This window comes from Francisella halioticida (assembly GCF_002211785.1).
Classification (GTDB): domain Bacteria; phylum Pseudomonadota; class Gammaproteobacteria; order Francisellales; family Francisellaceae; genus Francisella; species Francisella halioticida.
Genome location: NZ_CP022132.1, coordinates 403,400 through 459,420, shown reverse-complemented (window position 1 = coordinate 459,420; position 56,021 = coordinate 403,400). Strand labels below are relative to the sequence as shown.

The following is a 56,021-nucleotide window of genomic DNA, read 5'->3' as shown; positions in this document are numbered from 1 at the left end:
ATCAACAACAACATAACTTCTGTTACTATCATTACTTTTAAGCAGCTTAAATCTTGCATTTGCTCTTACATCGTCTAATTTTGGAATATAACTAATCTGCATCTTATTAAAAAGATATTCAGCAATTCCCATAGCAATATTATAACTATGTGTGAAACACTCTTTAGAACTATACTCATATTTATCATTATAAATTATAGCTTCTGCGGCTTCTGCATATTCATAGACGCTGTTTGGCATCTTAAAACCTAAAAATAACGGGATAGCTTTTCTTGATATAGCAACTTTCTCAAGACCTATTTTTTCTAAAGTATCTCCAAGAATCTCACAATGATCAAAATCAATATTTGTTATAGCTGTTATATCCGGATCCATTATATTAACTGCATCAAGACGTCCACCAATACCGGCTTCTAATATTAAATAATCTATCTCTATTCTTTGAGAATACATACACACACATAAAAATGCTATCTGATAGTAAGATAGCCTATAATCAAAAGTTATTTCTTCTAGACGCTCTAGCAACTCTAATAAGACACTATCACAAATAGATTTCTTGTTTAGAGAAATTCTCTCATTAAATTTAAATATATGAGGGGATGTATAACTTAGGACAGTTTTATTATTAGTTGTTAATAACTCTTCTAGCATTGCCACCGTAGTACCTTTACCATTAGTACCAGCAATAGTTATAATTTTAAATTTTTTATTAAAGTTAAATCTGTCTAATATAAATAATAAGTCTTGAGAGTTACATGCAAGAGCATCGCTATTAGCCATGATTTTAGCTATCTTTACTTCGACACTCATTTTTTAATAAGCTAAGCTTGTTCTTCTGCTTTATATTCTAAAGCTTGAGAATGATTTATTTTCGTAAGATTTGGCATTAGCTTATCTATTAACTTAGAAACTTCACTTCTTAAGTTCCTACGATCCACAATCATATCAACCATACCTTTTTCTACTAAAAACTCACTCCTCTGGAATCCTTCAGGTAGCTTCTCTCTAACAGTTTGCTCAATAACTCTTGGTCCTGCAAAACCAATTAATGCTTTTGGCTCAGCAAGATGAACATCCCCCAACATTGCTAAAGACGCAGAAACCCCACCTGTAGTAGGATCTGTTAGAATAACTAAATACGGAAGCTTAGCTTCTGCTAGCTTTTGTAGTGCTGCACTTGTTTTTGACATTTGCATAAGTGAAAACAAAGATTCTTGCATTCTAGCTCCTCCACTTGCCGTAAAGCAAATGAATGGTATCTTTTTCTCCATAGCTAGCTTAACGCCTCTAACAAATTTCTCACCAACTACAGAGCCCATAGAACCACCGAGAAACATAAAGTTAAATGCTGCGGCAACTATAGGAAGATCTTTTACAGTTCCATCCATAACAACCAAGGCATCTTGCTCTTCTGTTTTCTTTTGGGCTTGAGCTAATCTATCTTTATAAGCTTTTGTATCTTTAAACTTAAGTATATCAATAGGCGCTATGTTTGCGAAATGTTCAGTTGTACTATCTCTATCAAAGAAAATATTTAATCTATGTCTTGCTGATATTCTATAGTGATAGTTACAATGTGGACAAACTGATTTGTTATTTTGCAACTCTTCTGAATATAAAGTTACTTGACAACTTGGACATTGGCTCCATATACCTGAAGGCATATCTTTCTTCTGAGCATTTGTACCTAAACTTCTACTTATTACTCTTGTTAACCAACTCATTCTTTTATCTCCTCCTAAAAACTAAGACTAGATGTGATTCTTAGCTAAAAATTTCTATATCACTAAAGAAATATCTAATTTCTTGAGCTGCTGTATCTTCTGCATCTGAACCATGAACTGCATTAGCATCAATACTATCTGCAAAATCAGCTCTAATTGTACCAGCATCTGCTTCTTTAGGATTAGTTGCTCCCATTAGCTCGCGGTTTTTAGCTATAGCATTTTCACCCTCTAAAACCTGAATCATTACTGAACCTGAAATCATAAACTCAACCAATGCACTAAAAAAAGGTCTATCTTTATGTACAGCATAGAAGCCTTCAGCTTCTGCTTTAGATAGTCGTTTCATTTTAGATGCTACTATTTTTAACCCTGCTTTTTCAAAACGACTGTAAATTTCTCCTATTACATTTTTCGCAACAGCATCTGGTTTAATTATAGACAAAGTTTTTTGTTTACTCATTTAGTATTCTCCAATAGTTAATTAAATCAAATTATAGCACTTTTATTCATGAAATATCAAAACTCGTAGCTAATTATTAGAATTTTCGATAGCTGCTTGTACATATGACTCAAATAATTTATGACCATATCTAGGTGTGGAAGTAAATTCTGGATGGGCTTGACACGCTATAAACCATTTGTGTTTGGGTATTTCTACAAGTTCCATTAGATTATTATCTTCCGATCTTCCAGAGAAAATTAATCCAGCCTGCTCAAGCTTTTCAACATAATTATTATTTACTTCATATCTATGACGATGTCTTTCGATAACCTCATCAGATTGGTATATCTCTCTGGCACGAGACCCTTCTTTTAAAACACATTTATAACTACCTAAGCGCATTGTTCCACCTAGATCTGAATTATGCGTTCTTTGATGAATAGTTCCATCTTTAGCTTGCCACTCAGTAATTAAACCTATAACTGGATTTGTTGTAACATGATCTAGTTCACTTGAGTGAGCATCTTTTAATCCAAGCATATTTCTTGCATACTCAACAACTGCCAACTGCATCCCTAGACAAATGCCTAAAAAAGGAATATTTTTTTCTCTAGCATATTTGATTGAAGTTATTTTACCCTCTGCTCCTCGACTACCAAACCCACCTGGTACCAATATCGCATCAACACCTTCAAAATATGAGGAAACATTTTCATCTGTAATGTTTTCAGAATCAACAAACTTAATCTTTACTTTAACACTCTTTTTGTAGCCTGCATTATATAGCGCTTCATTTAAAGACTTATATGCCTCAGTTAAAGATACATATTTACCAACCATAGCAATAATTACTTGACCTTTAACATCTCTAATAGTATTCACAACGCTTTGCCACTCTGATAGGTCAGCTTCATTAGTATTTAAATTTAAAAGCTCTACTAATTTAGAATCAAATTTCTGTTGCTTGTATTTAAGTGGCACTTCATAAATAGTCTCAACATCTTCTGCTGTAAAAATACAGTCTTGATCAACGTTTGTAAAAAGAGCTATTTTACGCTTTTCATTTTCATCAAATTTTTGTTCACATCTACAAACCAAGACATCTGCCTGTATACCAATACCTCTTAGCTCTTTTACAGAGTGCTGTGTTGGCTTAGTTTTTAACTCTCCTGCTACTCTTATATATGGTAGGAGCGTCAAATGAACAAACAAAGTTCTATTCCTACCAAGCTCAATTCTCAACTGTCTAATTGCTTCTAAAAATGGCTGTGATTCAATATCTCCTACTGTACCACCAATCTCAACGATAGCCACATCAACATCATCAGCAATACCCATACAAACACGTCTTTTAATTTCATCTGTAATATGTGGAATAACCTGAATAGTTGCACCAAGATAATCACCTTTACGCTCTCTTTTTAAAACACTCTGGTAAACTTTACCTGTTGTGAAATTGTTTGCTTGAGTCATCTTATTACGGATAAAACGCTCATAATGACCAAGATCTAGATCCGTTTCAGCACCATCTTCAGTAACAAACACTTCACCATGCTGAAGTGGGCTCATAGTACCAGGATCAACATTGATATATGGGTCAAGTTTCATCATTGTAACATTTAAACCACGGCTCTCTAAGAGAGTTGCCAAAGACGCTGCTGTAACGCCTTTACCAAGTGAGGATACAACTCCACCAGTAACAAAAATAATTTTAGTATTTAAATTCATTAGAACACATGAGAATATAGAAAATCATGGAACACAATAATAACATTTTTCCTAAGGCGTTGCTATTTGAAAATAGCCTTATTATTAGGTTAATATTTAATTTAAGCTAGTCTGAAATAATTTATAACTAACCTAAGATAAAAAGATAAGTTATAACTTGATTATATTTAAAATAGAATTTGGTAAGATTTTTTTAGAAGAAAAATTATTTTAAGCTTATTTGATTTTACATGTAACACTATTTAAATTGCCGCTGACCTGATATGTTACAGATACTGGACTACCACTTGGAAGAGAACATTTAACATAGTCTGCTTTATTATTTCCATATGCTGCAGTAGCCTTATTCCAAGGTAAGATAGTTACCTGCTTATCAGGATGCATACCCAACGGAGATAGCTCTGTAGGAGCATATTTAGGTCTTACTGAATCATTAGATCCAACCACATAGTAAGGTGTGTTTGATACCATATTAACAGTAACCTTATCTAAGTTAACTATATCATCAGCAGATGGATCAACAAGGTTAATCTTCATATCTTTCTGCCACGTTTGAGCTCCTTGAAGAACACTTCCAATAATAAGATCATACTCACCTGGTTGCAAATTATGAGCAGTCAATGATAAATTATAGGTTTGCATAGAATCTATTTGTATATCCCTTTTATCATTGACTGCTTTACCACTACTATCTTGTAATGTTACAAATACATTTGTTGTATCAGAAGCATGAGACATAATTTTCGCTGTTATATTAACTGAGCCATCTGAATTTAGATCATATTGATCTTCAAAATCCATTAAATGAAGCTCATTTTTAAGGTGATGTGCTCCTTGATAATATTGAAAGCTGATATCACTATATGGCTTAGCTGCAACCTGATAAATACTAACAAGCTCATCATTTGGTAAAACATCACCATTATTATCTTTAACTCCCGCAATAATACTATCATTAAGCTCTTGAGAACTAATCTGATTAATTTTAGCAGTCATTTCTTTAATCAAATCATTTGCAGACATACCTTGAGGAACCGTTACAAGATCATACTCTTTCATTACTCCATCGTTAGATACTTGTAAAATTACTCTATCTCCTTGACGAACATCTTCATTATTAATTGTGAAAGTGTTCATTTCAACTGGAAAACGATCAGATGGATTTGTTTGCTCATAATCTCTAATATACTCCCATGGTCCCCATTGCTCAGCTCCTGGAATTTGTCCTGGATTAACCCACCATTTACTTGCATAAACCTTACCTTCATAAATGACTTCTGTTCCTCTATTTGGATAACTCATATTTGGATTATATTCTTGTAACCCTCCTATGCCACCTCCATTATCAGTATCACCACTTGGTAACACAATTGTGCCAACAGAATATTCATCAGTAAAATCAACATCTACAACATTAAGGAAGCTAGCGGCAGTATCACCAACATTCCACTCTGCGGCAATAACTTGATATCCTGATCTATCAGGCAAATCACAAGTAATTGTAAACTTACTATTTGAATCACCAGGCATGCTATTTGTAAAATTAGGTATTGGATTAGCGGTTGTGCTTCAAAATCACTTCTACTTAGTGACATATTTGGATTCCAGTCAGGTTTTGTTATCCAAAATCTAAATGATGCTGGTGAAATTGTCCAATGCTGTGCTGTGAAATGCCATCTAAAAGTTGTAGGTCCTGATTTAACAACTGTTTTAGCCCATCTACTTGCTGTCTGTTCAGATAGAGATGCACTAAGCCCAGCACCCCCAACTTGATTTCCCATCGAGCCATTTTCAAAACTGCCATCGGCAACTTCAAATGACTGAGGTTCATATAAAGATATATTTCCACACCCCTGATTTACACGTTCTTTACACAGAAGAGGACGCCCTTTTGGTGCATCAACATATGCATGCTAATACGCTTGAGAAATAGCTAACAAAGCTAATCCTGTTAAGATTGTCATTTTTTTAAGTCTCATTGATAACTCCTTACCATATTATTTTAAAAACCCAGATAATAAATACCTGCACTTTCATACTATATCAATAAGGTCAGAAATAAAAATATGACAAAATATGGCTATTTTAGAAAACCTTGAAAACAATTTTTCTAATTTTAATGAAAACTAAAGAATCATAGTAAAACTTCTTCAAGGAAAATTTAATATAGATTTAATATTTGCTTTTTTTTACAAAAAAACTTGAATTTATCATTTTTTACTACAATATTCATAATTTAATATTATTGCAATTACCATATTAATACGTTTTTTATATTAATGTTTTTAAATTTTCTTAACATTGCTTTATTCAATATGCACTTTCTTTATAAATACTGATAATCTAGATAGAAAGTTAATAATTTTTTTACCTATGAAGAATATCAAAAAAAATCCAAATACCTGACACGTTAGTAATTTTATTTTGTATTGCAATACTTGTTACTATTGCAAGCCACTTTATACCAGTAGGCAAATTTAATATCAAAAAAGTCCAATATACTTCTGATGGGCAAACATACTCAAGAAGTGTACTTATTGCAGATAGTTTTAAATTCAAATTAAATTCCCAAAATGCTCCTGAGGCTAACCCTGTAAAAATATTTGCAAAAGGCGATTCTAATCAAAGAGGCTTCACTAATTTTGTTTATGCCGGCATGACATCAGGCTCTAAAAATGGAGGTGCTGTCGCCATAATAGCTTTTTTATTAATAATAGGAGGCTCATTTGGTATATTACTTAGAACAAAAGTAATCGATCAATCAATATTACGCGTAGTAAATAGATTCCAAAATAATAAAGTTGTCTTACTACCTGCTTTATGTTTTATTTTTTCATTAGGTGGGGCAGTATTTTGTATGGGTGAAGAAACCATACCTTTTATTATGCTACTAGTTCCTATTTTTGTACTTATTGGTTTTGATGCTCTAACATGTGTAGTTGTAATATATTTAGCCACTCAAATAGGCTTTGCAACATCCTGGATGAATCCATTTTCTGTAAGTATTGCTCAGGGAATTGCTCAGATTCCAATACTATCTGGAAGTTTATTTAGAATAATCATGTAGCTAATATTTACATCCTCAATAACTATTTTTGCTGTAATACATGCTCTACGAATACAAAAAAATCCCAATAGGTCTTTAATGTATGAATACGATAATTTATATAGGAACTCTGATGAACACTCCCTTGAGCAAACACAAAAAATGTGTATTTACTCTTGGTTAATATTAGCAAGCTTAGTAGTAACTATAATATGGCTAGTATATGGAGTTGTCGAGCTAGGTTACTACTTACCTGAAATCGCAACTCTCTTTACAATATTAGGATTTGCGGCTGGTTTTTTTGCAATAATAGGTAAAGTAAATGGTATGACGCTAAATGTTGCTCTAGATGCATTTAAAGATGGAGCAAAAGCATTACTACCTGTTTGTATAATCATCGGTTTTGCTTACGGTTTAATCTATCTGATGGGTAGCTCAAACCCCGAGCATTACTATGTTAAACTCAATTCTTCATTATGCTTCAGAGGCAATATCTGGTACTAATAAGTATGTTTCTGCGCTAGGGATGTTTTTCTTTCAGTCAATTTTTAACTTTTTTGTAACATCTGGATCTGGCCAAGCTGCACTAACGATGCCTATTATGTCACCCTTGGCTGATTTAACTGGGCTAAGCAGACAGATTGCTGTTTTAGCATTCCAGCTTGGTGATGGCTGGACGCATTGTTTAATGCCAACATCTGCAACCTTGATGGCTGTTTTAGGAGCTGCAAGAATACCTTATGGATTATGGGTAAAATTTATTTTTAAATTTTACCTGTACCTTATGACTCTAAGCTCAATTATGATAATTATTGCTGTCTATATTGGTTACAATTGATATTTGATTACAGTGCTATATTTCACTGTTTAAAATCTGTAAAAAATCATATCTCCTTTCATCCTAATAAAATATTCAATGCATCACTGCAAAACATGAATAATTATTTACAATAAGATATATCGAATTACAACTATATTGTTATGAAAACCATTAAACTAAGATCAATAAAATGGTTAACAATAAAATGTTTTATATTGGATTTTTTTCTGATAAAATGAATAAAAATTCAGAATAAAGAGGTATCCATGTCTGAGAAATATCAAAAAGTTGCAAGCCATGAAGCAAAAAAAGGAAATTTCAAACGCTGTCTTTTACTTTATTCTGGGGGCTTAGATACTTCTGTAATGCTCAAATGGATTCAAGAAGAGTACGAGGTTGAAGTAATTGCTTTAACTATAGATATTGGGCAAGTGGCTGATAACCTGGATCAAATAAAGCAAAAAGCTATTAACCTAGGTGCTACAGATGCTGTTATCTATGATGCAAAAGCTCGTTTTGCAGATGAGATTATAAGCAAAGCGATCAAAGCAAATGCTGATTACCAAGATGGTTATGCCCTTTCGACTCCTTTAGGTAGAGTTATTATTTCAGAAATAGCCATTGAAGTGGCTAAAAAATATAACTGCCAAGTTGTTGCTCATGGCTGTACAGGAAAAGGTAATGATCAAGTCCGTTTCGAAAGCTACCTAACAACTCTAGATGAGAACATAAAAACTATTGCCCCTGTTAGAGAATGGGGAATGGGAAGAGAACAAGAACTAGAATATGCTGAGAAACACAGTATTCCAGTTAAGCAACAAAAAAGTAAGCCCTACTCTTATGATGAAAACATGTGGGGAAATACTGCAGAAGGTGGTGAGATAGAACATTCTGACATTATTGCTCCTAAAAAGGATATTCTACAATGGTGTAAGACCCCAGAAAATGCTTTAGATGAACCTCAAAATATAATCTTAGATTTTGTTGAAGGCATACCAGTCAAACTAAATGATGAATCCATATCTTTGGCTAAATTAATAATGCAATGTAATAAAATTGGTGGTGAGCATGGTGCTGGAGTATTTAATCTTATTGAAGACAGACTAATTGGCCTAAAAGTAAGAGGTATTTATGAAAATCCTGGTGCAAGCATTATAATATCTGCACATAAAAAACTAGAACAACTTGTTTCTACACGTCAAGAAAATGAGCTAAAATCATTTATGGATAATAAATGGGCTTATCTTACTTATGCAGCTGAATGGTATAATCCCGTTATGAATAATATTTTTGCATTTATAGAAGAGCAAAACAAAAAAGTAACAGGAAAAGTAACTGTATCTTTATATAAAGGTAATATAGAAATAGTGGCTGTAGAATCCCCTTTTTCTATGCTTAAACCTGAATTAGCAACTTTTGAAGCTAGCGGAGATTTATTTAACCATAATGCTTCAGCTGGGTTTATAGAGCTACATAGTTTAGCTCAACGTACAGCATATTCAATAATGAAAAATAAGAAGTAGGTATATGAGTAGAAAACTTTGGCAAACAGAAATAGATAAACTCTTACCTATGGTAGAAAAATATACTGTAGGGCAAGATTATATACTTGATCAAAAGTTACTTAAATATGATATCCAAGCAAGCTTAGCTCATGCAAAAATGCTGCTTAAAATGAATGTTATTACCAGAGATGAGCTTTTTCTTCTAACAAAAGGCTTGCATGAAATAAAAGAATTTGCAACTAAAGGTCAATTTGAAATAACTCAAAATCAAGAAGATGGGCACACAGCAATTGAACAATATCTTTGCAAAAACTATGGTGATGTTGGTAAAAAAATACATACTGGTAGAAGCAGAAATGATCAATCTTTAGTAATGCTACGCCTTTTTATGAAAGATAAACTTCAGCATCTAGAAAAAACTATACAAGAAAATATCTGCACTTTACAAACTAAGGCTAGCAAACATACAAATACTCCAATGCCTGGCTATACACATATGCAAAAAGCCATGCCTACTACAGTTTCTGTATGGTTAGGATCTTTTGCTGATGCACTAGCTGATGCTCTACTTTTGATATCAACGACAAGCAAAATTATCAATCAAAATCCCCTAGGATCAGCATCTGGATTTGGCATCAGTAACTTCAAACATGATAAAGACTATACAACTAAGCTACTTAATTTTAATAGAACTCAAGAAAATCCTATATATTGCGCCTTTTCTAGAGGGTATTTTGAAAAACTGATTTTACAAGCCTTTTCAAACTCCATGAGTATTTACTCAAGATTTGCTAATGATATGATGCTTTTTACAATGTCTGAGTTTAGCTATTTTAGTTTAGACAACTCTTACACAACTGGTTCGTCTATCATGCCTCAGAAACGTAATTATGATTTATTTGAGATTATGAGAGGTAATGCAAAACTATATCAAGGCTACCTACAACAGATCTCTTCTATCGTTGATGGTGTGCCTAGTGGCTATAATCGTGACTATCAGCTAACAAAATCACCCTTCTTTCAAGCTATAGAATTAATAGAGGATACAGTTTTATTATTTGACTCAAGTATAAATAATTTAAAAGTTCATGCTAATAAACTAAATCATGCAATGACTTCAGACTTATACGCCACTGAAGAGGTTTATCAACTTGTTAAGCAGGGCCTATCTTTTCGTGATGCTTATATAATTATCAAAGAGAAACTTAACAAATAGGATCCTCGCCTATCAATAATCAGATATATTTGATCCTAAAATGTAGGTATATTTGGCTGAAAAGTTTATAATAAACTTTGATTTTTTAATAATTATTAAAATTTGATAAATTCACTTATAACTAGTTGGCTAAAAAACTAAAGAAAAACCTCAAAAATGGCTATATAAGTATAAAATTACAAGAAGGTATTGGGTTAGTATAGAAATAGACAATTTATCTATTAAGGAAGGCATTATGGACAAGTCTGATATTTTTAATGATTTGAGACAGCTAATTCTTAGCAAAGAATTTTCTTCACAGAATGAAATATGTGACACTTTAGAACTCTTAGGCTATAGTGCTAGTCAATCTAAAGTTAATAGAATGTTAAAAAAACTAGGTGCTATTAAAATAAAAAATGAGAAGAATACTCTAGTTTATAAAATACCTAATGAACCAACACCACCAGTAATGACAGACAATATTTCATCATTGGTAATTAAAATAGATGCAAATGAAGCTGTAGTTGTTATAGTTACAGCACCAGGAGCCGCACAATTAGTCGCAAGAACTTTAGACTATAATAAAAACAGTTTTGGAATAATTGGTATAGTCGCTGGAGATGATACAGTTTTTGTTGCTCCTTCTACAACTAAAAATATTAATAAATTAAAAATTAATATAGAAAGATTTTTATTTTCAAAGCCTTAAGTTTTTCATTATTTGTATTGCATCTAAAATAGTTTGCTCACTTATTGTTAGTGGTGGCAAAAATCGAATAGAATTGTTTCTAGTTTTTACAGCTAATACCCCAGAGTTCAAAAGCTCTTGATAAAAACTATCAAAGTATTGCGGATATATCTGCAAAGCAATAAATAAACCTTTCGCTCTAATTTCTTGAATATATTTAGAGTTTATCTTTTTTAGTTCACCTATAAATAAGCTTCCTAAAGTTTCTGCTCTCTCAGCTAAAGCTTCATCATCTAAAATGCTAAGAGCCTTATATGCTATAGCAGAAGCTAATGGATTTCCTCCAAAAGTACTGCCATGATCGCCTGGATGCAATACATCCATAAGCTCATTTTTGCCAAGAAAAAGTGATATTGGTAATACCCCTCCTCCCAGAGATTTACCTAATGTCATCCCATCAGGATCTAAATTATAATATTCTTTAGCAAAGTTTTTTCCAGTACGCCCCATACCAGTTTGTATTTCATCTAGAATAAACAATACATTATTCTCTTTACAAATTTTCTGACATTTATATAAATATTCACTATCAGGAATCACAATTCCGCCCTCACCTTGGATAGGCTCAATAATTATTGCGGCAGTATTTTTTGAAATAGTTTTTTGAAGAGTATCTAAATCATTAAAAGGTATAGAAATAAAACCTTGCGTCATAGGGCCAAACTTCTCCTTATAGGCTGGGTTAGATGATGTACCTATCGCAGTTATTGTTCTGCCATGAAAGCTATTGTCAAAAGTTATTATCTCTGCTAAACCATCTGGAATTTGTTTTTTTATATATCCCCATTTTCTAGCTACTTTTATAGCTGTCTCTATAGCCTCAGCTCCACTATTTATAGCTATTGCTTTATCCATATTTGTTAAGTTACATGCTTTTTTAAATAATTTTGCTAACGGTTTATTATGGAAAAGTCTTGGAACTATTGAGATTTTATTTGCTTGCCTGAATAATTCTTCAAGGATCTTAGGATTATTATGTCCAAAATTCACAGATGAAATTCCTGTTGACATATCTATATATCTCTTGCCTGAATCATCATATACATAAGCATTATCTCCCTTAACTATAGTTATAGGTGCAGGCACTATTATATTCGCACCATATTGCTCTGTAGTATTAATCGTTGTCTGCATACCCAATCTCCTAATCACATTACAACTTACTTACAAATGAATAAAAAAATAATATTTTTATATTATTATAAATATTTATTCTTTTTTAGTAAATAATTATTCACTTTTTATTTTTTTGATGTTAAGTTAATTAGCAAAGGCAAATTTATAAGATAAAACTATGGCTCGGAAAATATGTATAGCTGGTGTAAATGGCTACACTGGTCAACTTCTTAAAAAACTAATAGATAACCACCCTAACTTCGAACTTGTTGGAAGCTTAGGAATATCATCACAAGAAGACAAAGCATATACATATACCTTAGATAACATAAACTCAGAAAATTTTGCTGTAGATTTCTTACTTCTAGCAACACCTGCTGATGTTTCTATTAATATCTTAGAGAAATTACAAACTAAAAATATAAAAGTTAAAGCCATTGATCTAAGTGGAGCTCTTAGATTGGACGTAGACCTCTTAAAATCATGGTATAACCTATCTCACTCTATAAAAGAGTTTGAGCATGGTGCTAAATATGGACTATCACCATATGTTAAGTTTAATGAACAAGATAATGTAATAGCAAATCCAGGATGCTATGCTACATGTGCATTATTATCACTACTCCCCCTACTAAAGCATAATCTAATAAAACCTAGCAATATTATTATAGATGCCAAATCAGGAGTCTCTGGAGCAGGGAAAAAACCTAGACAAGATCTAATGTTCTCAGAGATGCTCAATAACTTTTTTCCATATAAGATTGGCAAACATCAACATACTCCTGAAATTCTAAAAGCTTTAGCAGAGTTTGATATCAAAGAAGATGATTTTTATTTCAATACAAGTATGTTACCTATTCATTCGGGTATTTCTATGAGTATTTACGCAGATCTTAATTTAGATAATCAAGCTTCAGAAAAGGATATTAGAGATTTAGTTAGTAATGCTTATAACAAAGAATATGCTGACTATCCTTTATTTAAATTTATAGATATTGCAGCAAAGACAGATAGTACACAAGTATCATCATTTTTATCAATTAAAAGTGTAGCTGGCACACCTAATACCCATTTAGGTTTTACGCTAAAAAATAATAAAATCATAATTTTTTCTTTTATAGATAATTTATTAAAAGGTGCTGTTACTCAAGCGATTGAGAACTTAAACAATTATTACGGGCTTCCTATAACCACAGGTCTATAAAAAAGGAGATAGAGATGGAGAGTTTATTTAGAACAAAGTTACCAAAAGGTTTTTTAGCAAGTGGTATTAATTGTGGTGTAAGGCTCTACCGTCCAGACTTAGGAGTTATAATCTCAGAAAAAAACTGTAAAGCTGTAGGAGTTTTTACAAAAAACAGATATAAAGCTGCCCCAGTAAAATATTGTATGGGTTTATTACCTGCAAATAATATCAAAGCAATTATCACCAATAGTGGACAAGCTAATGCCGCCACTGGCAAAATAGGAGATAAGCACAATCAACAAATAGTTGATAGCTTGGCAACAGAGCTAAACTGCTCATCTGAACAGGTTTTAATTGCTTCTACAGGTGTTATCGGCCAACAAATGGCTATTGACAAAATAACAACCGCAATACCAAAATTAGTAAATAGCGTATCAAATATCGCAGATAAATTTGCTATTTCCATACTAACAACAGATCTATTACCTAAATCTGTTTATAAAAAAATACAATTATCTACAGGAGAAATTACTATCACAGGGATTTGTAAAGGTTCTGGGATGATAAATCCCAATATGGCAACTATGCTTGGATATTTCCTAACAGATGCTGAAATTGATACTTATTTGGCTCAAGAAATTCTTAGAGAATCAAGTGACAATAGCTTCAACATGATCTCTGTAGATGGTGATATGTCAACCAATGATTGCGTGTTTATGATGGCAAATGGAACAAGTGGTGTAACAATTTCATTAGACCAAGATATAAAAATATTTAAAGATGCATTACATGAAATATCTATAATTCTAGCCAAAAGTATCGCTCGTGATGGTGAAGGCGCAACTAAACTTATCGAAGCAAAAGTTACAGGACTAAATGATATAGAACTATCCAAAAAATTAGCAAAAAAAATTATTTCTAGTTCTTTAGTTAAAACTGCTATATATGGTGAATCTCCTAATTGGGGAAGAGTTTTAGCAAAAATTGGCGAAGTTGATTTAGATGAAAAAACTCTAAAAAGTTGTCAAATCTTTATGCAAGGACAAAAAATATTTGCTAATGGCTTACCTGTTCCAGATGATTTAACAAAACTTAAAGATGCTATGAAAGAAGATACCGTGATTATTGATGTTAAATTTTCTCAAGGAAGTGAGCAAGCAGTAGCATGGGGCTGTGATCTGACTCAGCAGTATGTAAGTATAAATGCGGAGTACTTATCATGAAAGAATTAGCTAATAAAAAAATCTTAATAAAACTAGGTGGCTCAGTACTTGAAGATGAAAACGTTATGAAAAATTTATGTTATGACATAAAAAACCTAAAAGAAGCTGGTGCTGAAATTATTGTAGTACATGGTGGTGGAAAATTTATAACTAAATGCCTAGAAAAACATAATGTTAAAACAAGCTTCTTAGATGGCCTAAGAGTTACCCCAAAAGATCATATGGAAATAGTCCAGATGGCTTTATATAGAGTTAATAAAAAACTCTCACAGTTGTTTAGCAGTATCAATCTAGATGGTATTAGCATCTCTGGTGAAGATAGTAATTTACTTACTTGTAGCCTAATTGACAAAGAAAGGTACGGTTATGTTGGCCTAGTCAAAGATGTTGACCCTACTGTTATTCTAAAGGCCCTACCACAAGGTTTAATACCTATAATTGCAACAGTTTGTCAAACTGATCAGTTTGAGTCGGTAAATGTAAATGCTGATAATGTTGCATCTGAACTAGCTATCATCTGTGATGTCGATAAGCTTATATATATAACAGATCAAAATGGCGTACTTGATAATAATGGTAATTTAATCAAAAGCTTATCTGTAAAAGATATTTCAAAATTGATTGAAAATAAAATTGCTATTGGTGGAATGAGTATCAAATTAGATTCAATAAAAAATTTTCTAAATTGTTCAAAGAAAACTATTAGCATACTAAATGGCAATGAAGAAAAAATATTAACAAAAAAAATATTATTTAATACTGAAGAACTAGGAACAACTTGCGTATTTGGAGGAGGAATATGAAAAATTTATCTTTTAATCATCTACTATCTGGGGCAGAGATAACAACTAATGATTTTAAAAATATCATGCTAGTCACTGAAGATATGAAAAGTAATCCTCAAAAATATAATAATGCATTAAAAGATAAGATAATTGCTTTGATTTTTGATAAACCTTCACTTAGAACTCGTTTTAGTTTTTCTGCTGCTATTCTCGAAATGGGAGGTAATCTAATTGAAAGTGTCTCTGCTTCTAGAAAAAATGAACAACCCAAAGATTTTATTAGAGTGATACAAAACTATTGTTCTGCTGTTGTTATTAGAACTTTCTCTGATAGTAATGTTAAAGAAATGGTTTCCTACTCTAAAGTCCCTATAATAAATGCTTTAACAGATTTGTATCATCCTTGCCAAACACTAGCAGATATACTAACTTTAAAAGAAGTTTTTGGTAGTTTAAACTCTCTTAAAATAGCCTATTTAGGAGATTCTAATAATATTCTATATAGCTTGTTATTATTAGCTAATACTATTAATCTACAGGTACATTATGCTTGCCCTAGAGGTCATAAGCCAGACCAGAGGATTTTAGATCAACTACAAGATCTGAATATTGTTAAGGATTTTGATGATCCCAAAGAAGCTGTCAAAGGATGTGATGCCATATATACAGATGTTTGGTGCAGCATGGGTTTTGAGCCAACTGCGGAAGATGCTTTTGTAGGTTTTCAGGTAAATAAAGAACTAATGTCATATGCAAATGATAGCGCTATCTTTATGCATTGTATGCCAATGGAAAGAGGCAAAGAAGTAAGTGAAGATCTTCCAGATGATAAATGTTCAGTTATTTTTCAACAAAGTTTAAATAGAAAGTTTGTTCAAAAGGCTCTTTTGTATTTGTTGTTAGGAAGTTCTACAACAGAATCCTAACATCAAAACCAATAACTGATCAAAAATATTTTTTAGATTTAACAGAATTATACTACCCCAATAAATTAAACAATATTTTCAATTATTTAGTTCCCATCTAAGCCGCCCGTTTTTCCAATAAGTTATCGTAATAAAATTCCATAGGTTTTTTATAATTGATAGACTCATGAAATCTTCTATTATTATAAAAATCTATATAATCATCCACATCGTTTCTTAGTTCAACAATGCCAGGATATTGATTTAAATAAAATCTCTCACATTTAGCACTTCTCCAAAATCTTTCGATGCAAATGTTATCAGTTGCTCTACCTTTACCATCCATAGATATAGTAATTTTTTTATCTAATAATGTTTGGATATGAATGTTAGATGTGTACTGGCTACCTTGATCAGTGTTAAATATTTCTGGTACTCCATATTTATACAGAGCTTCATTTAAAACTTTCATAACTAAACTACTATCCATAGTGTTGGATATCTCCCAACTTAGTACAGCCTTAGAGTACCAATCAATAATATCTGCCATATAAACTGTGCCAGCATCAGTCTTAATATATGTAATATCTGTAGACCAAACTTGATTAGGTCTCAATATGCTTAAACCTTTTAGTTTGTAACTATAAATAGCATGCTCTTTGTTAGGTTCAGATAAGTTTAAGTTTGGTTTTTTCACCGCTAATATAGCTTTGATGCCTAACTCTTTACGATACTTTTGTACTGTGTTCTCACAGATGCTAAACCCATCTTCTATTAATTGCTTATGAGCTTTTATATAGCCGTAGCAGGGAATCTCCTCATGTATCTGTATAAGCTTTGCTTTTACTTCTTCTTTATGTTCGTTAACCACAGGCTTGTAATATAAACCAGCTCTAGAAACTTCTAATAAGAAACTTTGTTTTACAACAGATAATTTATGCTTAGGATCAATCATCGCTTTTCTATCAGATAATCCCAAGCTTACGAGCTTTCCCTCAAGAAATTCCTTCTCAATTGTTAGTTGTCCAACCTTCTTAGAATACTGATCTATCTTGGTTTGAAGCTTTGCATTGTCTTTTTTATATTGTGATACTGATTTGGATGGATCCATTGCCAACTCAGCATTTTCTAAAAAGGCTGTTTTTCAATTATTTATGTTTTTGGGCGTAATATTATATTTTACTGATAACTGTGTGATTGTTTGATCTTTCCCCAATACTTCCAAGACAACTTTAGTCTTAAATTCAACGGTATATATTTTTCTCTTATTACTCATTTACATTTATCCTAAATTGCTCATTTATAGTTTAGCTACTTTAGGAACTAAATTCTCAAAATTGTTGTTAAAATTTCATGGGGTATTATAAATGTTTAGAGAAGAAACCTATCTGATATATTTATTTACAAGCTTAACAAAAGACATAGGATCTTCTATTTTAGCACCTTCAACAAACATTGCTTGCATAAGAAGTAGCTCAGAAATATCACCAAATACTTCTGTATCAGCTTCAGCTTTTAGTTTTTGTACTAAATGATGCTCTGCATTTAGCTCTAAGATAGGTTTCATACCCATACCAGGCATAAATGATTGTCCAGCTTCTTCCATCATCTTTTGCATATGTAAGCTCATACCATAGTCATTTACAACTACACAGCTTGGAGAATCAGTTAGACGCTTAGATAAACGTACATCTTCAACTTTTTCTTTAAGAGATTCTTTTACTTCTTCTAAGATTTTTTTAAAATCTTTAGATTCTTTTTCAAATTTTTCTTTATTTTCTTCAGTTTCAAACTTATCAAGATCAATGTCACCTTTGATAATGGATTTCATATGCTTACCATCAAACTCAGTCAATGTAGACATCATCCACTCATCAATTCTATCTGACATAAGGATTACTTCGATACCTTTATTCTTAAATGCTTCAAGCTGAGGATTATTAGCAGCTGCCTTATGACTATCAGATGTAATATAGTAGATAGTATCTTGACCTTCTTTCATACGAGAAATATAGTCAGCTAAAGAAACTATCTGCTTAGAATCACCACTTTCAGTAGTCGCAAATCTCATTAAACCAGCGATCTTTTCTTTATTTGAGTGATCATCAGATATACCTTCTTTAAGCACTTGACCAAAGTTATCCCAGAATTTTTGATATTTTTCTGTATCTTTATTAGCAAGCTTTTTAAGTTCACCAAGAACTTTAGAAGCTGTAGCCTTTCTAATTTTATCAATAACTTTGTTATGCTGTAAAATTTCACGTGATACGTTTAATGGTAAATCAGCGGAATCAATTACACCTTTAACAAATCTTAAATATGGAGGTAATAATTCCTTATTCTCCATAATAAATACTCTACGTACATATAAAGATAAACCATAATCTTTGTCTCTATTCCAGAAATCAAAAGGTTTATTCTCCGGGATATATAACAAACTATTGTACTCAAGGTTACCTTCAACTTTATTATGTATCCACATTGAAGCATCCGCAAAATCATGAGAGAGATATTTATAAAACTCTTGATACTCTTCATCAGTTATTTCATCTTTTGATCTTAACCAGATAGCTTTAGTATTATTTACTGTTTCATACTCATCTTTGACTGTTTGCTCACCTTTATCATCAGTTTCAACTTTTTTCATCTGAATTGGAGTGTTGATACAATCAGAATACTTATTAACTAAACCTTTTAGTAAATTATGCTCTAATAGATCTAATTGATCTTCTTTAATGTGAAGAGTTATCTCTGTACCACGCTTTTCTTTAGTGATAGTCTCTACTGTAAAACCACTTTGTGCATCAGAAACCCATTTAGTAGCTTGAGCCTTATCTTGCCCTGCTTTTCTTGTTCTAACAGTAACTTTATCAGCAACGATGAATGAAGAATAAAATCCAACACCAAACTGACCAATAAGCTCGTTATCTTTGCTATTATCACCACTTAAACTTTCCAAAAACTTTTTAGTCCCTGATTTTGCAATAGTGCCAAGATTTTCAATAACTTCTTCTTCTGTCATACCAATACCATTATCACTAACTGTAATAGTCTTCGCATCCTTATTAAAATCTAGTTTTATTGCATAATTAGTATCATCTTCACTTAATTCTGCATTTGAGATACTCTCATATCTTAATTTCTCAATCGCATCTGAGCTATTTGATACCAACTCTCTTAGGAAAATTTCACGATTTGAATATAGTGAATGAATTACAAGATGAAGTAATTTATCTACCTCAGTTTCAAAAGTATATTTTTTTTCTGACATTTTATATAACCCTCTTTTGTTATACTCTTTTAAATAAATTTATGACAAAGATATATATGAGAGTTATTATTATTTTTTCAAGATTTTTTTATTTTAAACTCACAAAATGAAAATTTTTGGTAAATAATTTGGCACTATTACAACTATTGATCAATAATTTTAAATATTCTAGATTTCATCTATAATTATTTTATCATCTATATGTTATGAATGAGTTTAAATACAAACAATTTAATGGCGTAGTTATCTTATGGACGATCCGTTGGTATTTAAAATATGGTGTTAGCTATAGAGAATTAGAGGAGATACTTAAAGAAAGAGGAGGAGATGCAGATCATACAATCACCTATTATTGGATTATTCAATATTCTGCAGAAAACAAACAACAGAGTTTTTTTGATAGCTTCTGAATAGTTACAACAGTACCCTTATTTTGTTAAATGGATTTGAACCATGGTCTAAATTTTGATAATATCTTGTAACCCTTATAGGGTTTGACTTTTATACCAAAAAATATTTAGATAGAGTCAAAGTTATGGCTAAATTAATACAAATTATAGTTGGAAGTTTAATAAATCAAAAATATAAAGATAAACAACATGAGCTGGCCTAGAGATAGATTACATGCTATTTTGATAGTTAGGCTGGCAGTAAATAGTGGTCAATGAGCAGACAATTGGAAAAAATAACTAGAAGCTTTAAAAAATACAGCTTAGGATAATAATATAACTAAGATTCATTGGTATATATGATAAGTAATAAAATTCCAGATGATTTTTTTGAACACTTAAATATATCTCCGCGAGTAGGGTCATTGTCTAAGCACTTTGCAGATATAGCTAGTGGAGAAATTCAAAAACCAAAGCGCCTAGTAAGACCAAATAAAGAGTACCTCAAAAAAAATCATTCTCTTAATTTAATTTATACTAAATTAAAAGGGAGATTAGGCGTGTTCAATGAACACTTTTATTCAAGTTGTCCATATGCTCTTGAAAACTGCATTAGATTAATAGATGCAATTTACATTTACCAACAGAAGAAAAGCATAAATGGAAATAATTTTTCTTTTTATGAACCAGGTGGTGGATGCGGAGATTTAAGTAGAATTTTATCAGAGATAAGTTTTAATCGAATAGCATCTTTATGCACTTCATCGACAAAAGAAAATCAAGTAGAGTTTGATAAGTATGTAAATAGCCACAAAGCTATTTTTAAGAACATACCTTACTATGAAATAACAAAAAAGAGAATACTCTCAGATAAAGACTTAAAAATCTTTACTGGTGGCTTTAATGTTATTTATGAAAGAAATGTATTTCAAATGTACAACCCAGATAGAATCAATCAAATAAAAATCCTCACAAACGTATTACAAGAAGATGGAATAATAATTTTAGAAGAAAAATTAAAACAATGTAATAGTGATGATTATGATCATAGAGAACAAATAAAAGATCATCTTTTCAAATCTCAATATTATGACATAAACCAAATTGCCATAAAAAAAAACAATACTTAACACTATGTATGAAGGAATGGTAACATTGGATAAGCTATTAGAAGCAATTAAATGTTCTTTTTTATATGCAGAATTAATTTGGAATAGTGTGAATTTTTATACTATCGCAATTTCAAATTCCCATGAAAATCTAGACTTATTTGTTAGTGGAGTCAAGAAAGCATTTATTCCTAAGCATTTCTGTTACGAGGAAAGTATTCCCAAAAGTTTATAGAACAAACTATTAAGAGTACGGAAATGATTTTAGTTTTAAAAATCAATACCTAAAACAACAAAAATTTATTTTAAGAGGTCATTATGAGTATATTAACAATTGGAATTGTAGATGGATATTCTACAGGATCTCAACTATACTACCCTAATAAATTAAACAATATTTTCAATTATTTAGTTCCCATCTAAGCCGCCCGTTTTTCCAATAAGTTATCGTAATAAAATTCCATAAGTTTTTTATAATTGATAGACTCATGAAATCTTCTATTATTATAAAAATCTATATAATCATCCACATCGTTTCTTAGTTCAACAATGCCAGGATATTGATTTAAATAAAATCTCTCACATTTAGCACTTCTCCAAAATGATCATACCCTCCTATTTGGGACACTTAGGTGTTAAGAAAAGGAGACAAGATGAGATATACAAAAGAGTTTAAAGATGAAGCTGTTAAATTATGTTTACAACCAGATGCAAATAGACGAGAAATAGCAGATAATTTAGGGGTTAAATATAAAACCATTTGCAGTTGGATATCCAAAGCCATGTCAAACCCTCAGAAAGAAATAAAGATAGATTATAAAACGCAGTACCAGCAACTATCTTTTGAAAATACTGATTTGAAGAAAAAACTCAAACAGGCAGAAACAGAGCGTGAAATACTAAAAAAGGCACAGCGTACTTTGCAAAGCAAAATCTGTAAGGTACGCCTTTATTAAGGAGCATTATAAAGTTATGCCAGTAACAACACTATGTAAATCTTTGAATGTGAGCACATCTTCATATTACAGATGGATTCATAAACCTATAGGTAAAAGGCAATATAATGATGCTGAACTAGATGATGCTATTTTAATGAACATAAATCTAGATATGGAAGTGTTAGGATATACAAAGAGCTTAAAGATATGGGTTGGAAAGTTACTCAACCTAGAGTATCTAAACGTATGAAATTACTTGGTTTACATGCTAAAGCGGCTCGTAAGCATAAGAAAACTATAGATTCTAACCACAACAAACATGTTTCTGATAATTTATTAGAACAAAACTTCACTGCTTTATCTGTAAATCATAGGTGGGTTACAGATATAACTTATGTACCTACACAAGAGGGGTGGCTGTATCTTTGTGTGATTATAGATTTATTCTCAAGATCAGTTATTGGTTGGGCAATGGATTCTAGGATGAAAGCGGATTTAGTTTGTAATGCTTTAAATATGGCATCCTTTAGAAGAAATTTTCCTAGTGGTGTGATTATACACTCTGATAAAGGGTCACAGTACTGTAGCAAACAATATCAAGACATTATTAAAGAACACTGGCTACTATCAAGTATGAGCTCTAAAGGATGCTGTTACGATAATGCTGCTTGTGAAAGTTTCTTTGGAACTTTAAAAGTAGAGTTAGTACATGATGAAAGCTATAAAACTAGAGAAGAAGCTAAACTATCAATATTTGAATATATTGAAGCTTACTATAATACAAAAAGGAGACATTCTACAATAAATTATATGACTCCATATCAATTTGAATATATAATGGAAAATGAAGTAGTAAACTGTCACAAATTGACGGGGTAGATCATAAATAACAATCAACCCATACTTACACAAGCATCTCAAAAAAACATTATTAAACTTAGCATTATCGAATCTAAAGAATATATGTTTGAGTGTGGTATTTATGATAATTATCAAGAATATGAAGAACATCTTTCTGGAATTAAGACGTTAATTTACAAAAAGAATATAATGAGCTTTATGTTAAATAAGCAAGTCACAGGGTTTAGATAGATGGAACAACCAAGACTTATTCCCATTTAGTTTGCTAGATTGCGAACCTATCAAAACCATTCAAATCTAACTAGATTCTCTGAAAGCATAATGTAGTAGATCTCAATCCGTAACATTTTCTTTTCATAACTTTAATTTTACTATTTAATCCTTCTACAAAACCACTATTTTTTCTTTTTTTAAAATAATTTCAAATCAAAGATTTATTGTTGATATTGTATTTTTTTAGAAGAAATAAGAATAAATCAATAGGCTATACTTTTTAAATACCAAGAATATATATCATTAATGATAGAAGTTGACGTCTAAATGAATATTCTAACAATGTATCAAGGCAGCTTTGATACAAAGAAAGGTAGAAGTTATGTTGTTATAAAGCAATGTCAACTAGAAATATCATCTACCAAGAGCTAAAAAGTAAGCTAGCTAGTTTAGAACAAATCTATTTTACAAAGAGTAAAGTGACATACATTAAATAGATGAGACAAACAGAAAAAATAGCAAACTCAAAGCATAACAGTACTCTACAAATTAAATTAGCACAGCTAGGATTAGCAAAACTAAATAGTTTAGAAAAAAGAAATGTAACAACATACAAAGCTACACTCAGAACTACTTAAAATTGATACAAATCTAAGTTGGCCATTAGTTACAACAGTGCCATGATTTTTATATTTTAAGAGAAATTTTTAAGATAAAAAGAGAAATTATTCTTCGTCAACAGCTTCTTCTACTTCAGGTCTGTCTACTAATTCGATGAAAGCCATAGGTGCTTTATCACCAAATCTGTAACCACACTTAAGGATTCTAGTGTAACCACCAGTCCTTTCTGCGTAACGAGCGCCAAACTCTTCAAAAAGTTTAGTCACGGCTGCTTTGTTTCTTAAGAAATCAAAAGCTTGTCTTCTTAGGGCAACTGATTGGGCTTTGAACTCGTTAGAGTTAACATCTAGCTCATTTCTTAATTTATATTCTTTTTTTGCTAAAGTAACTAAAGGCTCAACGATAGTTCTTAATTCTTTAGCTTTTGGTAAAGTAGTTTTGATAAGCTCATGATTAATCAAAGAAGCTGACATGTTCTTAAACATTGCTTTTCTATGACTGCTAGTTCTACCAAACTTTCTACCCTGTTTATGATGTCTCATAGTAATTACTCCTTTATAGTTAATATTATATGATTACTATATTTTAATTTATTTTCCTTCAACTAGTTCTCTAAAGTTATCAATCTGAACACCTAGAGATAAGCTGTTATCTATCAATATTTGTTTAATCTCATTTAGAGATTTTTTACCTAAATTAGGTATCTTTATAAGTTTAGATTCACTATACTGAACAAGATCACCAAGATACTTGATGTTCTCTGCTCTTAAACAGTTAGATGATCTTACTGTAAGCTCTAAATCATCAATTGGTTTAAGAAATATCGGATCAATATTAGAATCTAATAGAGCATCTCCAGTTTTACCATTACTAGGTACTTTAAGAGATACAAAAACTGACATTTGCTCACAAAAATATTTCAAAGCTTTTGTAACAGCTGCTAGTGGTTCTACAGTACCATTTGTCTTCAAAAATACTTCTAAGACATCACTATCACCATTATCAATTACTTCAAAAGCAACTCTTTTTATTGGGTTGTAATCTGCATCTACAGCTATATCACCAACTCTATCTAACTCAATTGGTACAGCAGAAAGTATTCCGACATTTCTATCAAAATCAACTGTCGCAACTAAACTAAATTCTCTTTGATTAGTCAAAGTAGCTATAGATTGATCTTTATTTATAATTTCTATACCTTGAGTTGTCTTAAAGTCACCAGCTGTAACAATACCTGTTTTATTTACAGATAACTCTAATTCAACACTATCAATGCCTTTGTCAAATTTAATTGCTACCTTCTTTAAATTAGAAACAATTTCAACAACATCTTCTTTAACATCTTCTAAAGCAGAATATTCATGTAATACATCTTTAATATTTACTTTAATAATAGATGCACCCGGAAGAGAAGATAATAAAACCCTTCTTATAGAGTTGCCAAGGATATGAGCCATACCTTTTTCTACAGGAGAAAGTTGTACTTTATATCCTAAAGCACCTAAATCATCTTTAAGCTGTATATTAGGTAAAAATTCTTGGTTTGAATTATTATTACTCACTAAAAAATCTCCTTGAAATAAAGGCTATAAAGAGCTACTAAAGATAATAAAATAATTTATTATTACTTAGAGTAAAGCTCGATGATTAATTGTTCATTTATGTCTGACGATAGCTCAGATCTATCTGGAGAAGCTTTCATAGTACCTTCCAACGAATCTGTATTTACATCAATCCAAGAAAGTTCTTTTCTGCTCTTAGCAAGCTCTACAGCATTTTGAATTCTTAATTGCTTCTTAGCTTTTTCTCTTACTGCAACTATATTACCAGCTTTAACTTGAGCTGATGGTACATTACAAGTATGTCCATTAAAAACTATGCCTTTATGAACGACAAGTTGTCTAGCCTCTGCACGAGTAGCAGCAAAGCCCATTCTATAAACAACATTATCTAATCTTGATTCTAATAGTTCTAATAAAGTAGCACCTGTGTTACCTTTTCTTCTATTAGCTTCAATATAGTATTTTTTGAATTGACCTTCCAAAATACCATACATACGACGAACTTTTTGCTTTTCTCTTAACTGTAAACCATAGTCAGAAAGACGCGCTCTTCTTGATCCATGTTGACCTGGTACAGTATTCATTTTACATTTTTCGTCGTTAGCTTTTACACCACTTTTTAAAAATAAGTCAGTACCTTCTCTTCTAGAAAGTTTACACTTTGGTCCTAGATATCTAGCCATTATTTATTTCCCTTTAAAATATTAAACACGACGTTTTTTAGGAGGACGACAACCATTATGAGGTAATGAAGTCACATCTGTTATACTTGATACTTTTAAGTTCTTAGCATTTAAAGCCCTAACAGCTGAATCTCTACCTGAACCTGGTCCTTTTACTAAAACATCTACATTTTTAACACCATATTCTAGAGCCATATCAGCTGCTCTTTCTGCTGCAACCTGAGCAGCGAAAGGTGTACTTTTTCTTGAACCTCTAAAGCCGCTACCACCAGAAGTAGCCCAAGATAAAGCATTACCTTGTCTATCTGTGATAGTTACTATAGTGTTATTAAAAGATGAGTAAATATGAGCAACTGCATCAGTAACTACTCTTTTTACTTTTTTCTTTGATGATCTAACAGACTTAGCCATATAATCTACCCTTTAATCTTTATAGTTATAATTGTATTACGCCTTGATTGGCTTTCTTGGACCCTTACGAGTACGAGCATTAGTCTTCGTTCTTTGCCCTCTTACAGGAAGGCTACGACGATGTCTTCTACCTCTAAAGCAACCTAAGTCCATAAGTCTTTTTATGTCCATAGAAACTTCACGACGCAGGTCACCTTCTATAGTATATTTAGCAACCTCTGTTCTTAAGGCTTCAACTTGCTCATCTGTTAATTCTTTGATTTTAACAGTTGGATCTAGTTTACAAGATTCACATATTTGTTGTGCTCTTGTTTTACCTATTCCATAAATTGAAGTTAATCCTATTACTGCATGTTTATGAACAGGAATATTAACACCAGCTATACGAGCCATCTAATTCACTCCTAAATAATTATTCTTAATTTATTTGCTACCATAGCAATTAGTAACTTGCTAGGATAACTTTTAAAAAACAAATAATCAAGCTTTATTTAATTTGCTTGACTGATTAACCTTGTCTTTGCTTATGTCTAGGGTCTGTACATATCACGCGAACAACTCTGTTACGCTTGATAACTTTACAGTTCCTACACATTTTTTTAACTGAAGCTCTAACTTTCATTATATTTCTCCAAAAATATTTCTCTATTTTCTCTTACCACTAAGATTTGCTTTTTTCAGTAAAGAATCATATTGTGTTGACATCATATGTGATCTAACTTGAGCCATAAAGTCCATCATCACAACTACAACAATTAGTAAAGATGTTCCACCGAACGTAAATGATAAACCTTGTGCAAAGAATTTCACTACAAATATCGGTAACAAACATATAGCTGTAATATATAATGAACCAACTAAAGTTAATCTTGTCATAACTGCATCTATATACTTAGCTGTTTGCTCACCAGGTCTTACACCTGAAATATAAGCACCAGACTTTTTTAAGTTATCTGCTGTTTCTTTGGGATTAAATACTAATGAAGTATAAAAGAAACAGAAAAATATAATAGTCGCAGCAAACACTACTGTGTAAACTATACTGCCTGGCTGTAATATTTCAGCAACATCAGCTAACCAACCTAGTGAATTGTAATTAGATAACCAACCAATCAACACACCTGGTACCATTAATATAGATGAAGCAAAAATAGCTGGAATTACACCTGCCATATTTAGCTTTAAAGGCAAATGACTTGTTTGGGCAGCAAACATTTTTCTACCCTGTTGTCTTTTTGCATAGTTCACAGTAATTTTTCTTTGAGCACTTTCCATAAATACTACAAATGCTATCACTAACAAAAGAAGTATTAAAAGTACCCAAACAGATAAATATGATATTACATGCTGGTTTGCCTGAGATAGAGTGTTTGATATTTCAAATGGAAGATTTGCAATGATACCCGAAAAAATTAGTAGTGAAATACCGTTTCCTACACCTCTTTCCGTGATTTGCTCACCCAACCACATCAAAAACATACTACCTGTAGTAACTGAAACAATAGTTGTTAAATAAAATAACGGCATATTGTTTGTAGTTACTAAACCATCTTGATGCAATACAAATGCAACAATACCAAATGATTGCACTACAGCTAAAGCAAGAGTAAAATATCTTGTATACTGAGTGATTTTTTTCTGACCTGATTCACCTTCTTTCTTCAGCTCTATAAATTTTGGATATACAGCTGATAGCATTTGAAAGACGATAGATGCAGAAATATAAGGCATCACACCCAAAGCAAAGATACTCATTTGAGTAAGAGCGCCACCAGAGAACATATTAAACATACTCATCAAACCATTTGTAGATGAGTGTTGATTTGAAATAATTTGAACTAATTTTGTAGGATCAATATTTGGAATAGGAATATATACACCTAATCTAAATACCAATATAGCAACAACTACAAAAATTAGTCGTGATTTTAATTCACCTGTTGTACCAGAAGCACTATTAAACTTTGACATATCTTTAATCTTACTCTACTTTACCACCAGCTTTTTCGATAGCTTCTTTAGCACCTTTAGTGCAAGCTATACCTTTTAGGTTAACAGCTTTTTGGATTTCACCACTAGCTATTACTTTTGCTGTTTTAATATCTTTTCTAATAAGACCAAGATCTTTCAAAGTATCCAATGTTACTTCGTCAGCAGCAACATGATTTAATTCATGAAGTCTGATCTCAGCAACAAACCTTTTAGACGCAGAAGTGAAACCAAATTTTGGCAATCTTCTTTGTAAAGGCATTTGACCACCCTCAAAACCTACCTTATGGTAACCACCTGAACGTGCTTTTTGACCTTTGTGACCCTTACCAGAAGTCTTGCCTAAACCACTTCCTATACCACGACCAAGCCTTTTTGGAGCGCTTTTTGAGCCAGCAGCAGGAGCAATTGTATTTAATTTCATTTGATACTACCCCTCTATCTTAACCATATAATATATTTTATTAGCCATACCACGATTCTCTGGAGTATCTAATACTTCAACTGTGTGGTTGATTTTTCTTAAACCCAAACCTCTAGCAGATGCTATATGATTTTGTTTGCGACCTATCAGGCTTTTTACTAAAGTAACTTTAAATGTTTTAGCTTGAGTCATTTTTTAATTACCCCTGAATCTCTTCAACAGAAAGACCTCTTTTATCAGCGATCTGTTCTGGTGATTTAATTTTAGCCAAACCTGCAATTGTTGCTCTAACAACGTTTACAGGATTTGTTGAGCCATATGTTTTTGCTAAAACGTTATGTACACCAACAGCTTCAAACACAGAACGCATAGCACCACCAGCAATAATACCAGTACCAGCAGATGCAGGCTGCATATATACTTTTGAAGCGCCATGATTAGACATAGTAGCATACCATAACGTATCGTCATTAAGATTTACTGATACCATGTTTTTCTTAGCATTTTCCATAGCTTTTTGGATAGCAACAGGCACTTCTCTTGATTTACCTCTTCCAACACCAATTCTACCTTTACCGTCACCTACAACAGTTAGTGCGGCAAAGCTCATGATTCTACCACCTTTAACTGTCTTAGAGTGTCTTTTAACACTAACTAACTTTTCAATCAGCTCTTCGTTCTTTTTTACTTCATTAGACATAATGAATAATCATCCATATTTTATTTATTAAAACTGTAGACCATGTTCTCTAGCAGCTTCCGCTAAAGCTTTTACACGTCCATGATATTTATATCCAGATCTATCAAAAGCAACTAGCTCGATACCTTTGTCTTTACATCTATTAGCGATAACTTCACCAACAATTGTAGCAGACTCAACATTACCAGTATATTTGCATTTTGCTTTAACATCTTTCTCTACAGTAGACGCAGAAGCTAATACAGTAGAACCATCACCAGAAATTACTTGAGCATATACATGCTTAGGTGTTCTATAAACACAAAGTCTAGTATGCCCTAATTCTCTTAGTTTAATTCTAGTACGCTTACTACGATTTAAACGAGCAGTTTTTTTATCCATAATAATACTTCCTTTACTAACTACTTCTTCTTAGCTTCTTTCTTAGCTACATATTCGTTTTCATAACGAACACCTTTACCTTTATAAGGCTCAGGCTTTCTGTAGTCTCTAATTTCAGCTGCTACTTTACCCAAAAGCTCTTTGTCAGCACTTTTGAGAACGATTTCTGTAGGAGCTGGAGTCTCTGCAGTTACACCTTGTGGTAAAGCATAAACAACAGGGTGAGAAAATCCTAATGTAAGATTCAATTCACTACCTTGGACTTTAGCACGGTAACCTACACCTATAATCTTCAGTTTTCTTTCAAAACCTTTGCTTACACCTTCAACCATGTTGTTTAAGATCGCTCTAGCTGTACCAGATTGAGCAACTGCATTTTTACTATTGTTATTAGGTGCAATAGTTGCCTCATTATCAACAACATTAAAAGTCACATCAGTAGAAAAAGTCTTATTTAAAGTAGCCTTAGCTCCCTTAACTTCTACTTGATTACCAGCAGCAACATTAACTGTAACACCACTTGGTATAGCAACAGGTTTTTTACCTATTCTTGACATATCAAATCTCCTTGCTAACTTAAGCTACGTAACCAATTACTTCGCCACCAACACCAAGAGCTCTTGCCTTTCTATCACTTACTAAACCTTTAGAAGTAGAGATAATCGCAACACCAAAACCACCATATACACTTGGTAGCTCTTCGTGCGACTTATATATTCTCAAACTAGGTCTAGAAACTCTTTTGATCATTTCGATCGCAGGAGCACCAGAATGATACTTAAGCTCAATTTCTATAGAAGGATGACCTATTGAAGTTGTACCTTTAGCACAGCCTTTAACGTAGCCTTCTTTAACTAAGAAGTTTGCGATTTCCATTTTCATCTTTGAAAATGGTACAGAAACAGTTTCTTTATCTGAAGAAAAACCATTTCTGATTCTTGTAAACATATCCGCTATAGGATCTTGCATACTCATAACTTAAAATTCCTTATTACCAACTAGCTTTCTTCAAACCAGGAATATCTCCTGCCATTGCATACTCTCTAAGCTTATTACGACATAAGCCAAATTTTCTGTATACAGCATGTGGCCTACCTGTAACTTTACATCTTCTTTGTACTCTAGAAGCTGAAGAGTTTACTGGTAGTTTTTGCAGTTTAATTTGAGCTTCCCATACTTGTTCTTCAGTAGAGTTTACATCAAGAATAATAGCCTTAAGCTCAGCTCTTTTTTGAGCATATTTAGCTACTAATTTTTCTCTCTTTAGTTCTCTCTGAATCATTGATTTCTTCGCCATTTAAAACCCCAATTTAGATTAAGACTTAAAAGGAAAACCAAATGCTTTAAGCAAAGCTCTTCCTTGATTATCGTTTTTAGCTGTAGTAGTTATCGAAATATCTAAACCTCTGATTGAGTCAACTTTATCATAATCAATCTCAGGGAAAGAAATCTGCTCTCTCATACCCAAGCTATAGTTTCCTCTACCATCAAAAGACTTAGCACTTAAACCCCTAAAATCTCTGATTCTAGGAATAGCAATTGTTATAAGTCTATCTAAAAATTCGTACATACGCTCACCACGTAAAGTAACTTTACAACCGATTGGCCATCCATCACGGATTTTAAAACCAGCAATTGATTTTTTAGACTTAGTAACAACAGGCTTTTGACCAGCAATAGCTGTCAAATCATTTAATGCAAAAGTCATAATTTTCTTGTCTTTTGCAGCATCACCTACACCCATATTAAGAGTAATTTTCTCAATACCTGGAACTTCCATTATATTATCTACTTCAAGCTCATTCTTTAACTTAGCAACAAGCTCTTTTCGATAATGATCCTTTAATCTTGCCATAAAAACTTAGTCCTATAAGTCTACAAGCTCGCCATTAGATTTAAAGTAGCGAACCTTTTTCTCATCAACAAACTTATAACCCACTCTATCAGCTTTTTCTGTAGTTGGGTTAAAGATAGCAACGTTAGATGCATCTACAGGAAGCTCTTTTTCAACAACTCCACCTTCAACACCTTTATTTGGATTAGGCTTAACATGTTTCTTAACAACATTAATACCTTCCACTAAAACCAAAGAATCACCATTAGCGAATGACTTAACAACGCCTCTGCGACCCTTATCTTTACCAGCGACAACAATTACATCATCACCTTTTTTTAATCTATTCATTACTTACACCTCAATAAATAACTATAATACTTCTGGTGCTAAAGATACAATCTTCATAAACTTCTCAGTACGAAGTTCCCTTGTTACAGGACCAAAGATACGAGTTCCTATTGGTTGACCGTTAGCATTTAGAAGCACAGCAGCATTGCCGTCAAAACGAACCTTAGAACCATCTTTTCTGCGCACACCTTTAGCTGTTCTCACAACTACAGCATTATATACAGATCCTTTCTTAGCTTTACCTCTTGGAGCAGCTTCTTTCACAGTTACTTTTATAACATCACCAATAGATGCGTATCTGCGATGAGAGCCCCCCAAAACTTTTATACACTCAACTCTCTTAGCGCCACTATTATCGGCAACTTGGAGTTCTGTTTGCATTTGAATCATACAAATAACCCTTATTTATTATTAGATAAGACTGCTTGTGCATTTTTGCAGTCCGATAAATATACCAATAAACAAAAATAAAATCAAATTTATTATTTTTCTCTATGGATAATATCTACTAAACACCACTTCTTAGTTTTTGAGTATGGCTTAGTTTCCTTGAACTTAATAACATCGCCCTGCTTACATTCACTTTTCTCATCATGAACATAATACTTAGTAGTTTTCTTAACAAACTTACCATATAAAGGGTGCTTAACGTATCTTTCGGCTCTTACTACTACAGTCTTATCCATAGCAACGCTAGAAACTTTACCTTCTAACAATCTAATTTTATCGCTCATCTTTTACGGCACCTATTTATTCTTTTCTGATATTATTGTATTTATACGAGCAATATCTCTTTTAGCACTTTTGAATAAGTGATTCTTTTTTAATTGCCCTGTACCTTTTTGCATACGAAGAGAAAATAATTGTTGCAATAACTCAATTTTCGCTTCTTGCAATTGGTCAATACTTTTACCTCTATAATCTTTTAAAGTATCATTTCTTTTCATTACATCACCTGCTTTTCAACAAAAGTTGTCTGCACTGGCATCTTAGCCGCTGCTCTTGCAAAAGCTTCACGAGCTAACTCTTCTTTAACACCAGTAATCTCATATAGTACACGTCCTGGTTGAATTTGAGCAACCCAATATTCAACTGAACCCTTACCTTTACCCATACGAACTTCAAGAGGCTTTTCTGTAATAGGCTTATCCGGAAATATTCTAATCCAAACCTGACCACCACGCTTAATATGACGAGTAATAGCCCTTCTGCCTGCCTCTATTTGTCTAGCAGTGATTCTACCTCTAGATGTTGCTTGAAGACCAAACTCACCAAAGCTTACTTTATTACCTCTGTGAGCTAAGCCTCTATTACGCATCTTCTGCTGTTTACGAAACTTTGTACGCTTAGGCTGTAACATTATCTCGCTCCTTTTCTATTGTTATTTTTCTTCTGCTGCTCTAATTGACCAGGAAGAATCTCACCCTTATAGATCCAAACCTTAACACCGATAATGCCGTAAGTAGTCAAAGCTGATGCTGTAGAGTAATCCACATCTGCCCTAAATGTTTGCAGAGGTACACGACCATCTCTAGCCCATTCAGAACGAGCAATCTCAGCACCACCTAAACGGCCACTAACCATAATCTTGATACCTTTAGCACCAGACTTCATAGCACCTTGCATAGCTTTTTTCATAGCTCTTCTGAACATTACTCTCTTTTCTAACTGCTGAGCAACGTTATCTGCAACTAATTTAGCATCTATTTCAGGCTTACGGATTTCTTCAATGTTTATCTGGACAGGAATACCCATCAACTTATTAACTTCTGCACGAAGTTTTTCAACATCTTCACCTTTCTTACCAATTACAATACCAGGTCTTGCCGTGTGAATTGTAATTTTAGCATTTTGTGCAGGTCTCTCAATCTGAATCTTACTAACCGCTGCTGAAGCAAGTTTTTTATGCAAAAACTCTCTAACCTTAATGTCTTCATTAAGCTTAATAGCGTAGTCAGAAGAGTCAGCATACCAAGTTGAGTTATGCTCTTTTACTATGCCTAATCGAATTCCATTAGGATTTACTTTTTGACCCATTTTTACTACACCTCTTAATTTTTCTCAGCAACTTTCACAGTAATATGTGAAGTTCTTTTTAAAATACGATTACCACGACCTTTTGCTCTAGCTTCAAAACGCTTCAAAGTAGGACCTTCATCTACGAATACAGTTGAAACAAACAAAGAATCAACATCCATACCATCATTATGCTCAGCATTTGCAACAGCAGAGTTCAAAACATCTTTTATTAAAACTGCTGCTTTATTGTTACTAAAAGTCAAAAGATTAACAGCTTTCTCTACAGGTAAACCCCTGATTTGATCAGCAACCAATCTACATTTTTGAGCTGAAATTCTTGCAAATTTCAATTTAGCTTGTACTTCCATGTAATATAACCCCAACTATTTCTTCTTAGCTTTTTTATCAGCTGCATGACCACGATAGTTACGAGTTATTGCAAACTCTCCTAACTTATGACCAACCATTTCTTCAGTCATAAGAACAGGCACATGTTGCTTACCGTTATGTACAGCTATAGTTAAACCTATCATATCTGGCACAATCAATGATCTTCTTGACCATGTTTTGATTGGCTTCTTAGAATTACTTTCTTGCGCTTCAAAAACCTTCTTTAAAAGATGATGATCTACAAAAGGTCCTTTTTTTAATGAACGAGACACAACCCTCTCCCTAATTACTTACGTTTTTGAACAATCAACTTATTAGAGCGCTTATTTTTACGCGTCTTATAACCTTTAGTTGGCACACCCCAAGGTGAGACAGGATCTCTACCACCAGAAGTACGACCTTCACCACCACCATGCGGGTGATCTACTGGGTTCATTGCAACACCTCTAACTGTAGGTCTTACACCTCTCCAACGCTTAGCACCAGCTTTACCTAAAGATTTTAAGTTATGCTCAGAATTAGATACTACACCAATAACCGCTCTACAATCCAAAAGCACTCTTCTCATCTCACCTGATCTTAAACGAATAATTGCATACGCATTATCCTTACCAACCAATTGAGCAAAAGTACCAGCACTTCTGATCATTTGCGCACCTTTTTTAGGCTTCATCTCGATATTATGAATAACTGTACCTAGAGGAATATTTCTAAGTGGCATACTGTTACCAACAGCGACATCAACTCTTTCTCCAGAAACTATAGACATATCTTTCTTTAGTCCTTTAGGAGCAATAATGTATCTTCTTTCACCATCAGCATATAAAACTAAAGCAATATTTGCACTACGATTAGGATCGTACTCGATTCTCTCAACCTTAGCTGTGATATCATCTTTATTTCTTTTGAAATCAACTACACGATAATGTTGTTTATGTCCACCACCTTGATGACGAACTGTAATTCTACCAGTATTATTTCTACCAGCTTTTTTACTTTTAGCTTCCACCAAACCTTTAAATGGCTTACCTGTATGTAATTCTGTATTCTTTACGCTCACTACGTGGCGACGGCCAGGTGAAGTAGGTTTAGCTTTTTTTATTTCAATCATGATTATAAACCTTCTTTATAATTACTCTGCACCAATAAAATTGATATCATGTCCTTCAGCAAGCTTCACATAAGCTTTTTTCCAAGCTTTTGTTCTACCTTCAACACGACCAAATCTACGCGCCTTACCCTTAACATTAAGGATATTTACAAACTCAACTTTAACTTCAAAAAGCTGCTCAATAGCACTTTTTACATCTTGTTTGCTTGCAAATCTAGCAACTTCAAACACGATTGTTGAATTTGCATCTGAAAGACCATAAGTTTTATCAGAAACATGAGGTCTTATCACAGTTTTTAATAATTTTTCTTGAGAACTCATACCAACTTCTCCTCTATTTCTTTTATAGCTTTTTTAGTGAAAACAATGTTTTCAAAGCATACTAAAGAAACCGGATTAATTTCCACAGAATCACACACTGCTACATTCTTAAGGTTTCTAGAAGATAAGTATAGATTCTCACTAAATTCTTCTACACCAACAACAAAAAGCACATCATTAACTCCTAAAGAATCAACAACTAATTTAAACTCTTTTGTCTTTGGAGTTTCTAACTTTAATTCTTCAACTACAGTCATTCTATTTGATCTTAATAGCTCAGATAAAATAGACTTTATAGCGCCTGAATACATTTTGCGATTAACTTTTTGCTTATAACTTTTGGGCTTAGCAGCAAATGTTACACCACCTTTTCTAAAGATAGGAGAACGGATAGTACCAGCTCTTGCTCTACCTGTACCTTTCTGCCTCCAAGGCTTAGCTCCACCACCAGACACTTCAGATCTAGTTTTTTGAGCCTTTGTTCCTTGACGAGCACCTGCCATATAAGCAACAACAACCTGGTGAATTAGAGCTTCATTATAGTCTGTTGCAAAAATACCTTCTGCAACATCTACTACACCAGCCTCTGCACCAGCTAAAGATTTCATATTTAAGTCCACAACAATCTCCGGTATTTAATATTTATCTACTAACTTTTAACAGCTGGAGTAACAATAATATTGCCACCAACTGAGCCTGGAATACCGCCTTTTAAAAGCAACAAACCATTTTCCACGTCCACTTTCACAACCTCAAGAGACTGAATGGTAACATTCTCATTACCCATATGACCAGCCATCTTCTTGTTCTTAAACACTCTACCTGGAGTCTGGTTTTGACCAGTAGAACCATGAGCTCTATGAGAAAGTGAGTTACCATGAGTTGCATCTTGCATAGCAAAGTTATGGCGCTTAACACCACCTTGAAAGCCTTTACCTTTAGATACACCCCTTACATCCACCTTTTGACCTGCTTCAAATATGTTAGCATCAACAGATGAGCCAACTTCATATTCAGAAACATTATCTATAGCGAATTCCCACAATCCTCTACCAGGCTCAACACCAGCTTTCGCATAGTGACCAGCTGTAGGCTTGTTTACATTTGAACGCTTCTTGAAACCAGTAGTTACTTGTATAGCATTATAACCATCCGCCTCAGTAGTTTTAACTTGAGCAACTTTGTTAGGCTCAACTTGAACTACTGTTACAGGAATAGAAACACCATCTTCAGTAAAAATACGAGTCATACCACATTTGCGACCAACCAATCCTAAAGACATTATTTAATCCTCTATTATTATTATTATATTAACTCTGTGATTACGATTGACCACAGAGACCTAATTTAATTACTTTTTGAGTTTTCCCCAAAAAAGTAACGTATATATTAGCTCAAACTGATCTGAACATCAACACCTGATGCCAAATCTAGCTTCATTAAAGCATCTACAGTTTTATCTGTAGGCTCTACAATATCAATCAATCTCTTGTGAGTTCTGATTTCATACTGATCTCTTGCTTTCTTATTTACATGAGGAGAAATAAGAATTGTAAACTTTTCTTTACGTACTGGTAAAGGAATAGGTCCTTTAACCTGAGCCCCTGTTTTCTTAGCCGTATCAACAATTTCTTGAGTTGAAACATCAATAAGCTTATGATCAAAGGCTTTTAATCTTATTCTAATACGTTGATTATTTATAGCCATTTTAATTATATCCTTTTCTTAATTATGAGTTACGTGATTTAATAATTTCATCAGCAATATTATTTGGTACTTCAGCATACTTACTAAATTCCATAGAGAAAGATGCCCTACCTTGACTCATTGAGCGAACGTTAGTAGCATAACCAAACATCTCAGCCAATGGAACTAAAGCATTAATAACTCTACCACTAGGGTTCTCATCCATACCTTCGATAATACCTCTTCTTCTGTTTAGGTCTCCCATAACATCACCAAGATAGTCCTCTGGAGTAACAACTTCAACCTTCATGATTGGCTCAAGTATACAAGCATTAGCTTTCTTAGCACCTTCTTTTAACGCCATAGATGCTGCAATCTTAAACGCCATCTCAGAAGAGTCAACATCATGATATGAACCATCATATAAAGTTGCCTTAACCCCAATCATTGGATAACCTGCAAGCACACCGTTAGTCATTTGCTCCTCAATACCTTTAGCTACAGAGCTAATGTATTCTTTAGGTACCACACCACCTACAATTTCATCAACGAATTCAAATATCTTATCGGTACCGTCTTCATTTTTAGCAGATAGCGGCTCAAACTTAACAACTACATGGCCATACTGACCACGACCACCTGATTGACGAACAAACTTACTGTCCTGATCAACCGTTGATCTAATGGTTTCTCTGTAAGCAACTTGAGGATTACCTACATTAGCTTCCACCTTAAATTCACGTCTCATACGATCAACAATGATGTCCAAATGAAGCTCACCCATACCTGAAATAATAGTTTGCCCACTTTCTTCATCAGTTTTAACTCTAAACGATGGATCTTCCGCCGCAAGCTTACCTAAAGCGATACCCATCTTTTCTTGATCCGCTTTAGTTTTAGGTTCAACAGCAACCGAAATCACTGGCTCCGGGAACTCCATTCTTTCAAGAATAACTATATCATCAGTGTCACATAAAGTATCACCCGTAGTCACAGATTTAAGACCTATACAAGCTGCAATATCACCCGCACGTATTTCTTTAATCTCTTCGCGCTTATTGGCATGCATCTGTACAATACGACCTATACGCTCTTTTTTACCTTTAACAGAATTATATACTGCATCACCAGATTTAATAACACCAGAATACACTCTTATAAAGGTTAAGTTACCTACAAAAGGGTCTGTAGCAAGCTTGAACGCTAAAGCTGCAAATGGTTCATCGTCAGATGAAGGACGTGAAGCTTCTTCACCATCTTCAGTCTCACATTTAATTGCCTCAACCTGGTTAGGAGCTGGCAAGTAACGAATGACACCATCCAAAACAGCTTGAACACCTTTGTTTTTAAATGCTGAACCACAAAAAGCAAGTACAATCTCATTATTAAGAACTCTTGTACGAAGACCTTCATGGATTTCATCTTCGGTAAGTTCATCACCTTCAAGATATTTTTCCATAAACTCTTCTGAAGACTCAGCTGCCGCTTCTATCATCTCCATACGAAGCTCTTCTGCTCTATCTTGAAGGTCCGCAGGAATATCAACAAGATCATAGGTAAGCCCCATATCTTCTTCATTCCACATAATAGCTTTCATCTTGACAAGATCAACAACACCTTTAAAGTCCTCTTCAGCACCAATATTCAATTGCACAGGAACTACCGTAGCTTTAAGACGAGTCTTGATTTGATCAACAACTCTTTCAAAATCAGCACCAGCTCTATCCATTTTGTTCACAAAAACAATTCTTGGAACTCCATACCTGTTAGCTTGACGCCATACAGTCTCTGATTGAGGCTCAACACCTGAAGAACCGCAGAAAACCACAACAGCACCATCAAGCACACGTAAAGAACGCTCCACCTCAATAGTAAAGTCAACATGACCAGGAGTATCAATAATATTAATACGGTGCTCTGGAAACTGCTGATCCATACCAGACCAGAAAGTAGTCGTAGCAGCAGAAGTAATTGTAATACCTCTTTCTTGCTCTTGCTCCATCCAATCCATAGTAGCAGCACCATCATGCACCTCACCAATCTTATGAGAAAGGCCAGTGTAGAATAAGATACGTTCTGTAGTAGTTGTCTTACCTGCATCAACGTGAGCACAGATACCAATATTTCTATATTTTTCTAAAGCTGTCTTACGAGACATATTACTATTCTCCTATTACCATCTAAAGTGAGCAAACGCTTTGTTTGCTTCAGCCATCTTATGAGTATCTTCTCTCTTCTTGACAGCAGCACCTCTACCATCCACAGCTTCTAAGAGTTCAGCGGCAACCCTATCACCCATAGTATTTTCTTTTCTCTTACGCGCGGCATCGATAATCCATCTCATACCCAAAGTTTGGCGACGCTCAGGCCTAACTTCCACAGGAACCTGATATGTAGCACCACCAACACGGCGAGACTTAACCTCTACCATAGGACTAACACTTTCTAATGCGCCTTCAAAAACCTCAACTTCATTAGCAGAAGCATCTTTTTCTTTAATTTTATCAAATGCACCATATACAATATTTTCTGCTATAGATTTTTTACCATCTAGCATTATATGGTTCACAAATTTAGCAACAACCTGACTCTTATATTTAGGATCAGGTAAAATATCTCTTTTAGGAGCTCTATTTCTTCTAGACATTTCTACACCTTTTTCAAATGTTAATTTTTAAACACAAACTAAGACTTAGGACGCTTCGTACCATACTTAGAACGACCGTGCTTACGATTATTAACACCTGAAGTATCTAAAGCACCCCTAACGATGTGGTAACGCACACCTGGCAAATCCTTAACCCTACCACCTCTAATAAGCACAACACTGTGCTCTTGCAGGTTATGACCTTCACCACCAATGTAGCTCGTTACCTCAAAACCACTCGTTAATCTCACACGAGCTACTTTTCTAAGTGCTGAGTTAGGCTTTTTAGGAGTCGTTGTATAAACTCTTGTACAAACACCTCTTCTTTGAGGACAAGCCTTCAACGCAGGAACCTTAGACTTAACAACCGATCTCTTGCGAGGATTGTTCACCAACTGATTTATAGTTGCCATTAGTTATTATTCTCCGTTTTTTATCAGTTTTTGATTTAAATAATTTCAAATGCTAGACAAAGGCAGTGCCCATGCAAAAATAGCACTAGGCAACAATAATAACAAAAAAGCAAAAAAAAGAAAAGAAAAAATTATTTATTAGAATTTCCAAAAACTGACTTAAATGCGACATACAGATAATTACACATTGAATAAACTGTTAATACAACAGCAACATACAACATTAAAAATCCTAAAAATATAAACCAAGTATTGAAACTTGCATAATCGATAGATTTCCTAAAATCTATTGCTGGTTTAATTAAAAATATAAATAGGGCAGCCATTTGAGCGGTAGTTTTAACCTTACCCCAGATACCAACTTTAACAACACTACGTTGACCTAGTTCAGCCATCCACTCACGCAAAGCAGAAACTAAGATCTCACGACAAATCATTATGATTGCAGGTATTGTAGCCCACCAGTAAGGATACATTTCAACAAACAAACAAAGTGCTGTAGCTACAATAAGCTTATCAGCAACAGGATCCAAAAAAGCACCTAACTTACTTGTTTGCTCCCACTTACGTGCCAAATAACCATCTAACCAATCAGTAGTTGCTCCCAATAAAAATAAAGTAGCCGTAATACCATGATGATGCGGAAAATCAAAATAATAACAAATAACAATAAAAGGAATTAAACCTAAACGTCCAAAAGTTAAAATGTTAGGAATATTAAAGAACATAAAACTAAACTCCTGTATGTCCAAAGCCGCCAACGGCCCTAACTGTTTCTTCTGAAAACTCCTCAACAACATTAAAAGTTGCTTGAACAACAGGCACAATTATAAGCTGAGCAAACCTCATTAAAGGCTCTATTTCTATAATATCTTGTGAACGATTAAAGCAAGAAACTTTTAACTCGCCCTGATAATCAGAATCTATAAGGCCTGTGCCATTACCAAGCACCAAACCTTTTTTATGTGCCAACCCCGATCTTGGTAAAATCATCGCAGCATATTTAAGATCTGCAATATTGATAGCTATACCAGTACCTATAAGCTTACATTCACCAGGATTCAAAAGTACACTCTTAGAAATACATGCTTTCAAATCAACAGCTGCCGAACCTTCTGTTTCATACTTAGGCAATTCTTTAATAATTTCTTTATTCAAAAACTTAAGCTCAATATTCACAAATACTCCCTATAAAATAAACACACCAGTAAGATAACCTAGCAATACAAATACTGGTAAAGTAGGCATATAACCATCCAATCTATCAAGAACACCCCCATGTCCAGGTAAAATATTACCACTATCCTTGACGCCAGCTATGCGCTTCATCATACTCTCAAACACATCCCCAACAACAGACAACACTGCAACAAGAGCTGATATTAACACCATACAAACATACTCTAAAGGACTCAATCCCATATATAAAAGAAATATTATAGCCATCACAATAGCACAAACTATCCCACCAAGAAGGCCTTCCACTGTTTTATTTGGACTCAACCTAGGAAGCATCTTGCGTTTACCAACAGCCTTACCAGTAAAATACGCTCCACTATCAGCAGCAGCTATAACTAGTATAAACATGAATATCCATGCAACACCATTACTATGCAGTATATACAAACAAGCTGCAAAAGGAGCTATGGTAAATAGTCCCATAGTGAGCACCTGATTAGATGAAATAGCGTCTATCTTTTCACGCTCGTACTGGCATAACTTAAATATTGCATACAACCAAAATATAGGAAAGACATATTGTAGATAAACAAAAAACTCAGAAACAACAAAAACTACAACCGCAAATACCACAAGATACTTAATAATAGAATCTTGATCAACTTTTGCCAACCTTAACCACTCATACGCAGACAGTATAGCGACAAAAAAAACACCTACTCCAAACAAATACTCAGATGCATATAGTAAAAAACCAAACACTACTACTACGAGCACAACACCCGTTATAATTCTTTCTTTCATAAATCCCTCTTAATCAAATCTGCTCACCGCTCTTACCAAATCGTCTTTGGCGAGAATAAAAATACTCTACAGCCCCACTCAACTCTTTCTTAGAAAAGTCTGGCCACATAACATCCGTAAAATACATTTCTGCATACGCAAGTTGCCATAACATAAAATCACTTAGACGAACCTCTCCACTTGTACGAACAAGTAAGTCCACAGGCACATCACTAGCAACCAAATACCCTTCAAACATTTGCTCAGTTATATCATCTGGCGAAATTCCCTGACTTTGAGCATCACTAACCAAAGATTTAACAGCCTCTACAATATCCCATCTACCAGCATAATCAACAGCCAATCTCAGCTCTAGACCAGTATTTTGGTTTGTTAAAGATTCTGTTTCCGTAATGATATCTAGAAGCTTTGATGAAAGTCTTGTTTTATCACCGATAACTTTCAAAGATATATTATTTTTATGTAATTTAGGCGCCTTATCTTTTAGCGTTTTACAAAAAAGATCCATTAAACCTTCAACTTCCTGGGCTGGTCTCAACCAATTATCTCTACCAAAGGCAAAAAGTGTTAAAATTTCGATATTATTTTCGGCACAATACTCTATCGAAGCATCTACACTAGAGATAGCATTTTTATGTCCAAAAATTCTTGGCTTAAATCTACTTTTAGCCCACCTACCATTACCATCCATAATTATGGCAATATGTCTAAGAGTATTTTTCTTAGCCGAAATCATAATTAATTAGAATAAAATTAAATTAGATAAATAATAAGAAAGAATAGTAAGAATTACAAGAGCTAAGGCGTCAATATCTATCAAACACTACAAAACTGACTCAATGCAACTCTTAATTATTTTAATAATTTGCATCATACCTTCAGCGTAGCCACTAGTATCAACTTTTTCAGATGCAGTACGCTTCGCTATAACCATACAAATACAACTAGCATCCAAACCAAAAACCGAACACACTGTTAAAAGAGCTGAAGATTCCATTTCTAAGTTTAGCACATTTAATTTTCTCCACTCAGAAACTGAATTCTTAAAATAATTCCTAACATATCCATTATAACTATCAAACCTCTCTTGACCAGGGAAAAACGTATCTGATGATCCTGTAACACCTACATGAACTTTCACATTTAAGCTATTAGCGGCCTCAAACAATCCCGAATTAAGCTTAAAACTAGCAACAGCTGGATATTCAATTGGTGCATAATGCATAGATGCCCCATCAAGACGAACTGATGCAGTTGTCAATATTAAATCTCCAATATTTATGTGCTCCTGAATAGTTCCACATGTCCCAACACGAATAAATTTCTTAATACCAATCATTGCTAATTCTTCAACCCCTATAGCAACTGATGGCCCTCCCATACCAGTTGACACAACTAACACTTTTTTGTCACCAACCGTACATAAATGTGAAGCATACTCTCTATTGCATGCAAGAAATTTATTCTGTGCATCTAGCATATCTGCAAGATACTTAACTCTACCTGGATCTCCAGGAAGTATTGCGATATCAGCACCCTCTATCATTTGTTGGCTCAATTTAATATGGTATAGAACCTCATTCACAGCTGCTTGTCTATTTTCAATGTTATTATTTGACACTTAAGCTTCCCAAGTATTAACTGATACAAACATAATAGTATTTGAATAATAAAAAAACAAGAACCCACTCACTAAGAAATCAACGTTTTGAATTCACACACAAATTATCCAAAAATAAAAGAATATATCATACTTAGCGATTTAAATAGACCCAACAAGGCTATCAAATCTTGAAAACTAGGTTAATCCAAAAGCAGAAGAGAATCACATAAAGAAGCAGTAAATAAATCTGGATTAGTTAGTGATTAAACTTCCATTAAGTCTTGTTCTTTCTTAGCCGCTAACGCGTCAGCCTGAGCAATTATTTTATCAGTAATTTTCTGAATATTATCTTCTGCTCTTTTTGCTTCATCTTCTGTTATTTCTTTTTCTTTAAGAAGTTCTTTAATATCGTTATTAGCATCACGACGAATGTTTCTAATATAAATTCTACCATTTTCTGTCTCAGACTTAACTAACTTAACCAACTCTCTTCTTCTCTCTTCATTTAGTGCAGGCATAGGCACTCTTAAAGAATCTCCTAAGTTAGTTGGATTAAGACCAAGATCAGAGGTAATAATTGCTTTCTCAATTTGACCAGAAAGACCCTTTTCCCAAGGGGTAATACCCAAAGTTCTAGCATCTAAGACCGTAACATTAGCCACCTGAATAATTGATGTAGCTGACCCATAATAATCTATAGTAACATGGGTCAAAATATCAGGGTGTGCACGCCCTGTTCTAATTTTAGCTAAATCATTAGCCAAAACATCCAGAGACTTATTCATTCTGCTTTCAGCATCTTTTAGAATCTCATTTATCATAAAAAATAATCCTTTTAAAAAAATTAGTCTAGAGTAACCCAAGTACCATGTTTTGAATCAATTACAGCATCAACTAAAGCATTAGATTGAGTCAAATCAAACACATATATTGGAATACCAAAATCTCTACATTGAGTAAAAGCTCCCAAATCCATAACGCTTAGCTCTTTAGCAACCACCTCTGAAAAAGTAATCTTCTCAAAACGCTTAGCATCTGAATATTTATTTGGATCTTTATCATACACACCATCAATAGTTGTAGCTTTTAGCAAAGCATCTGCATTAATTTCTACAGCTCTTAAACTAGCTGTAGTGTCAGTAGTTACAAATGGATTACCTGTACCGCCTGCAAAAAGCAAAACCTTACCAGCAGCTAGTGACTGATTAAACTCATATGCACTAGCCACTTTAAGCAAACCATCAATACCCTTAGCTGAAAAAACATCTACATCCACCTTCTCACTAATAAGCATATCACGCAAAGCTAAAGCATTAATCATAGTAGCAATCATACCCATTGAATCTGCAGTAGCTCGTTTAATTTTGTCACCAAAATTAGCTCTACCACCACGCAAAATATTACCACCACCAACAACTATAGCTATTTCAACACCTTGTTCAATAAGGGCTTTAATTTGATCTACGATAGGCTTTGCAGACTCAACATTTATACCAAAACCATGATCTACAGATAAAGACTCTCCACTTAACTTAAGAAGAATTCTCTTAAGTTTTGGAGATTTTTGAGAATATTCTGACGAATCGTTAGACATATATCAACCTTTAATTTGGTTCATCACCTCTGCTGCGAAGTCTTCTTCTTTCTTTTCAATACCTTCACCAACATCTAGACGAATGAAGCTAATTACTTTCGCGCCCTTGTCTTTAATAAGCTTTTCAACTTGGATGCTTGGATCTTTAACGAAAGCTTGACCAGTTAAGCTAACTTCGCCAGTAAACTTCTTCATACGACCCACAACCATTTTTTCTGCAATCTCTTTTGGCTTACCAGATTGAATAGCAATCTCAACTTGGATAGATTTCTCTTTCTCTACAACATCTGCAGGAACATCTTCAGGATGAATATACTGAGGATTAGCTGCTGTTACATGCATAGCGATATCTTTAGCAAGATCTTCATCACCACCTTCTAAAGCAGCAACCACACCAATTCTACCACCATGAACGTACGCACCTAAATTATTAGCTTCTGTAGTTTTAACTCTACGAACTTGAATGTTTTCACCAATCTTAGCAACTAAAGCTTTCCTAGCCTCTTCAACAGTTTCACCCGTTGATATCTTAGCTTCCAAAACTTCTTCGATAGTTTTTGCATTAGCAGCATGAGCAGCTTTCACAGTCTCTTTTACAAATGCTTTAAAGCTGTCATCTCTAGCAACGAAATCAGTTTCTGAATTGATTTCAAGCAATACAGCTCTACCGTCAGCAGCATAAGCTTCGACAACACCTTCAGCTGCAACACGAGAAGCCTTTTTATCAGCTTTTGCTTGACCAGAGATTCTCATCTCTTCAGCAGCCTTTTCAATATCACCTTCAGCAGCAACTAGAGCCTTCTTACACTCCATCATACCTGCTCCAGTTCTTTCTCTAAGTTCCTTTACTAATTTAGCAGAAATTTTTGACATTACTTTAGCTCCTATTTGTCTTCTTGTGCTTCTGTAGCTTCATCAGCCTTTGCTTCAATTGCTCTATCTAAACCTTGAGCATCAGTTATAGCGTCAGCAAACTTCTTCATATAGAAAGATATAGACTTAACTGCATCGTCATTACCTGGAATTATATAATCTATATTTTCTGGGTTTGAGTTTGTGTCTACTATTGATACGACTTTAATACCTAGCTTCTTAGCTTCTTGAATAGCAATATGCTCTTTGTTGCTATCAATAACAACAATAGCATCAGGAATACCACCCATTTCTTTAATACCACCAAGAACTTTTTCTAACTTCTCAATAGTTCTTAGGTTCTGAAGCATTTCTTTTTTAGTTAAAGATCCAAAAGTACCATCTTCTTTCATCTTTTCTAACTGAGCTAATTTTTTTATAGATTGTCTAACAGTTTTGTAGTTAGTAAGCATACCACCTAACCATCTGTGACTTACAAACGGCATACCGCATCTTTTAGCTTCAGTTTCTATGATATCTTGAGCTTGTCTCTTAGTACCAACAAAAAGAACTTTACCACCATTCGCAACAGTTTTACCAACAAAGTTAACAGCATCTTGAAAAAGAGGAACTGTTTTTTCTAAGTTGATGATATGTACACCATGGTTAATTCCAAAAATGTAATCACTCATTTGAGGATTCCAGAAAGCTTTTTTGTGTCCGAAGTGAACACCTGCAGATAACATTTCTTTCATTAAAGACATTTTATTAATCCTTATTATTTGGGTTATATCTAACATCTCAAACTAGCTTAAATATCACAAAAGACACCCTTTAAGCTAGCATTAATTATTAAGATGTATGATCTATTAATTAAACATTTCGCTCACACATATAAGGTGTAAGCCGAGAGATTCTACCACACTTGATTTATAAATTACAAAGGGTATTTTATCTTTCTTTTAGGTGCTACAATATCTTAGAAATGACTTAATAAAATAATAATATGATTTCATTAATAGTCGCATATGACAAAAATCTTGGTATTGGTAAAGAAAACTCTCTGGCATGGAAACTATCAGAAGACCTTAAAAATTTTAAAAAAATTACAGAGAATAACTATATTGCAATGGGTAGAAAAACTTTTGAATCAATTGGTCATCCCCTTCCAAATAGGAAAAATATCATCTTAACTAGAGATAAAAAATACAAACAAGATAAATGCCTAATAATAAATAATACCCAAGATATTTTAAATTTCGCCAAATCAAAACCTCATTATGAAATTTTTATAATAGGTGGAGCACAAATTTACAAAGAATTCTTAGAGCATGCCACTAGATTATATATAACTGAGGTTGACACAAGAATGAATGCTCTTGATGCATTTTTTCCACAATGGAATAAATCAAAATACAAACGCATTGGCTATAAAGAATACGAAAAAGATGATAAAAATGAGTTTAATTTTACTTTTAGCGTTTTTGAAAAAAAACTATGATAAAACAATTTAATAGAACTTCAATATCTAATAATGTATATTTATAACCATAAGAAAGCCTGCGGGAAAAAGAAATGTTCACCCAATCTTCAGACACAATTTTAATGGTAGATCCTGAGTATTTTGCAACTACCACATATGCAACAGATATTGATAATAAATCGTTTAGGAAAGAAGTTAAATTCAAAGGCAATGCCATCCAGCTTCTTGCTAAGGAAGAATTCTATGAAATGGTTAACTATATTAGATCTCACAATATAAAAGTCATCACAATGAAGTCGCCCAAAGGTGCCTCTGATGCGGTATTTGCAAATGACTGGCTTTCAACACACATTATAAATGGGGAACCTTACGTCTTTGTTTACCCTATGTACGCAGAAAGTCGTAGGTGTGAAGTACAAGTAGAAGAGCTATTAAAAACGTTAAAAATCAATACGGGTATCAAATACAAAGTCGAAGATTTTCGTGGCGATTATAGCAGAGCTCTCGAAGGTAATGCAGCTCTAGTATTTGACAATTCTTCTAAAAAAGTTTTTTTATCTAAGTCTTGTCGCGCTGACGAAACACTCGCAAAACAAGTTGCTGACAAACTTGGTTTTGAGCTAATCTATTTCACAAGTTATGATCATACCGACAACCCAGTATTTCAAACGACTCAGATACTAAGTATAGGAGAAAAATTAATATTTGTCTGCTTGGAGTCAATTAAGTGTGAAAAAGAGCGAGAAATGGTAATTAATGCCTTAAGTGAATCAGGTAAAATTATCATTGACATTTCGGTTGGTCAAATCTTATTACGCTGCTGCAACACTCTTGAAGTCAAAAACAAACAAGGCACCAGCTATTTAATACTATCATCAATGGCTGATATGGGATTTACTAAAGAACAAAAAGAAATTATTGACCAACATTGCACCCGGCTTCCATGCCATGTAAAAACTATAGAAGATGTTGGTGGAGGCACAGCTAGATGCATGGTTGCTGAAATACTAAGGGTGTAATCCAAACAAAAGAGTCCAACTTAAATAATTATCCTAACCCTAACGTCAGAAACATGCCTAAGTTTTACTAAAAACACCTATCACTTTCAAATATGCTAACCAATAAACTCATGCACCACCTGAAGTAGCTTATCGGGTTCTTCAATGTATGGAAGATGACCTACATTTTTAAATTTAAAATATTTTGAATTGGGCATTAATTCAAAAAGATTCCTTATATTTTTTTCATAAAAAATAATATCTTTTTTACTTCCCACTATTAAAGCTGGTGTTCTAACAGTCTTAATCCATCCTGTAGAATCAAAATTATCGACTGCACTTCGCTGATTCTTAAATCCTATTAAAGTAAATGGATGTGGTTTTTTTGCTATTGTTTCAATAATCTTATCTACATTAAGTTCATTTGACAAAAAGCTATCTGAATAAGCCCAGGGTAGAAACAATTTAGCTAAGATTTCTGGCGCTATAGTATCATTATTTAAAAGTGCATAAAAAGCTTGCATAAACAAACTATAATGTTTTGTAATTTTTGTTGCGGAATTTAATATAATGATATTCTCACATAATTCTGAATAATCATGTGCTAGTTGCTGCACAATGAAGCCTCCCATCGAATAGCCTATAAAACTTGCTTTTTCTATATTTAGATAATCACAAAGATTTTTAACATCTTTAGCTAACTGTTCCATAGAATATTCTTGATCTGGACAATCCGTCTGACCTGAACCTCTATTATCAAACAATATTATCTTATATTTCAAGGCAAGCTTATCTGCAAATTTACCCCACGTAATATGATCAGCGCCAAAACCACTAATCAAAACAAGAGGATAACCCTCGCCTCTTATTTCATAATATATATTTATATCATTAACTTTTACTTTAGGCATTTTCTTTATCCTAGCTGTTAAGTAGCAAAACATATAAAATATATTATATAGGAAAACAAAAGCGCCAGATACAAATCAGAACAGACAGGTATAAAAATAAATTTGGTATTCCGTAAGAGAATTCTCTCCCTGCTCTTTAGTGATTAATTATACCTCAGACCAGTTTGTTACTTTATGTTCTGCTTAGATACATACCAACTCTTGAATTTAGCATATTTTATATGGCATGTGTTTTATAAATTATTTTTGATAGCTAAGTTTAAATTCTAAGTTAGAGTTTGACAATATATTATCCTAATCTTGAGATTAAGAAACAATGCTCCTACTCACTGAATAGCAAAAAGTGACGATTTCAAATTAAATTCTAGACATTCTTATCATACTTATTATTTTTTGAGATTATATAAAACCAAAAAGCTGCTGCAATACCCCAAATATAATTTAAAAGGTTGCCTACAGCCTCATATAGCGGTAAATTAGAGGAAAAGTATCCATGTCCTTTCAAAGGAGAAAGTACCAAATAATTAAAAAATATAACTACTACCCCAATAATAGAACCTCTTATAAACCATTTCTCTTTCAAAAAAGGTAAAACTAATAATAAAGCCCATACACCACCCCATACACAATCTTGATATAAGCCAGTTTTAAATGCTACTAAACTAGGATTACCATATATTAGAGCTTCTATACAATCTAAAACTACAGCCCCTACAACACCTGATGCAAAAGCACATGATAATTTTGTTAATAAATTCATAATTATTTATATCTAAATTAAATTTCCTCATATTTAATCATACGTTTCATATAAATGTAAATGTAAATGTAAATGTAAATGTTTATTTTTAAAAACTTAAACACTAACAGTTTAACATTAGTTGTAAAATCTCCATTTGAAATATTATGCACAACAATCTCAGCTGACAAGCACTAATTTGTATGTAAGCTTTCCATTGAGAAATAGTTTCACAGCTCTCTACAGCAGAAATGTTTTTCCAAAGACAATACCAGTCACCCCATAACAAGCATTCTAGTTCTTAACTTATATTATTAGAATAATTAATAGTTTCTTAAGGTAAAAAAGTTCTTCTGTAGCGCTACATAAAAATCAAAAATAACTGTCAGTGCATAAACAGTTAAGATATTATCAAAAGCACTTAATTATAAGGTTTTAAATTTGGCATCCCGTAGGGGATTCGAACCCCTGTTGCCGCCGTGAAAGGGCGGTGTCCTAGGCCTCTAGACGAACGGGACATAAGACTTGAAGTCACTGTTTCCAGTGATATGAAGTGTATTATAATGACTTCTATAATTTAGTCAAGGTTTTTATGGAAAATATTCAATTAATTTTCATCACTTGTGAGTACATAATAACCCCTCACATTCAAAGCTTGTTTTAATATCCACTTAGGAATCTTTATGCATTAAGAGTAATAATACTAAAAACTATATATATTTTGTTATAAGTAAATCCCATACTGGCCCTATGATACGCTGCTTGCAAAAGTCTTTTGCTTTAATAGGAAATAGTAACAAACTAGCATTACGATAAAAAATAATAAAATCGAAGATATCGAGTGCAACTCATTTACACCTTGAAAATATGCTCCAAATACCGTTAATATCATATATAAAAAAATACTCCATGAAGAGGCAAATGCTTTCTTAACTCCTTTAGCTGAACGATAATAACTCAAAGCATAAGCTACAAATAATATAACATGTATAATTAATGAAAATAGTACTGCCTTAAGGCCAGACTGTATTATTAAATAATAAACTAATAAATATACAAACCCACTTAATATACGCCCACAAGGAACATGAAATATATCACTAGTCTTCTTCATTTGCGTATTTAACTTAACATATGCAATAGGTATTGCAACACAAGTTAAAAGTTGAAAAACAGCAACAACGATCATTAATTGTTGCCAACTTCTAAAGAACAAAACTATAACTATACATATAAGCAATCCAAAAATTAATGATCTCCTAGAAAGGTTAAATTCTTCATTCATTTTTGCAAAAAATGCTGGCATTTGCTTATCTTGAGCCATTCCTGTAAATATTCTTCCAGCAGAACCTGCATAAACCGTTGCTGTACCAGATGGACTTATTGCAGCACCTATGTATAAACATATTGCAAGCACATTTAAGTTAAGTAGTAACATTAATTGAGCAAGTGGGGATGTAAAGTTCAACTGATGCCAGCCATGTGCTAATAACTTACTTGGCAATGCTCCAATAAAAGCGACTTGCAACATTAAATAAATAACCAAACATATTAATATACATCCTGTTAATGCTAAAGGAAGATTACGTTTTGGGTTTTTAATTTCTGAACAAAATGTCGCTATAGTACCAAAACCATAAAAAGAATAGAAAATACCACAGGTAACTACAGCTGAGAAAACTGCACCATAACCATAAGGATTAAAACTATCGTGATATGAAACAAAGTTATGTGAATTATAAGAGGTATAAAACAGTATTATTGCTGTAAGTATAGGAACACCAATTTTAAAGATAGTCATAAAATTAGCGAACTTAGTTAATGTCTTAACTCCCCAATAGTTGATCAACCCATAAATAAATATTAAAACGATTACACCTAAGATACCTAAATAAGTAAGGTCATGATTAGAAAATACATAAGGCTCAATTTTTGGATAGGCTGTACTTAAGTACTAAATCGTTGCTTGTGCTTCTGATGGAATTGTTAAAAGCAATCCAACCCAATAAGAAATTGCTATTACAAAGCCCATATCTGGATTATGACTTACCGTCAATAACCTACCAAAAAGCCCTCGAACAGGTTTAAATGAAGCAACCTCACCAAGTAATAAGGATAAAATCAAGACCATCCCTGCACCAATTAACCAAGATAATAATAGATGCTGAACCAACTTGTCTTGAGGCATAGTACGCTGCAAATAACCAACCACTTCCAATAATACAACCAACCCCAATAGCTATTGCAGAAAAAAGCCCTGGGCCACTATTTATATTTTCCATTAATTTTAGTTTTTTTGTAAAAAGTAAGTTTTTACAGTCTAGCAAAAATATATTTTATTAGATAACTTGCTACAGCAAACTTAAAAATGATAGTAATAACTATATTTGGAACATTAAACTATTAATTATTTATTAAAAAAATATTAATTATTAACAAAATTATTTATTGCATTTGATATTCTTGAAATCACTTTTTCTTTGCCTAGTAGTTTTAAGGTAACCCCAATATCTGGAGACTGGCCGGAACCTGTAATAGCAACACGTAGAGGCATACCAACCTTACCCATACCCACATCACATTGCTCTGCGGTACTACCCACAATGTGATGTAATACTTGTGGATCTTGCCACTGCTCAGAACTTAAAGATTCAAATTTTTCTAATGCTACCTTTAATATACCTCCAGTAACCACTTTAAAATGCTTTTTAATAGCTTTTTCATCATACTGAATATCGTCATTATAAAAATAACTAGATTTCTCAGTAAGCTCAACTAGTGTATCAACTTTTTCGGCCATTACGGTAACTAGCTCTTGTAAATTAGGACCACTACTAATATCTAAACCTAGTTTTGAAAAGTGGTACTCTATCTCTGGACGAATATCCTCAAATTTAGACTCTTTGATATAATGCTTATTTAGCCACTTAAGCTTCTCAAAATCAAAACGTGATGGTGAAGCACTGATATGGTCTAGATTAAAACTACTAATCATCTCTTCAAGTGAAAAAATTTCTTGATCACCATATGACCAACCTAGCCTAACAAGATAATTAAGCATTGCTTGAGGTAAATAACCATCCTCACGGTAGGCCATGACATTTACAGCGCCATGACGCTTAGATAGTTTTGCTCCATCTGGCCCAAGAATCATCGGTACATGAGCAAATATCGGAATATCAGCATTTAAAGCTTTATAAATATTAATTTGCTTAGGAGTATTATTAATATGATCATCACCACGAATAATATGGGTAATTCCCATATCCATATCATCAACAACAACACAAAAATTATAAGTTGGTGAACCATCAGTTCTTTGGATAATCATATCATCAAGTTCTTGGTTAGCTATAGAAATTTTACCTTTTACAGCATCATCCCAGCTTATGACTCCAGTTTGAGGGTTTTTAAATCTTATAACAAAGCTATCACCCTCTTCTGGTATATAGTTTTCATCACGACACTTACTATCATAACCAGTTTTAAAGTTGTTCATCTGCTGATATTCTCTTAGCTTATCTAGCCTCTCTTTAGAACAACTACAATAGTATGCTTTACCTTCAGCTATAAGCTGATCAATAACTTCTTTATATCTATCAAAGTGTTTAGTCTGATAATAAGTTTCACCATCATTTTTTAAACCTAGCCAATTCATACCATCTAAAATTGCATCGACCGCTTCTTGTGTAGATCTTTCTATATCAGTATCTTCAATTCTTAGAATAAATTTGCCATTATTCTTTTTTGCATATAACCAGCTAAATAATGCCGTACGCACTCCACCAACATGTAGAAAACCTGTTGGGCTTGGTGCAAATCTTGTTGTAACCATAATTAAATACCTTAGAAATAAAAAATTGTTTAAAGATTAAACTAGAAGGTTAATTATTTCAAGATTTTAAGAATTAATTTAACTGATAAAATACCTATGTAGTAATTAAAAACTAGAAATTTATAGTTATAGATAAATATATATGCTTTAATTGAGGAAAAATTATTTAAAACTAAAATGCCACGAATAAGTCAACTACAGCTTGATGAGAGTGATATTGTATTTCACCCACCTATGGGAAATAGCTATCAAGCAAATAAAGTAGCAAAAAAAATAATATTTCTATTACAAAAAAATAAAAAAACTCAAGAAATTATAGAAGATCTTGGCAAAGAGTATGATGCACTTGAAGAAGATTTGTACATTGATGTTAGTGATTTTATTTTAAAACTTAAAATATATAATCTGATATAAATGAAGATAGCAATAAGTGGATTAAATAACACTGATAACCCTGCCCCAGGGATACCCGTTGCAAAAAGCTTAAATAACGAATTCTCTCTTATAGGCTTAAGCTATAATGCTACCGAGCCAGGTAATTATCAAAAATTATTTTCAAAAACCTATCTAATGCCATATCCATCATCTGGGTTTGATGAATTAAAAACACGCCTAAAATATATAAAAAAAAAGACAACATCCAAATAATCATACCAAACTTAGATGCTGAACTACCCTTATATATCAAGTATCAAGATCAAATATCCAAAGAAATAGGTATAAGCCTCTGCTTACCCTCGCAAGAAAATTTTGAACTTAGAGATAAAAATAGGCTAGATAAACTCTGCCGCAAATTAGGTATAAAATATCCTAAGACCTACCAAGTAAATACAATCACAGAACTTCATGAAACTATAGAAAAACTAGACTTTCCTTTAATGATAAAAGGTAACTATTATAAAGCATATAAAGTTTCTAGCACAAAGAGCGCGATAGATGCTTTTTATAATATATATAATGAATGGGGCTCGCCAATTTTGTTACAAGAGCATATAGATGGTGAAGAAATAAACTTAGCTGGCATTGCTAATGGTAAAGGTGATCTAAAAGGGGCTGTAGCAATAAAAAAGCTGACAACTACTGATTTAGGTAAGGTCTGGCTAGGTCTAACTATAAAAAATGATTTACTTCTGCTGACAGCTCAAAAATTCACAAAACAAACAAAGTGGCAAGGTGCTTTTGAGCTTGAATGTATAGTTAATAACGATGGCATATATATGATCGAAATCAACCCTCGCTTTCCAGCATGGGTACATTTAGCTACAAA

Annotated in this window: 72 protein-coding genes, 1 tRNA gene and 3 pseudogenes (2 of these 76 running past the window's edge); 20 read left to right on the top strand and 56 right to left on the bottom strand. The window is 33.1% G+C overall.

Features of this window, described 5'->3' with window-relative positions; genetic code table 11:
* The 6 genes and pseudogenes from CDV26_RS02525 to CDV26_RS13485 all read right to left on the bottom strand — a co-directional run.
* Window positions 1–813, bottom strand: the 5' portion of a protein-coding gene (locus CDV26_RS02525) for a folylpolyglutamate synthase/dihydrofolate synthase family protein (protein WP_088771964.1). 366 nt of this gene lie to the left of the window's left edge; 813 of the gene's 1,179 nt are visible here — the first part of the coding sequence; the start codon lies at window positions 811–813; its stop codon lies off the left edge, out of view.
* An 11-nt stretch (window positions 814–824) separates the two neighbouring features.
* Window positions 825–1,727 carry an acetyl-CoA carboxylase, carboxyltransferase subunit beta gene (gene accD, locus CDV26_RS02520; protein WP_088771963.1) on the bottom strand — a complete coding sequence of 301 codons (903 nt, stop codon included), beginning with the start codon at window positions 1,725–1,727 and terminating at the stop codon, window positions 825–827.
* A gap of 40 nt (window positions 1,728–1,767) precedes the next feature.
* Window positions 1,768–2,190 (bottom strand): nucleoside-diphosphate kinase, encoded by a 423-nt coding sequence (ndk, locus tag CDV26_RS02515; protein ID WP_088771962.1) that lies wholly within the window; start codon window positions 2,188–2,190, stop codon window positions 1,768–1,770.
* Between the two features lie 69 nt (window positions 2,191–2,259).
* The gene (locus CDV26_RS02510; RefSeq protein WP_088771961.1) at window positions 2,260–3,900 is read right to left on the bottom strand and encodes a CTP synthase; all 1,641 of its coding nucleotides are present in this window, start codon (window positions 3,898–3,900) and stop codon (window positions 2,260–2,262) included.
* A gap of 216 nt (window positions 3,901–4,116) precedes the next feature.
* The gene (locus tag CDV26_RS02505; RefSeq protein WP_276328725.1) at window positions 4,117–5,430 is read right to left on the bottom strand and encodes a lytic polysaccharide monooxygenase; all 1,314 of its coding nucleotides are present in this window, start codon (window positions 5,428–5,430) and stop codon (window positions 4,117–4,119) included.
* Between the two features lie 83 nt (window positions 5,431–5,513).
* Window positions 5,514–5,777, bottom strand: a pseudogene (locus tag CDV26_RS13485) (lytic polysaccharide monooxygenase); the annotation flags it as partial.
* Between the two features lie 503 nt (window positions 5,778–6,280).
* Here CDV26_RS13485 and CDV26_RS12845 point away from each other — a divergent pair.
* The 5 genes and pseudogenes from CDV26_RS12845 (at window position 6,281) to CDV26_RS02480 (ending at window position 11,178) form a co-directional block, all read left to right on the top strand.
* Window positions 6,281–7,450: pseudogene (locus CDV26_RS12845) on the top strand (transporter permease).
* Window positions 7,401–7,784, top strand: a complete 384-nt coding sequence (locus CDV26_RS13480) for a TIGR00366 family protein (RefSeq protein WP_255321868.1) — start codon at window positions 7,401–7,403, stop codon at window positions 7,782–7,784. The pseudogene CDV26_RS12845 and the gene CDV26_RS13480 overlap by 50 nt, the downstream one beginning before the upstream one ends.
* 248 nt (window positions 7,785–8,032) lie before the next feature.
* Window positions 8,033–9,289, top strand: a complete 1,257-nt coding sequence (locus tag CDV26_RS02490) for an argininosuccinate synthase (protein WP_088771959.1) — start codon at window positions 8,033–8,035, stop codon at window positions 9,287–9,289.
* 4 nt (window positions 9,290–9,293) lie between these two features.
* On the top strand, window positions 9,294–10,487 hold the full coding sequence (argH, locus tag CDV26_RS02485; RefSeq protein ID WP_088771958.1) for an argininosuccinate lyase: 1,194 nt from the start codon (window positions 9,294–9,296) through the stop codon (window positions 10,485–10,487).
* A 235-nt stretch (window positions 10,488–10,722) separates the two neighbouring features.
* The gene (locus CDV26_RS02480) at window positions 10,723–11,178 is read left to right on the top strand and encodes an arginine repressor (RefSeq protein ID WP_088771957.1); all 456 of its coding nucleotides are present in this window, start codon (window positions 10,723–10,725) and stop codon (window positions 11,176–11,178) included.
* Here CDV26_RS02480 and rocD read toward each other — a convergent pair.
* Window positions 11,167–12,351, bottom strand: coding sequence for an ornithine--oxo-acid transaminase (gene rocD, locus CDV26_RS02475; RefSeq protein WP_088771956.1), 1,185 nt, complete (start codon window positions 12,349–12,351; stop codon window positions 11,167–11,169). The two genes, CDV26_RS02480 and rocD, sit on opposite strands and share 12 nt — an antisense overlap.
* A 160-nt stretch (window positions 12,352–12,511) precedes the next feature.
* Here rocD and argC point away from each other — a divergent pair, with 160 nt between their 5' ends.
* From argC to argF, 4 genes are read left to right on the top strand one after another with little or no spacing between them, the layout of a single operon-like run.
* Window positions 12,512–13,537, top strand: a complete 1,026-nt coding sequence (gene argC / locus CDV26_RS02470) for an N-acetyl-gamma-glutamyl-phosphate reductase (protein ID WP_088771955.1) — start codon at window positions 12,512–12,514, stop codon at window positions 13,535–13,537.
* 14 nt (window positions 13,538–13,551) lie between these two features.
* Window positions 13,552–14,742 (top strand): bifunctional glutamate N-acetyltransferase/amino-acid acetyltransferase ArgJ, encoded by a 1,191-nt coding sequence (argJ, locus tag CDV26_RS02465; protein ID WP_088771954.1) that lies wholly within the window; start codon window positions 13,552–13,554, stop codon window positions 14,740–14,742.
* Window positions 14,739–15,545 carry an acetylglutamate kinase gene (gene argB, locus CDV26_RS02460; RefSeq protein WP_088771953.1) on the top strand — a complete coding sequence of 269 codons (807 nt, stop codon included), beginning with the start codon at window positions 14,739–14,741 and terminating at the stop codon, window positions 15,543–15,545. The genes argJ and argB overlap by 4 nt, the downstream gene beginning before the upstream one ends.
* The gene (gene argF, locus CDV26_RS02455; RefSeq protein WP_088771952.1) at window positions 15,542–16,453 is read left to right on the top strand and encodes an ornithine carbamoyltransferase; all 912 of its coding nucleotides are present in this window, start codon (window positions 15,542–15,544) and stop codon (window positions 16,451–16,453) included. The genes argB and argF overlap by 4 nt, the downstream gene beginning before the upstream one ends.
* Before the next feature lie 97 nt (window positions 16,454–16,550).
* Here the strand turns inward: argF and CDV26_RS02450 are convergent, their stop codons facing one another.
* From CDV26_RS02450 to htpG, 3 genes are all read right to left on the bottom strand, one after another.
* Entirely contained in the window at window positions 16,551–17,543 is a 993-nt protein-coding gene (locus CDV26_RS02450; RefSeq protein ID WP_088771951.1) for an IS3 family transposase, read from the bottom strand.
* 33 nt (window positions 17,544–17,576) lie between these two features.
* Window positions 17,577–17,708, bottom strand: a complete 132-nt coding sequence (locus CDV26_RS13475) for a transposase (protein WP_169709695.1) — start codon at window positions 17,706–17,708, stop codon at window positions 17,577–17,579.
* Window positions 17,709–17,816: 108 nt separating this feature from the next.
* Window positions 17,817–19,703 (bottom strand): molecular chaperone HtpG, encoded by a 1,887-nt coding sequence (gene htpG, locus CDV26_RS02445; RefSeq protein ID WP_088771950.1) that lies wholly within the window; start codon window positions 19,701–19,703, stop codon window positions 17,817–17,819.
* 206 nt (window positions 19,704–19,909) lie between these two features.
* Here htpG and CDV26_RS02440 point away from each other — a divergent pair, with 206 nt between their 5' ends.
* From CDV26_RS02440 to CDV26_RS02415, 6 genes are all read left to right on the top strand, one after another.
* Complete coding sequence (locus tag CDV26_RS02440; protein WP_088771949.1) at window positions 19,910–20,113, top strand: hypothetical protein; 204 nt, start codon at window positions 19,910–19,912, stop codon at window positions 20,111–20,113.
* A 338-nt stretch (window positions 20,114–20,451) separates the two neighbouring features.
* Window positions 20,452–21,222, top strand: a complete 771-nt coding sequence (locus CDV26_RS02435; protein WP_088771948.1) for a hypothetical protein — start codon at window positions 20,452–20,454, stop codon at window positions 21,220–21,222.
* Window positions 21,223–21,247: 25 nt separating this feature from the next.
* Window positions 21,248–21,436 (top strand): hypothetical protein, encoded by a 189-nt coding sequence (locus CDV26_RS02430; protein ID WP_157671389.1) that lies wholly within the window; start codon window positions 21,248–21,250, stop codon window positions 21,434–21,436.
* A gap of 397 nt (window positions 21,437–21,833) precedes the next feature.
* The gene (locus CDV26_RS02420; RefSeq protein WP_157671387.1) at window positions 21,834–22,157 is read left to right on the top strand and encodes a transposase; all 324 of its coding nucleotides are present in this window, start codon (window positions 21,834–21,836) and stop codon (window positions 22,155–22,157) included.
* Window positions 22,158–22,173: 16 nt separating this feature from the next.
* Window positions 22,174–22,389: a hypothetical protein gene (locus CDV26_RS11870; protein WP_088771820.1), complete on the top strand. Its 216-nt coding sequence runs from the start codon at window positions 22,174–22,176 to the stop codon at window positions 22,387–22,389.
* Entirely contained in the window at window positions 22,347–23,018 is a 672-nt protein-coding gene (locus CDV26_RS02415) for an IS3 family transposase (RefSeq protein WP_088771944.1), read from the top strand. The genes CDV26_RS11870 and CDV26_RS02415 overlap by 43 nt, the downstream gene beginning before the upstream one ends.
* Before the next feature lie 283 nt (window positions 23,019–23,301).
* Here the strand turns inward: CDV26_RS02415 and CDV26_RS13910 are convergent, their stop codons facing one another.
* The 41 genes from CDV26_RS13910 to rpsB form a co-directional block, all read right to left on the bottom strand.
* Entirely contained in the window at window positions 23,302–23,367 is a 66-nt protein-coding gene (locus tag CDV26_RS13910; RefSeq protein ID WP_420809892.1) for a hypothetical protein, read from the bottom strand.
* A gap of 571 nt (window positions 23,368–23,938) precedes the next feature.
* Window positions 23,939–24,376 (bottom strand): 50S ribosomal protein L17, encoded by a 438-nt coding sequence (gene rplQ, locus CDV26_RS02405; RefSeq protein WP_088771943.1) that lies wholly within the window; start codon window positions 24,374–24,376, stop codon window positions 23,939–23,941.
* Between the two features lie 48 nt (window positions 24,377–24,424).
* Window positions 24,425–25,396, bottom strand: a complete 972-nt coding sequence (locus CDV26_RS02400; RefSeq protein ID WP_088771942.1) for a DNA-directed RNA polymerase subunit alpha — start codon at window positions 25,394–25,396, stop codon at window positions 24,425–24,427.
* 62 nt (window positions 25,397–25,458) lie between these two features.
* On the bottom strand, window positions 25,459–26,079 hold the full coding sequence (gene rpsD / locus CDV26_RS02395; protein ID WP_088771941.1) for a 30S ribosomal protein S4: 621 nt from the start codon (window positions 26,077–26,079) through the stop codon (window positions 25,459–25,461).
* Window positions 26,080–26,100: 21 nt separating this feature from the next.
* Window positions 26,101–26,490: a 30S ribosomal protein S11 gene (rpsK, locus tag CDV26_RS02390; protein WP_088771940.1), complete on the bottom strand. Its 390-nt coding sequence runs from the start codon at window positions 26,488–26,490 to the stop codon at window positions 26,101–26,103.
* A gap of 36 nt (window positions 26,491–26,526) precedes the next feature.
* Complete coding sequence (gene rpsM / locus CDV26_RS02385; protein ID WP_088771939.1) at window positions 26,527–26,883, bottom strand: 30S ribosomal protein S13; 357 nt, start codon at window positions 26,881–26,883, stop codon at window positions 26,527–26,529.
* A 115-nt stretch (window positions 26,884–26,998) separates the two neighbouring features.
* The gene (gene rpmJ / locus CDV26_RS02380) at window positions 26,999–27,112 is read right to left on the bottom strand and encodes a 50S ribosomal protein L36 (protein WP_003017816.1); all 114 of its coding nucleotides are present in this window, start codon (window positions 27,110–27,112) and stop codon (window positions 26,999–27,001) included.
* Window positions 27,113–27,135: 23 nt separating this feature from the next.
* Window positions 27,136–28,461: a preprotein translocase subunit SecY gene (secY, locus tag CDV26_RS02375; protein WP_088771938.1), complete on the bottom strand. Its 1,326-nt coding sequence runs from the start codon at window positions 28,459–28,461 to the stop codon at window positions 27,136–27,138.
* 10 nt (window positions 28,462–28,471) lie between these two features.
* A complete protein-coding gene (gene rplO, locus CDV26_RS02370; RefSeq protein ID WP_088771937.1) occupies window positions 28,472–28,903 on the bottom strand; it encodes a 50S ribosomal protein L15 in 432 nt (143 codons plus the stop codon).
* A gap of 6 nt (window positions 28,904–28,909) precedes the next feature.
* Window positions 28,910–29,095: a 50S ribosomal protein L30 gene (rpmD, locus tag CDV26_RS02365; RefSeq protein ID WP_040010112.1), complete on the bottom strand. Its 186-nt coding sequence runs from the start codon at window positions 29,093–29,095 to the stop codon at window positions 28,910–28,912.
* A gap of 7 nt (window positions 29,096–29,102) precedes the next feature.
* Window positions 29,103–29,603, bottom strand: a complete 501-nt coding sequence (gene rpsE / locus CDV26_RS02360) for a 30S ribosomal protein S5 (protein ID WP_088771936.1) — start codon at window positions 29,601–29,603, stop codon at window positions 29,103–29,105.
* Between the two features lie 27 nt (window positions 29,604–29,630).
* The gene (gene rplR, locus CDV26_RS02355; RefSeq protein WP_088771935.1) at window positions 29,631–29,984 is read right to left on the bottom strand and encodes a 50S ribosomal protein L18; all 354 of its coding nucleotides are present in this window, start codon (window positions 29,982–29,984) and stop codon (window positions 29,631–29,633) included.
* A 20-nt stretch (window positions 29,985–30,004) separates the two neighbouring features.
* Window positions 30,005–30,541 carry a 50S ribosomal protein L6 gene (gene rplF / locus CDV26_RS02350; RefSeq protein WP_088771934.1) on the bottom strand — a complete coding sequence of 179 codons (537 nt, stop codon included), beginning with the start codon at window positions 30,539–30,541 and terminating at the stop codon, window positions 30,005–30,007.
* Between the two features lie 19 nt (window positions 30,542–30,560).
* Complete coding sequence (rpsH, locus tag CDV26_RS02345; protein WP_088771933.1) at window positions 30,561–30,959, bottom strand: 30S ribosomal protein S8; 399 nt, start codon at window positions 30,957–30,959, stop codon at window positions 30,561–30,563.
* Between the two features lie 16 nt (window positions 30,960–30,975).
* Window positions 30,976–31,281, bottom strand: coding sequence for a 30S ribosomal protein S14 (gene rpsN, locus CDV26_RS02340; RefSeq protein ID WP_088771932.1), 306 nt, complete (start codon window positions 31,279–31,281; stop codon window positions 30,976–30,978).
* A gap of 18 nt (window positions 31,282–31,299) precedes the next feature.
* Window positions 31,300–31,839, bottom strand: coding sequence for a 50S ribosomal protein L5 (gene rplE, locus CDV26_RS02335; protein WP_088771931.1), 540 nt, complete (start codon window positions 31,837–31,839; stop codon window positions 31,300–31,302).
* A gap of 12 nt (window positions 31,840–31,851) precedes the next feature.
* On the bottom strand, window positions 31,852–32,169 hold the full coding sequence (rplX, locus tag CDV26_RS02330; protein WP_088771930.1) for a 50S ribosomal protein L24: 318 nt from the start codon (window positions 32,167–32,169) through the stop codon (window positions 31,852–31,854).
* 21 nt (window positions 32,170–32,190) lie between these two features.
* The gene (rplN, locus tag CDV26_RS02325; protein WP_013922026.1) at window positions 32,191–32,559 is read right to left on the bottom strand and encodes a 50S ribosomal protein L14; all 369 of its coding nucleotides are present in this window, start codon (window positions 32,557–32,559) and stop codon (window positions 32,191–32,193) included.
* Window positions 32,560–32,651: 92 nt separating this feature from the next.
* Window positions 32,652–32,903 carry a 30S ribosomal protein S17 gene (gene rpsQ, locus CDV26_RS02320; protein WP_088771929.1) on the bottom strand — a complete coding sequence of 84 codons (252 nt, stop codon included), beginning with the start codon at window positions 32,901–32,903 and terminating at the stop codon, window positions 32,652–32,654.
* 12 nt (window positions 32,904–32,915) lie between these two features.
* Window positions 32,916–33,116, bottom strand: coding sequence for a 50S ribosomal protein L29 (gene rpmC, locus CDV26_RS02315; protein WP_072711271.1), 201 nt, complete (start codon window positions 33,114–33,116; stop codon window positions 32,916–32,918).
* The gene (gene rplP / locus CDV26_RS02310) at window positions 33,116–33,529 is read right to left on the bottom strand and encodes a 50S ribosomal protein L16 (protein WP_088771928.1); all 414 of its coding nucleotides are present in this window, start codon (window positions 33,527–33,529) and stop codon (window positions 33,116–33,118) included. Before rplP ends, rpmC begins: the two co-directional genes overlap by 1 nt.
* Window positions 33,529–34,206, bottom strand: coding sequence for a 30S ribosomal protein S3 (rpsC, locus tag CDV26_RS02305; protein WP_088771927.1), 678 nt, complete (start codon window positions 34,204–34,206; stop codon window positions 33,529–33,531). Before rpsC ends, rplP begins: the two co-directional genes overlap by 1 nt.
* Before the next feature lie 14 nt (window positions 34,207–34,220).
* Entirely contained in the window at window positions 34,221–34,556 is a 336-nt protein-coding gene (gene rplV / locus CDV26_RS02300; protein ID WP_088771926.1) for a 50S ribosomal protein L22, read from the bottom strand.
* Window positions 34,557–34,571: 15 nt separating this feature from the next.
* Window positions 34,572–34,850: a 30S ribosomal protein S19 gene (rpsS, locus tag CDV26_RS02295; RefSeq protein ID WP_088771925.1), complete on the bottom strand. Its 279-nt coding sequence runs from the start codon at window positions 34,848–34,850 to the stop codon at window positions 34,572–34,574.
* Window positions 34,851–34,864: 14 nt separating this feature from the next.
* On the bottom strand, window positions 34,865–35,689 hold the full coding sequence (gene rplB / locus CDV26_RS02290; RefSeq protein ID WP_088771924.1) for a 50S ribosomal protein L2: 825 nt from the start codon (window positions 35,687–35,689) through the stop codon (window positions 34,865–34,867).
* 21 nt (window positions 35,690–35,710) lie between these two features.
* Window positions 35,711–36,010 (bottom strand): 50S ribosomal protein L23, encoded by a 300-nt coding sequence (gene rplW / locus CDV26_RS02285; protein ID WP_088771923.1) that lies wholly within the window; start codon window positions 36,008–36,010, stop codon window positions 35,711–35,713.
* On the bottom strand, window positions 36,007–36,630 hold the full coding sequence (rplD, locus tag CDV26_RS02280; protein ID WP_088771922.1) for a 50S ribosomal protein L4: 624 nt from the start codon (window positions 36,628–36,630) through the stop codon (window positions 36,007–36,009). Before rplD ends, rplW begins: the two co-directional genes overlap by 4 nt.
* A 29-nt stretch (window positions 36,631–36,659) precedes the next feature.
* The gene (gene rplC / locus CDV26_RS02275; protein WP_088771921.1) at window positions 36,660–37,292 is read right to left on the bottom strand and encodes a 50S ribosomal protein L3; all 633 of its coding nucleotides are present in this window, start codon (window positions 37,290–37,292) and stop codon (window positions 36,660–36,662) included.
* A gap of 107 nt (window positions 37,293–37,399) precedes the next feature.
* Entirely contained in the window at window positions 37,400–37,717 is a 318-nt protein-coding gene (rpsJ, locus tag CDV26_RS02270; protein ID WP_088771920.1) for a 30S ribosomal protein S10, read from the bottom strand.
* Between the two features lie 22 nt (window positions 37,718–37,739).
* Entirely contained in the window at window positions 37,740–39,854 is a 2,115-nt protein-coding gene (fusA, locus tag CDV26_RS02265; protein ID WP_088771919.1) for an elongation factor G, read from the bottom strand.
* 15 nt (window positions 39,855–39,869) lie between these two features.
* A complete protein-coding gene (rpsG, locus tag CDV26_RS02260; protein WP_088771918.1) occupies window positions 39,870–40,343 on the bottom strand; it encodes a 30S ribosomal protein S7 in 474 nt (157 codons plus the stop codon).
* A gap of 38 nt (window positions 40,344–40,381) precedes the next feature.
* The gene (rpsL, locus tag CDV26_RS02255; RefSeq protein ID WP_003035357.1) at window positions 40,382–40,756 is read right to left on the bottom strand and encodes a 30S ribosomal protein S12; all 375 of its coding nucleotides are present in this window, start codon (window positions 40,754–40,756) and stop codon (window positions 40,382–40,384) included.
* A gap of 131 nt (window positions 40,757–40,887) precedes the next feature.
* Window positions 40,888–41,484: a CDP-diacylglycerol--glycerol-3-phosphate 3-phosphatidyltransferase gene (gene pgsA, locus CDV26_RS02250; protein WP_088771917.1), complete on the bottom strand. Its 597-nt coding sequence runs from the start codon at window positions 41,482–41,484 to the stop codon at window positions 40,888–40,890.
* Between the two features lie 4 nt (window positions 41,485–41,488).
* On the bottom strand, window positions 41,489–41,935 hold the full coding sequence (dut, locus tag CDV26_RS02245; RefSeq protein WP_088771916.1) for a dUTP diphosphatase: 447 nt from the start codon (window positions 41,933–41,935) through the stop codon (window positions 41,489–41,491).
* Between the two features lie 9 nt (window positions 41,936–41,944).
* The gene (locus tag CDV26_RS02240; protein ID WP_088771915.1) at window positions 41,945–42,739 is read right to left on the bottom strand and encodes a phosphatidate cytidylyltransferase; all 795 of its coding nucleotides are present in this window, start codon (window positions 42,737–42,739) and stop codon (window positions 41,945–41,947) included.
* Window positions 42,740–42,752: 13 nt separating this feature from the next.
* Entirely contained in the window at window positions 42,753–43,475 is a 723-nt protein-coding gene (gene uppS, locus CDV26_RS02235; protein WP_088771914.1) for a polyprenyl diphosphate synthase, read from the bottom strand.
* Window positions 43,476–43,562: 87 nt separating this feature from the next.
* On the bottom strand, window positions 43,563–44,360 hold the full coding sequence (gene udp / locus CDV26_RS02230) for a uridine phosphorylase (protein WP_088771913.1): 798 nt from the start codon (window positions 44,358–44,360) through the stop codon (window positions 43,563–43,565).
* Between the two features lie 245 nt (window positions 44,361–44,605).
* Complete coding sequence (gene frr, locus CDV26_RS02225; RefSeq protein WP_088771912.1) at window positions 44,606–45,163, bottom strand: ribosome recycling factor; 558 nt, start codon at window positions 45,161–45,163, stop codon at window positions 44,606–44,608.
* Between the two features lie 23 nt (window positions 45,164–45,186).
* Window positions 45,187–45,936: a UMP kinase gene (gene pyrH / locus CDV26_RS02220; RefSeq protein ID WP_088771911.1), complete on the bottom strand. Its 750-nt coding sequence runs from the start codon at window positions 45,934–45,936 to the stop codon at window positions 45,187–45,189.
* A 3-nt stretch (window positions 45,937–45,939) separates the two neighbouring features.
* A complete protein-coding gene (tsf, locus tag CDV26_RS02215) occupies window positions 45,940–46,809 on the bottom strand; it encodes a translation elongation factor Ts (RefSeq protein WP_088771910.1) in 870 nt (289 codons plus the stop codon).
* A gap of 11 nt (window positions 46,810–46,820) precedes the next feature.
* Window positions 46,821–47,552 (bottom strand): 30S ribosomal protein S2, encoded by a 732-nt coding sequence (gene rpsB, locus CDV26_RS02210; RefSeq protein WP_088771909.1) that lies wholly within the window; start codon window positions 47,550–47,552, stop codon window positions 46,821–46,823.
* A gap of 242 nt (window positions 47,553–47,794) precedes the next feature.
* Here rpsB and CDV26_RS02205 point away from each other — a divergent pair, with 242 nt between their 5' ends.
* Both CDV26_RS02205 and CDV26_RS02200 read left to right on the top strand, forming a co-directional pair.
* Window positions 47,795–48,289: a dihydrofolate reductase gene (locus CDV26_RS02205; RefSeq protein ID WP_088771908.1), complete on the top strand. Its 495-nt coding sequence runs from the start codon at window positions 47,795–47,797 to the stop codon at window positions 48,287–48,289.
* Window positions 48,290–48,363: 74 nt separating this feature from the next.
* Window positions 48,364–49,290, top strand: coding sequence for an arginine deiminase-related protein (locus CDV26_RS02200; RefSeq protein WP_088771907.1), 927 nt, complete (start codon window positions 48,364–48,366; stop codon window positions 49,288–49,290).
* Between the two features lie 95 nt (window positions 49,291–49,385).
* Here CDV26_RS02200 and CDV26_RS02195 read toward each other — a convergent pair whose 3' ends face one another.
* The 5 genes and pseudogenes from CDV26_RS02195 to gltX form a co-directional block, all read right to left on the bottom strand.
* Window positions 49,386–50,180, bottom strand: a complete 795-nt coding sequence (locus tag CDV26_RS02195) for an alpha/beta fold hydrolase (RefSeq protein ID WP_157671385.1) — start codon at window positions 50,178–50,180, stop codon at window positions 49,386–49,388.
* Window positions 50,181–50,544: 364 nt separating this feature from the next.
* Window positions 50,545–50,940, bottom strand: a complete 396-nt coding sequence (locus CDV26_RS02190) for a membrane lipoprotein (protein ID WP_088771905.1) — start codon at window positions 50,938–50,940, stop codon at window positions 50,545–50,547.
* Between the two features lie 421 nt (window positions 50,941–51,361).
* A tRNA-Glu gene (locus CDV26_RS02185) sits at window positions 51,362–51,437 on the bottom strand.
* Between the two features lie 230 nt (window positions 51,438–51,667).
* Window positions 51,668–53,201: pseudogene (locus CDV26_RS02180) on the bottom strand (APC family permease).
* Between the two features lie 143 nt (window positions 53,202–53,344).
* Window positions 53,345–54,754: a glutamate--tRNA ligase gene (gltX, locus tag CDV26_RS02175; protein WP_088771904.1), complete on the bottom strand. Its 1,410-nt coding sequence runs from the start codon at window positions 54,752–54,754 to the stop codon at window positions 53,345–53,347.
* Between the two features lie 177 nt (window positions 54,755–54,931).
* On the opposite strand from gltX, the gene CDV26_RS02170 reads away from it, so the two are divergent.
* From CDV26_RS02170 to CDV26_RS12645, 3 genes are all read left to right on the top strand, one after another.
* A complete protein-coding gene (locus CDV26_RS02170) occupies window positions 54,932–55,168 on the top strand; it encodes a PqqD family protein (RefSeq protein ID WP_088771903.1) in 237 nt (78 codons plus the stop codon).
* Complete coding sequence (locus CDV26_RS12650) at window positions 55,169–55,402, top strand: hypothetical protein (protein ID WP_211276380.1); 234 nt, start codon at window positions 55,169–55,171, stop codon at window positions 55,400–55,402. It begins immediately after the preceding gene.
* Window positions 55,403–55,632: 230 nt separating this feature from the next.
* Window positions 55,633–56,021: the 5' portion of an ATP-grasp domain-containing protein gene (locus CDV26_RS12645; protein ID WP_211276379.1), read on the top strand. Its footprint extends 172 nt past the window's final position; 389 of the gene's 561 nt are visible here — the first part of the coding sequence; its start codon is at window positions 55,633–55,635; its stop codon lies beyond the right edge, outside the window.

What these genes read in the sequence shown, in the direction of transcription:
- accD (WP_088771963.1), bottom strand. Translation starts at nt 1,727, where the DNA reads ATGAGTTGGTTAACAAGAGTAATAAGTAGAAGTTTAGGTACAAATGCT.
- ndk (WP_088771962.1), bottom strand. Translation starts at nt 2,190, where the DNA reads ATGAGTAAACAAAAAACTTTGTCTATAATTAAACCAGATGCTGTTGCG.
- CDV26_RS02510 (WP_088771961.1), bottom strand. Translation starts at nt 3,900, where the DNA reads ATGAATTTAAATACTAAAATTATTTTTGTTACTGGTGGAGTTGTATCC.
- CDV26_RS02505 (WP_276328725.1), bottom strand. Translation starts at nt 5,430, where the DNA reads ATGCCTGGTGATTCAAATAGTAAGTTTACAATTACTTGTGATTTGCCT.
- CDV26_RS13480 (WP_255321868.1), top strand. Translation starts at nt 7,401, where the DNA reads ATGTTAAACTCAATTCTTCATTATGCTTCAGAGGCAATATCTGGTACT.
- CDV26_RS02490 (WP_088771959.1), top strand. Translation starts at nt 8,033, where the DNA reads ATGTCTGAGAAATATCAAAAAGTTGCAAGCCATGAAGCAAAAAAAGGA.
- argH (WP_088771958.1), top strand. Translation starts at nt 9,294, where the DNA reads ATGAGTAGAAAACTTTGGCAAACAGAAATAGATAAACTCTTACCTATG.
- CDV26_RS02480 (WP_088771957.1), top strand. Translation starts at nt 10,723, where the DNA reads ATGGACAAGTCTGATATTTTTAATGATTTGAGACAGCTAATTCTTAGC.
- rocD (WP_088771956.1), bottom strand. Translation starts at nt 12,351, where the DNA reads ATGCAGACAACGATTAATACTACAGAGCAATATGGTGCGAATATAATA.
- argC (WP_088771955.1), top strand. Translation starts at nt 12,512, where the DNA reads ATGGCTCGGAAAATATGTATAGCTGGTGTAAATGGCTACACTGGTCAA.
- argJ (WP_088771954.1), top strand. Translation starts at nt 13,552, where the DNA reads ATGGAGAGTTTATTTAGAACAAAGTTACCAAAAGGTTTTTTAGCAAGT.
- argB (WP_088771953.1), top strand. Translation starts at nt 14,739, where the DNA reads ATGAAAGAATTAGCTAATAAAAAAATCTTAATAAAACTAGGTGGCTCA.
- argF (WP_088771952.1), top strand. Translation starts at nt 15,542, where the DNA reads ATGAAAAATTTATCTTTTAATCATCTACTATCTGGGGCAGAGATAACA.
- CDV26_RS02450 (WP_088771951.1), bottom strand. Translation starts at nt 17,543, where the DNA reads ATGGATCCATCCAAATCAGTATCACAATATAAAAAAGACAATGCAAAG.
- CDV26_RS13475 (WP_169709695.1), bottom strand. Translation starts at nt 17,708, where the DNA reads ATGAGTAATAAGAGAAAAATATATACCGTTGAATTTAAGACTAAAGTT.
- htpG (WP_088771950.1), bottom strand. Translation starts at nt 19,703, where the DNA reads ATGTCAGAAAAAAAATATACTTTTGAAACTGAGGTAGATAAATTACTT.
- CDV26_RS02440 (WP_088771949.1), top strand. Translation starts at nt 19,910, where the DNA reads ATGAATGAGTTTAAATACAAACAATTTAATGGCGTAGTTATCTTATGG.
- CDV26_RS02435 (WP_088771948.1), top strand. Translation starts at nt 20,452, where the DNA reads ATGATAAGTAATAAAATTCCAGATGATTTTTTTGAACACTTAAATATA.
- CDV26_RS11870 (WP_088771820.1), top strand. Translation starts at nt 22,174, where the DNA reads ATGCCAGTAACAACACTATGTAAATCTTTGAATGTGAGCACATCTTCA.
- CDV26_RS02415 (WP_088771944.1), top strand. Translation starts at nt 22,347, where the DNA reads ATGGGTTGGAAAGTTACTCAACCTAGAGTATCTAAACGTATGAAATTA.
- rplQ (WP_088771943.1), bottom strand. Translation starts at nt 24,376, where the DNA reads ATGAGACATCATAAACAGGGTAGAAAGTTTGGTAGAACTAGCAGTCAT.
- rpsD (WP_088771941.1), bottom strand. Translation starts at nt 26,079, where the DNA reads ATGGCTAGATATCTAGGACCAAAGTGTAAACTTTCTAGAAGAGAAGGT.
- rpsK (WP_088771940.1), bottom strand. Translation starts at nt 26,490, where the DNA reads ATGGCTAAGTCTGTTAGATCATCAAAGAAAAAAGTAAAAAGAGTAGTT.
- rpsM (WP_088771939.1), bottom strand. Translation starts at nt 26,883, where the DNA reads ATGGCTCGTATAGCTGGTGTTAATATTCCTGTTCATAAACATGCAGTA.
- rpmJ (WP_003017816.1), bottom strand. Translation starts at nt 27,112, where the DNA reads ATGAAAGTTAGAGCTTCAGTTAAAAAAATGTGTAGGAACTGTAAAGTT.
- secY (WP_088771938.1), bottom strand. Translation starts at nt 28,461, where the DNA reads ATGTCAAAGTTTAATAGTGCTTCTGGTACAACAGGTGAATTAAAATCA.
- rplO (WP_088771937.1), bottom strand. Translation starts at nt 28,903, where the DNA reads ATGAAATTAAATACAATTGCTCCTGCTGCTGGCTCAAAAAGCGCTCCA.
- rpmD (WP_040010112.1), bottom strand. Translation starts at nt 29,095, where the DNA reads ATGACTCAAGCTAAAACATTTAAAGTTACTTTAGTAAAAAGCCTGATA.
- rpsE (WP_088771936.1), bottom strand. Translation starts at nt 29,603, where the DNA reads ATGTCTAATGAAGTAAAAAAGAACGAAGAGCTGATTGAAAAGTTAGTT.
- rplR (WP_088771935.1), bottom strand. Translation starts at nt 29,984, where the DNA reads ATGGATAAAAAAACTGCTCGTTTAAATCGTAGTAAGCGTACTAGAATT.
- rplF (WP_088771934.1), bottom strand. Translation starts at nt 30,541, where the DNA reads ATGTCAAGAATAGGTAAAAAACCTGTTGCTATACCAAGTGGTGTTACA.
- rpsH (WP_088771933.1), bottom strand. Translation starts at nt 30,959, where the DNA reads ATGAGTATGCAAGATCCTATAGCGGATATGTTTACAAGAATCAGAAAT.
- rpsN (WP_088771932.1), bottom strand. Translation starts at nt 31,281, where the DNA reads ATGGCGAAGAAATCAATGATTCAGAGAGAACTAAAGAGAGAAAAATTA.
- rplE (WP_088771931.1), bottom strand. Translation starts at nt 31,839, where the DNA reads ATGGCAAGATTAAAGGATCATTATCGAAAAGAGCTTGTTGCTAAGTTA.
- rplX (WP_088771930.1), bottom strand. Translation starts at nt 32,169, where the DNA reads ATGAATAGATTAAAAAAAGGTGATGATGTAATTGTTGTCGCTGGTAAA.
- rplN (WP_013922026.1), bottom strand. Translation starts at nt 32,559, where the DNA reads ATGATTCAAATGCAAACAGAACTCCAAGTTGCCGATAATAGTGGCGCT.
- rpsQ (WP_088771929.1), bottom strand. Translation starts at nt 32,903, where the DNA reads ATGAGCGATAAAATTAGATTGTTAGAAGGTAAAGTTTCTAGCGTTGCT.
- rpmC (WP_072711271.1), bottom strand. Translation starts at nt 33,116, where the DNA reads ATGAAAAGAAATGATACTTTAAAAGATTATAGAGGTAAAAGTATTGAC.
- rplP (WP_088771928.1), bottom strand. Translation starts at nt 33,529, where the DNA reads ATGTTACAGCCTAAGCGTACAAAGTTTCGTAAACAGCAGAAGATGCGT.
- rpsC (WP_088771927.1), bottom strand. Translation starts at nt 34,206, where the DNA reads ATGGGTCAAAAAGTAAATCCTAATGGAATTCGATTAGGCATAGTAAAA.
- rplV (WP_088771926.1), bottom strand. Translation starts at nt 34,556, where the DNA reads ATGGAAGTACAAGCTAAATTGAAATTTGCAAGAATTTCAGCTCAAAAA.
- rplB (WP_088771924.1), bottom strand. Translation starts at nt 35,689, where the DNA reads ATGATTGAAATAAAAAAAGCTAAACCTACTTCACCTGGCCGTCGCCAC.
- rplW (WP_088771923.1), bottom strand. Translation starts at nt 36,010, where the DNA reads ATGAGTTCTCAAGAAAAATTATTAAAAACTGTGATAAGACCTCATGTT.
- rplC (WP_088771921.1), bottom strand. Translation starts at nt 37,292, where the DNA reads ATGTCTTTAGGATTGGTTGGTCGCAAATGTGGTATGACTCGTATTTTT.
- rpsJ (WP_088771920.1), bottom strand. Translation starts at nt 37,717, where the DNA reads ATGGCTATAAATAATCAACGTATTAGAATAAGATTAAAAGCCTTTGAT.
- fusA (WP_088771919.1), bottom strand. Translation starts at nt 39,854, where the DNA reads ATGTCTCGTAAGACAGCTTTAGAAAAATATAGAAATATTGGTATCTGT.
- rpsG (WP_088771918.1), bottom strand. Translation starts at nt 40,343, where the DNA reads ATGTCTAGAAGAAATAGAGCTCCTAAAAGAGATATTTTACCTGATCCT.
- rpsL (WP_003035357.1), bottom strand. Translation starts at nt 40,756, where the DNA reads ATGGCAACTATAAATCAGTTGGTGAACAATCCTCGCAAGAGATCGGTT.
- pgsA (WP_088771917.1), bottom strand. Translation starts at nt 41,484, where the DNA reads ATGTTCTTTAATATTCCTAACATTTTAACTTTTGGACGTTTAGGTTTA.
- CDV26_RS02240 (WP_088771915.1), bottom strand. Translation starts at nt 42,739, where the DNA reads ATGAAAGAAAGAATTATAACGGGTGTTGTGCTCGTAGTAGTAGTGTTT.
- uppS (WP_088771914.1), bottom strand. Translation starts at nt 43,475, where the DNA reads ATGATTTCGGCTAAGAAAAATACTCTTAGACATATTGCCATAATTATG.
- frr (WP_088771912.1), bottom strand. Translation starts at nt 45,163, where the DNA reads ATGATAAATGAGATTCTAAAAGATGCTGAAAGCAGAATGAATAAGTCT.
- pyrH (WP_088771911.1), bottom strand. Translation starts at nt 45,936, where the DNA reads ATGTCTAACGATTCGTCAGAATATTCTCAAAAATCTCCAAAACTTAAG.
- tsf (WP_088771910.1), bottom strand. Translation starts at nt 46,809, where the DNA reads ATGTCAAAAATTTCTGCTAAATTAGTAAAGGAACTTAGAGAAAGAACT.
- rpsB (WP_088771909.1), bottom strand. Translation starts at nt 47,552, where the DNA reads ATGTCTTTAATGAAAGAAATGTTATCTGCAGGTGTTCACTTCGGACAC.
- CDV26_RS02205 (WP_088771908.1), top strand. Translation starts at nt 47,795, where the DNA reads ATGATTTCATTAATAGTCGCATATGACAAAAATCTTGGTATTGGTAAA.
- CDV26_RS02200 (WP_088771907.1), top strand. Translation starts at nt 48,364, where the DNA reads ATGTTCACCCAATCTTCAGACACAATTTTAATGGTAGATCCTGAGTAT.
- CDV26_RS02195 (WP_157671385.1), bottom strand. Translation starts at nt 50,180, where the DNA reads ATGCCTAAAGTAAAAGTTAATGATATAAATATATATTATGAAATAAGA.
- CDV26_RS02190 (WP_088771905.1), bottom strand. Translation starts at nt 50,940, where the DNA reads ATGAATTTATTAACAAAATTATCATGTGCTTTTGCATCAGGTGTTGTA.
- gltX (WP_088771904.1), bottom strand. Translation starts at nt 54,754, where the DNA reads ATGGTTACAACAAGATTTGCACCAAGCCCAACAGGTTTTCTACATGTT.
- CDV26_RS02170 (WP_088771903.1), top strand. Translation starts at nt 54,932, where the DNA reads ATGCCACGAATAAGTCAACTACAGCTTGATGAGAGTGATATTGTATTT.
- CDV26_RS12650 (WP_211276380.1), top strand. Translation starts at nt 55,169, where the DNA reads ATGAAGATAGCAATAAGTGGATTAAATAACACTGATAACCCTGCCCCA.